Origin of the sequence: Runella sp. MFBS21 (assembly GCF_029433105.1) — a bacterium.
Classification (GTDB): Bacteria; Bacteroidota; Bacteroidia; order Cytophagales; family Spirosomataceae; genus Runella.
Genome location: NZ_JARNTW010000024.1, coordinates 1 through 57,671 on the forward strand (window position 1 = coordinate 1; position 57,671 = coordinate 57,671).

A 57,671-nucleotide genomic window follows, 5' to 3' on the forward strand; every position below is an offset into this window, starting at 1 on the left:
GAATGGATAAGAAGACTACCATAGATTGGCAGTTCTCATGCGAGTCTGCCAGAAATACGCTCAATCGGCACTATTCGCACGTTAATCCAAATAATATAAAATATAAAAAAACTAATTAAACAAGGTATTTAGCTTAGTTACTTAAGTAATTAAGCTAAATGAGGCTGGATATTTGATGCTCAAACCCCACGCCTTTAGGCTGGGGGCAGAAATTAACAAGGGTAAGTTAAGGGCTTTAGCCCTGACTTTTTTAAGTGTCATAGTTGAAAGTCAGGGCTAAAGCCCCTTTGATATTGCCCTATTTTTAGCCCCAGCCTAAAGGCGTGGGGTTTGAGGAGATTCAGGGTAGTCTTGTTTTATTTTGCGTATATACTTAAGTAATAAAAAGTTAAGGGCTTTAGCCCTGACTTTTTTAAGTGTCATAGTTGAAAGTCAGGGCTAAAGCCCCTTTGATATTGCCCTATTTTTAGCCCCAGCCTAAAGGCGTGGGGTTTGAGGAGATTCAGGGTAGTCTTGTTTTATTTTGCGTATATACTTAAGTAATAAAACAGCATTAAACGAGGCCAAAATCACCATTAAGTATCTGGCAATCAACACAACAAATAACGATTAACTTTACACCCATTGGTATTCAGACTCTTTTACACTCATGATAGCTCTTAGGCGGGTATTGGTAATTTTGGTTTTCTTTTTCTTGCATAAAATTTATGCACCACAAAATAAAGCACCATTGCCGAAAGCACTCCCGTAAGAAAGTCCGTAACAGGTACCATTACAGCGGTGTATACCATCATGGCAAACTCAAACTTTCCTAAAGCTTTTATTTCTCTGATTTCGGCAGGTTTAATCATATTGCTAGCTACCCATACCAAAATCCCGCCAATACATGCCATAGGAATCAATTCCAAATAGGGAGCCAAGTAAAAGGCCATACTAAGCTTCAAAACAGCTTTGAAATAACCCGCCAAAGGAGTCTGCGCCCCCGCTTTGATACTTGTGGCAGTTCTTGCCAACGCACCCGTACAAGGAAAGCCCTGTACCAAAGGGGCGATGATTTGAACCATGCCTTGCCCAAAAAATTCTTTATCAGGATTGAAAGGTGTGCCTTTGTTGCCAGCAAGTTTGTCGGCCATCGATGAGCACAAAATACTCTCTACACCAGACACAAACACTATCGCTCCCACAAAATAAATAATATCTAAAAACACGGCTGAAGTCATGGCAGGTAATGAAGGCGCCGTAAACACAAAGAAATTGTTGGGAATAGAGCCATAAATGTCTTTCACTAAAATAATGCCTTTGTCGGATAGTACCGTAGCAGACAACAAAGTAGCTACTCCCATCGCTATCACTGGCCCAGGAATAAAAATCGAAATCCGCAGCAGGGTTTTGGTCAATGCGAAGGTCAGCACGCCCAAAAAGACCGACCATAGGTTGATTTTGTCGAGATTATTCAATGCAGCGCCAATGTTCTTAAAAATTCCGCCTTTGATATCCTCATCCTGCCCTAGCAAATCTTTAAAACTTTCTATCCCCAAAATATCTTCAAAGTTGGTAAGCGCAATCGCGGTAGCAATACCCACTGTAAAACCTACGATGATTGAATTAGGAACCAATTTGGCGTATTTTCCTAACCCAAAAATCCCGAAGATAACCAAAGTAATTCCGGCCAAAATCGAACAAAAAATAAGGAACCCATGCGCTTGTTCAAAACTTCCACCATTGGTCTGGTATTTTGCAATCAAAGCCGCTACAATCGGAATAAAAGCCGCCGTAGGGCCATATACTTGATATTTAGAACCTCCGAAAGTCCGTCCTATTACACAGGCTAATGCTCCCGCAATGATGCCGTGCTCAGGTCTCATTCCCATGGCCATTGCAAAGCCCATTGCCATCGGAATGGCCGTCATCGCCACAATTAGCCCCGCACTAAAATCTCGATATACAGTTGTTTTCCAATTGTGCCGTTGTAGGTCTTCCCACCTACTGTCAAAAAAAGTAAAGAACAATTTGAGGCGCCCGCTGATAGTAGTAGGCGTTTTTGCGTGGTTCATTGTTGTATTTGGTTACGATTTGATTTTGTCTCAATCCAAAAACAACTCCGCAATACTGTCTTTTTCGGGCTTTTTCTTGTTAGTTTCCCACTCTATTTCGGTGATTTGGAGTGAACTTTGGCGAATAAAAGGCAGTGGGTCAAAGCTATTTTTATGACGTCTAAAAGTATATTTCTTAGGAATAATTGCCTCTTGTATTTGCCGGCTTTCGACCAAATGATTAAATACGCTTCTGCTTTCCCCATGAAATACTTCTATGGTGATACTCGCTATTTTGGAGGAGTATTTGTTTTGGAGAATACTACAGGCTTCCTTAAAATCATTGGTTATTAATTTATCTACCATTTCTTTGGGAGAGTAAAACAACAACTCCGTAATAGAATCTGGCGAATAGGCCGAAAACATTAAAATAATATCCAGTTCATCCGCTTCCACATTCACTATAGCTCGCTTCAACAACATCAAAGATTCAATAGAAAAATCGGTCGGGATGAGTATCGTTTTTTTCATACGTTTCTTAGGAAATCTAGTTGTGTGAATTTTGTTTAAGATTTTTTAAGCAAAATTCTATATACAATTCGACCAACTTTTGAAGCTTTGTCTCTACACTTACAAAGCTACAACAGCCACATTAAAGACACCTAAGACCTGAATTAGAATGTAATTAGAATATAGATGAAGAGATTAAAAAGGGATTAGAATATACCAAAATAAAGTCTCTTCCAATAAAAAGGCATATAAAATCTCAAAAAAAGCCAAGAAAGCTTCAGAAGAGGTTCCCCAAAGATAGGGGCATAGAAGTGAATCAGTTGTGGATAGCTACGATACAATAATCTAAAGGAGTGACGCCATCATCAGGCTTATTGTTAATCCAGATTTGTCCTTGTCCAAATACCGCCACTTGGCCATCCGTAAAAAGATTGGCCCAATAATAAAACGGCAAATCGGCTTTAAATTTTGGATGAAATATCACGTTAAACATCCTCGAAAAACTTTTGGGGTCTACTATTTCCAGTTGTTTTTTACCCACAACCACCGAAATAGGATAACAAACATGATTGGAGAGCCATCTTCTGTCATTCATCAATATCGCCGACTTGACCCGCTTCACAAACCCCTCCACCTCGACTGTTGTACCGTACAAATCACTATAACGACGCTCATAGCTTCCACTACAAATAGTGGCTAGGGTCATTTTGAACTTTACTCTTTTGGTACCAGAAGGGTTGTTCCACTCTCCTTCAAGTCTCTCCAGATCATCGTTAATCACTTTTCCTTTAAAAAAACCCGTCTCTTTTTCGTTGAAAGTTTCGGTTAGTTCGATTTCATCTCCTTTCAGATGTCCTGTGATTTCAATTTTAGTCTGATATCTTTTATAGAGATAATTTCCTTTGATGGCTCCATCATCAAAAAGAAAAAGAGAAATTCTCATTTCTGAGGTACCAATTTTTCCCTCAAAATCGTTCCAGGCGTTTTTTTCGAGAGCAAAAGAATTTGAAAAAGAAGCAAAAAAAAACAAAGACAGCAGGGAGAGTTTCTTCATGTATGAAAAAAGGCACTTTTAAATGAATGAGCACAAAAGTAATTTTTGGTAAGCGCAATTTACACACGAACTAACAGCCCTACAAGAAATTAACGCGCCAAAATATTATTTTTTATTTCAAGCCATTTTCTCATAAAAATCAAAGGAAAAGGAAAAGAAACATACGTAGTATGTCTAAATTCAGGGGAGATATTGCTTGCAATGCAGCTAACAGAAAGAAAACAGACATATCTCTTCAAAAGCGTAAAACCTTAGACTAGGGAGTAGGATACAAGTGCTCAAGCAGGACGATTAAAAATAGCAAAAGCCGCTTCTAATAGAAAGCGGCTTTGATGGCTGAATAACGCAGATGTATATAAAACGCTTAACCCTATTAAATAGTTTGCGTCTTGAAAAATAATATCATAATTTTTCAAAAAGTGAATAAATTTCATAAAATGTAGTTTAAACTACCTAGTGCTGCTCCATCCTTCCATGTGGGAGTCTAAAAAAACAGCGATTATAAAAAACCACTAAAAGTGCTTTCGCCCCATTAGCTAGTCAAGCTTCATTAGAAAATAATGTAATAATTTTTCAAAAAAACGGATTATTATTGCAAAAAGTAGTTTAAACTACACTTATCCCAACCCCTAAGCGATGTTGCAACAAACGATATACGAAGTAAAAGTCACCTATATAGGCGCCCTCAACAACCTCCGAGAGAGAGAACCGTTTATGTGTTATTTTTCAAATTTGAAGAAGACTATCGAAAACATCTCCGCTCAACTTGCCCTCAACGGGTGGCCTCTTAAGCTCAATTATTCGGCCGTATACCGAAGCCTACACGCCAAAGGAAAGTATAGTTGTGATTTTGATGTAGCGGGCAACAAAGTATTCAAAATCACCATTACCCCCCAAATCCTCAATCCTACCTTGAGTACTTTAGGTATTGACGAAATGCCGATTGCGAAGCCCAAATAAAACCCTCCTAAACTCGCCCCCCAAATGCTACTGCCAAGTTTAAGAAACTGCTTGGGGAGTAAGTCCTAATTTTTTACCTTCTTCAACCATAAAAGCAAAGGCAGGCTCATAAAGATTAGGAATAATACCGTCCAAAATAGCCTCACGAACGGCGGTTTTGATGATACCGACTTCGGCGGAGGGTGAAATACCAAATGTTTTCATGATGACTTCACCCGAAATCACGGGCTGGAAATTTCGGATTTGGTCTCTTTCTTCTAAATCATAGAGTTTTTGCTCAACCTTATCAAAATTGGTCAAATGCTTCTTGACTTTGTCAGGATTTTTGGAAGTAATATCGGCCCTACAAAGCGTCATGAGTGCTTCCAAATCATCTCCCGCATCAAAAAGGAGCCGCCGCAATGCTGAGTCTGTGACTTCTTCCTTAGTGAGAGCAATAGGTCTCAAATGCAACCGCACCAGCTTCTGAACAAACTTCATATTTTCGTTCATCGGGAGCTTCATTTGACGAAAAATCCGTGGCGTAAGGCGCGCTCCCAAGTCTTCATGTCCATGAAAAGTCCACCCTACTTTAGGGTCAAAACGCTTGGTGGCGGGCTTGGCTATGTCGTGCATGATGGCTGCCCATCGCAGCCAAAGGTTGTCTGTATTTTTGGAGATATTGTCTAGTACTTGTAAAGTATGGTAAAAATTATCTTTATGCCCTTTACCATCTTGATATTGAGCGCCTAGCAGTTCTACAAACTCCGGAAATATTCTTTTTAAGATACCCGCTTGGTGTAGCAATTTGAATCCATATGAGGGCACTGACGACAATATGATTTTATTGAGTTCGTCATTGATACGTTCTTTTGAAATGATATCAATTCGCTCAGCGGTTTTAATCAGCCCGTCAAAGGTATCGGCATCTATGTCAAAGTTCAACTGAGACGCAAAGCGCACCGCTCGCATCATACGCAGCGGATCGTCAGAGAATGTAATTTCGGGATTGAGTGGGGTTCGGATTATTTTTTTTCGTAAATCTCCCATGCCATTGAAAGGGTCGACCAACTCCCCAAAGGTATTGGAATGCAGGCTTATCCCCATGGCATTGATGGTAAAATCACGGCGATTTTGGTCGTCTTGTAGTGTACCATCTTCCACAATAGGTTTTCGGGATTCGGTACGATACGATTCACGACGCGCCCCTACAAACTCCACCTCTAAATCTTCTACTTTCAACTGAGCCGTCCCAAAATTTTTGAAGACATTGACTTGGACACCAAGCTTGTGTGCCACGCTTTCGGCTAAGGCGATGCCACTGCCTACACTTACTACATCGATATCTTTGGAGGGACGCTTTAGTATCAAATCTCTCACATAACCACCTATCACATAAGCATCTACGCCCAGGTCAGTAGCACATTGAGCAATCACTTCAAATATGGGATGTTTTTCTAAAACTTCGCGAAAATTCATTTTTAACTAACTTTACAATCTACAAAGGTAGCATTTGTCACGCTGTAAGTATTGATAAAACCTACAAAAGCGTCTAAAAAAGGAGGGAATCTTTTTTGGGTCAAACTTTCGATTGTCAATCTTTGTTAGAATACGAGTATAGTTTAGCCTTATTTTTAAAAAACAGATAGGGATATTTGGTTTGTAGCGAACCATTCACCCACAACGATATAGAAAATGGAAGAAATCATCAATCGCGTAGCTAAAAGCGGCCTTATTACTTTAGACTTAGAAGATTATTATCATCAAGGAGAGCGAGTGGTTTATGACCTGAAAGACAATCTCTTCATGGGGATGATTCTGAAAGAGAAGGATTTTAGAGAATTCTTAAAAAATCATGATTGGTCCCAATACACAGGCAAAAATGTGGCAGTGGGCTGTAGTGAAGAGGCCATCATTCCTACTTGGGCCTATATGCTGTTGACCTTACACCTAAGCCCTTATGCCCATACGGTGGTTTTTGGAGACCTAAATGATTTGGAAGAAAAGCTTTTTTTTGATGCCATCACCAGCATCGACCCTGAAGAATATAGAGATGCACGCGTGGTAGTGAAAGGTTGTAGTAAGCATCCCGTTCCGACGGCAGCTTATGTAGAAATCACCCGCAAACTTCAGCCCGTCGTTCAAACTTTAATGTTTGGTGAACCTTGCAGCACGGTTCCACTTTACAAAAGACCCAAAGCATTGGCTCCTACCACTTAAAAGATGCCAATGGGGTTAGCTTTAGAGATAAGTAGAGGTTCCAAGTTTTGAAAACTTGGAACCTCTCACTTTGCTTCCTACCCAAATACATATTGAGAAGCCAACATAGCCTGTGCTAGCTTTATTTCATCAATCTCGAGCTTAGCACCTAGCTGCCGCAACTCCCCTACTACCAATTCAGTAGCCATATTTCCAACAAGCTCATTTTCGGCAAGCGGGCATCCTCCAAATCCTCTTACCGCACAATCCATCCTTTTGACGCCTGCTTTGAAAGCAGCTTTTACTTTTTTGGGCACATGACTTGATTTAGCATGTAAATGAGCCCCAAACTCTACCTCAGGAAAACGTTTGATAAGGTGTCCAAACAATGTTTTGATAGCGTCGGTAGTACTACTTCCTATGGTATCCGAAGGGGCTATAATGTGGATTCCCATTTTTACCAATCGCTCGGCAAACTGCTCCACAATCTCTGGGCTATAAGCTTCACCGTAAGGATTGCCAAAGCCCATTGACAAATAAACCACCAGTTGTTTGTTTGATTTTACACAAACATTCTGAATTTCGCCTACTTCTCCAAAAGCCGCTTCAATGGTTTTATTGGTATTTTTGAGTTGGAAGGTTTCGGAGACCGACAAAGGAAAACCCAAATAACTAATTTCGTCAAAATGAGCCGCTTCTTCTGCCCCTCTGAGATTGGCAATAATCGCGAGCAATTTGGTTTTGGTAGCCGACATATCAAGCTTGCTTACCACCTCAGCAGTATCACGCATTTGAGGAATGGCTTTGGGAGAAACAAAACTCCCAAAATCAAGCGTATCAAACCCTACTTGCAGGAGGTTATTCAAATAGTTGATTTTGACTTCTGTCGGTACAAAATTAGGAAGGCCTTGCATGGCATCCCGTGGGCATTCGATGAGTTTCAAGGAATAGATATATTTAGGAGAATTAGACAATTAACACATTTTTAGCCTCCACTAACGGGCGGAATCAGTACAATTTCATCATTAACGCGTAGCACCGCATCGTCGTTGGCGTATTCGGTATTGATAGCCACTCGAAGAGAAGCTAATTTTTGAAAATCAGGGAATTGTTGAATCAAAACTGCTTTTAAATCAGCCACCGTAGCCGTGTCTGCCAACTCCACTGAATGTTCCAGCTGCCCGATGATTTCTTTGGCAATGCCAAAAGCGATAATTTTTAAGTTCATGCGATACCAAAATGTCTATAGTCGTTACAACAGTTCTTATTTCAAAAACATTCATCGCAATTGTTCTACTACTTTTTTGAGACTTTCAAGATTATGAGCGGGAGCGTGTAAATCCAAATATGGCAAAACCGTCTTTAGGGCTTTCACTTCGGGACGATAGTTGGGTGAGCCCGCCAGCGGATTGAGCCAAATCACCCTTCGAGCTTTCCGACGAATCCGCTCCATATTTTGGGCTAAATCATCACCATTGCCTACATCCATGCCATCACTCACAATCAGGACAATAGTGCGCGAATTAAGTTTTCGCATGGCATATTGAGCTGTAAACTCACTTATAGCAGCTCCTATGTCTGTCCCACCCGACCAGTTTGGAACTTTTTCGGAAAGATTTTCAAGCGCTTGGGTATAATCCATTTCTTTTAAATCTTCCGTAATTCGGCACAAACGTGTACTAAAAACAAAGGTTTCGATAGATTGATATAGGTTTTGGAAAGCATACATAAACTGCACCCAAAAGCGGCTATAAATCTCCATTGATTTGCTTACATCACACAACAACACAAGCCGTATTTTATTGCGGGCGGGCTTGCGGTAAAACAAATCTATGATTTCTTCTCCTTTGCGGAAGTTGTTGCGCAATACCCTTCTCAAATCCAAATGCCCTCCACTCCGCGCCGCCGTATAGCGCCGGCTCATGGTTTTGGCCATGCGTTGCACCAGCAGTCTGATGATTTGCCGCGCTTCGTGTAAGTCTTCGTCGGTGTACGAGCCAAAATCTTTTTGGGAAAGTGATTCACCTATGCTATAAGATGCCAATTCCTCTACCTCTGGTTGTCGATTACCATGTAGCCAGTTTTTCAGTGCTTCAAAAGAGGCTTCGCCATTCTGTTTGTTTTTTTTCTTTTTAGTATTGGTTTCTTGGGCATCGTCTTTGATTTTGGCATCCACGGCTTTGGCTAGTTCTTTCCAATATTTCGCATACAATTCATCAAACTCCCGAAGCTGTTTTCTGTTTTGGGGAAAGATACTACGCAAAGCCAAATAAAATTGAAGTTCATCTCCCATATTGATTTCGGCCAATGCTTTGAGAGCATCGGCTTCTCTATCTGGGCCTATAGCGATTCCCTTTGCCCTTAAAAAACGGCTAAAAGCAACTATATGAGCCGAAAGTTCGGTTTGGCGAGTGATGAGATTTGACACCTATGCGGAGAAGTTTTATTCAGAAGATTCAGTTTTTTAACAAAATATCTATTTTTTCTCATAAACCCACTTAAACATATCCTTGGGCAAATCATCAAAACGCCCTTCTACGAGGGCCGCATTGAGTTGAAAGGTAATTCTATTTTCGGCGTAGTCGAGGTCTTCCCCAAAAAGCTCGCGTTCGAGCGATGAAGTATATTGCTTTTTCACCTGTACCAATTGACAATCCAGCGGCTTTTCCCAACGCTCATTGTCGCCCAGTACCAACTGGATTTTTCGCCAATCGTCGTAGAAATACTCTTGAAGCAAAGGGACGATTTGGTCTCTCATCACTTTACAGAGTTTTTCGAAAGTATCTATTCCCCAAAAGTAGGCATGTCCAATGACATGGTCGCGATCATACAAAAACTCAATACGCTCATTGATGGTTTTCAGTAGCTTACCCAAGTCGGTATTTTCAATGATTACATCGTCAAGAAGTGACTCTTTGGGAGGACGCTCGGCAAAATGAAATCGACGACGTAGTGCCGTATCCAATAAGGCAATGGAGCGGTCGGCGGAGTTCATGGTTCCTACTACGTACAAGTTTGAAGGAACCCCAAAACGCTCTTGCGAGTAAGGGAGTGTGAGCCACAACTCTTGGTCGGCCCCGAGCCGCTTAGAAGGCTCCAACAACGTAATCAACTCTCCGAATACTTTGGCGATATTGCCCCGATTGATTTCATCAATCACAATCAATACAGGTGCCGCTTGCGCCATTTTTTGTTGTCGATTTTCGACCGTATCTCCAATACACCCCTCAAAAGAATGATAATCGGCCTGCCTGATTGCTTCCAAACAAGCCTCAAAAAAAATCCCCTTGCGGACTCGATAGCTAATTTTGTCGCCTAGGGTTTCGGGGCGAATTCCCTCCACAAACTCCTCATAACTAAAGGATTGGTGAAATGTCACAAATTTATAGTTATACCCCTGGCAGAGTTGTTGAAGTTCGTAGGTTTTACCCGTGCCGGGAGGGCCATACAAGATATAGTTGAGCGGAATCGCAGGACGTTCCTGAATTTTTTTATAACTATTTTCTTGTTCTTTGACCTCAGCAGTGGTTTCAACTCTCTCTTGATATTGCTTATCTACCATCCGAAAAATCTCGGCTTTAAAAGCATCCTCTTCTGCTGCCACATACACTGCATGATTGTGTAGTTCACGATGATTGGTCGAAGCGGCCAATTGCTTCAGTTCTTGAAGAGAATCAATCCAATACTGCACGATATTGTCGTTTTGGAGCAGATGTTTGTCAGCGTATCCAATCCATCCCAAACGATAGTCCGAGATTCCTTTTTCTTCAAATTTGATATTTTTTAGGGGCGTTTTGGTCAATGCCTCTTTCTTAAACAACATTGCCACTCTCACATTTTCTTTGCGTCCCGAAATCTGTAAGACGGTATGATTATTGAGATTGATTGTAATCCGAGGGTGTTTATCACTAATAGTAAAGGAGATTTGGGCAGAATTTGGCGGAATATCTAAACTATCAATCATTTCTTTCAAAAGTGCCAAAAAACGTCGCAACACATCGTGCTGATTGATACGACGTACTTGCTTGACCAAAATATCCCTTTCTACTTCTGTATATTGCATTCCTTTTCAAATCTTCTTTTAAAACTACCTTCCCTCCGCAAATTACAAAACTCTCTCAATTTTGTAACGAAACTTCTAGTTACGCTTTAGGCTGTAAGCCATAAGCTTTTTATTAAAAATGCCTAATGTTTAAAGCTTAGTGCATAAGTTTATTACAGCATCCCACTTATCCTGAGTCATTTTGGTATATTAAAACAAACGTTTATCCACCAATTAATCAATTCATATTCCTTCATAAAATATAGTATATACTTTCTCAAAATTAGTATATATTATTTTTTACCCTGAAAACAGAATTAATCGACTGATAATCTGAAATTTACAGTTGACAGACAACGATTGACTATTAACGGACTGTCACTTATAATCCTTAAATCTCGAAATAAATGACAAACACAATCCGTTAGGTAAGCGAACATTTGTTCTATGTACAATTAGTTACTATCCCGCTGGTTCTTCTAACCGGCGGGATTTTCTGTTATAAAAAGCACCAAAAGCTATTCCTTAAAATCTTCTGGCAAATTTTGGATGATTCTGGCTGCTACTTGCTGAGGCGCAAGAGCAGAAGGCTCTAATGTGAGCGTAAAAATGTGAGTGCCTGGTGCCCGCCAAAGTCGTTCAATCATCATTTCCAAATGAATCGATTCTCCCTCGGTCACGATGATAGCATACTCGGTCTGCAAAGCCGCTAGCCAAAGCTCACGCCAAGCGTTTGTTTCTATCTCGTCGGCATTTCGCTTTTGTTTTTTTCGAAACTCCTCAATGTCTAATAGCTCATATTGGGGCAGCAGTTCGTTTAGGTTCTGAACAATCAAGGCTTTATCTACCAAAGGCGGCGCTATAAGGTTTAGAATATGTCGCATCATCAACAGTGTCTGGCTCAATAAGTTTATATCTTATGAGTAATCATATTGAGTGGTTTACTTTTTTCCAAAAGCATATTTGTGTAATGACCTCCCGTATTTTGCTTATTTTATTGTTTCCTGGTTTTGTATATGCTCAAGTTTTTACCAAAGACCGTTTTATTTCAAACAATCACAACTTACTTTGGTCAGAGACAGTGGAGATAAAAGACATGGACACACCCATCATTGTTGAAACCCTCCTTGACGTATTAAGAGCCAAACAATACGTACAATTAGATAATTTTCAGGCACAAGGTGTACTAACAGGCAAACTCATTTCGCCCCCCAATACAACCATTCTAAAGGCCACATTTCGAATAGATGTACTGTATGAGAGCTACATTGTGACAGTAAGCGACATCATCGAAAAAATACAACATCGACAAATCCCTCTCTCTGATACACTGCTCCAAAAAGACGGTAGTTTTGTCCCCCTATTTCCAGCGCGGATTCAGGCACTAGACGAAAGGTTTATCAGCATCTTCAGTATCACTCACTAAAGCTTTCCTCGGTCTTTGTCTGCTTTATAAGTTTTGAGTAAGTACTGTGACAAATACGATTTTTCGGAAGTAAGCGTACTCCTAAACCCTTCCGATATTTCACGATTTCGGAGTTTTAGGTCTGGATAAAAAAATGGAGAACACATCAGGACTTCATAACAATTTTGATTCATAGGAGCACCTACTGGCGTAAAAATCGTCAATCCGCTACTCGTACGATTTGGTTTGAAAACTTGCTCATAAGAACCTACACTTTTGTAAGTTAAGGGTTTAGGGATAAGCAAATACTGGTGGATAGGAAACTCATTTTTAATCAAATGAAAACCTATAAAATACCCACTAGCTGCTACCATAACACTCACTACAACGCCTACTTTCAACCTGTTAAGGCTTACCCGATTTTGGAATTCGGGCAAAAATATCGCCCAAGGAGCCAAAGCTGAAAACCAGATAAACGGATATCCAAATCGAAAATCTGGTGCCGACAAAAACCAAAACACAAATCCCCCAAAAGCTACTATATATGGCCCTAACAGTGGCAAAACACGCTTTCTTCTGTCTGTATCGAACCAATGACTTGCTACAATTAAAGGTGAAATGACGGCCAAAACCCAAATGGGTTTGTTGAAGAAATAGCCTTGGCGCTCCCACCATACAGGAAACCATTCGGTGAAAGGCTGCTTCAAAAGATCTGTATTCATGAAAGACTCATGCACCCGAAACTTCGCCCAAAACGCTACATAGTCGCGCTCATGAATGACTCGTTCTAAAGGTACTTTCCAATCCACACTAAACCAATCAATCCCAGGAAAAGGATATAACAAATAACCCGACAAAATGATGTTACGAATCACCCAAGGAACCATGAGCAATAGCCCAATACCTATTACCAAACTTATCTTTGAGAGTGTGAGCTGAGCACGAATAGGCCACGCAATAAACATCAATCCCAATAGTAGCGGAATATTGGCTAGTTTGATAGTAATCGATACAAAAACAAGCAGTACGATAAGCACTGTTTGGAAGGAAAAAGTAGGTTTGTTTTCTATCCACAGAAAAAATATCACCAATGGTAATAACGTAGCGGCAATATCGGGTGTAGGAGAAAAAACAAAACGTAATAAATAAAAAAATATAACTACTAAACATCCTGCTGCCAATACTGAGATAGTGGGGTGAGCAGATTTGATCCGTTTGAGCAGTATCAAGCTTACTAACACAAACAGGAAACCATTGATTGGAAACAAAGTTTGCCCCAGCAGTGCGGTCATTCCTAACGCCGATGAGACAACAAAAAAACTTGAGTTAAATGCCAATCTTCCATGAAGGTTGCCAAGTCCAGGCACTACACTATACTCCTCACTCCATCGAATAGACGGCAAATGATAAATACTACTGTCGGTATGGTCGGGGCTGAGAGTAGAATAGCAAAATACAATCAAAGCCATTCCAATCCATAGCAGCATAGTCGTGTTATCGGCGGTCGAAGCTCTCCTATAATAATGCCTCAATTCTTTTGCATACCTCAATGCAATGGCTCCCGCTCCTATAAGCCATACTGCGCCCATATAATAGTTGACAGGAACAAACAAGGATAAAAGTTGAGTCAAAATCACAAACAACCCCAAACCAGCCATTACCAATTCACTGCCCTCTATAGACTTTGAAGGTTCAATAATAGCATAAGAGCACAGCCGTTGATAAAAGAAAAAGCCATAGTAAAAGCAAGTAAGCCCAAGCAAAAGCCAGAGGAAAATAAGCAACATAACGTAATTATTCTGTGAGTAGGGTATAATTATTCTGAGAAAAATGGGGATTTACGGACAAACAAACAGGCTAATTCACTATTTTATTAGACATATTTATAGCAAGATAAATCCATATCTTTCATTCAAAAATACGCAATAACTATCAGACTATAAACAATTTAACACTATACAATCATTTTTTTACAAGTAAATACCTTGCGAATTTTCACACAAAATAGCACCTACATTGTAATTTTATAAAACATAGTTAAACGCCATACTCCCACCCACACACATACCAAAACAATATTTGATATATTTCTCTTAGTACTGCAATACATACCATTTAATTTTATATATTTACATTAGTAAAATATGTAGCTGTATTTCTTGATTGTAGATTATCGACTTAGATAGTTCTCTCCCTCGGCCTTTTCTCGACACCGCCAAGGACTTCCCGCACAAGCCTTAGCGCTCTTTTATTAAGTCAACAAATTACTCTTTGGCCATGAGACCACAAGCTTGTGGCCATACTCTCCCAATACGATATGAAACTATACATCAAGTACATGGTGAGTTTGCGATGCAAAATGGTAGTAAAACAAGAATTTCAAAAATTAGGAATAAACGACCTGACGATTGAGTTGGGCATGGTTGAAACCGTAGCCGATGTGACTGAAAGTCAGCAGGAACAACTCAAAATCAATTTGCTGAAATCAGGATTAGAATTGCTAGATGACAAAAAAAAGATTCTTATTGAAAAGATAAAGAATGTAATCATTGAGATGATTCATTATTCAGAAGATCTACCCAAAACCAACTATTCCGATTACATCAGTGAGAAACTTGATTATGATTATACTTATTTGTCAAATATTTTTTCGGAAGTAAAAGGTATCACAATACAACAGTTTATCATCATCCACAAAATCGAAAGAGTAAAAGAGCTACTGCTATATGATGAATTTAATCTTACCGAAATTGCCTATAAAATGCACTATAGTAGCGTGGCTCATTTATCTAATCAATTCAAAAAAATAACAGGCCTTTCCCCTTCTTTTTACAAACAACTCAAACAAAAACGAAAAGATAATTTAGAAAATATGTAACATCTATAAGATTACCTCATAAATATGTAACATTTATCTAAATAACCATAGTTATCTTTGCAAAGATAAAACACATCCATAAAAAATAAAAATCACTCTACTTATTCATAAAAATGATTCATTAAAAATCCTATACAGACTTTTTAATAAAATTATCAACAAAAAAACAGGTTCAGCAGATCGACTGAGACGTTTTAGTTATTATGGAAATTATAATATTTGTCTAAATAGATTCCAAATGCAGAACTATTCAACATTACTTGACGCAATTCAAGGGCTCGAAGCAGAAGGTTATACAGAAGATTTCAACTTAAATCAATACTTCGTCAAAAACCCAAAAACATCTCAAAAATTCAACCAACAATCCTTTAAGATTGATAAACATTTTCGTTTTGATGAAGACTCTGACCCTTCAAATCAAAGTATCATATACGCTATCTCTTCTAAAAGATACCATTTAAAGGGGATTTTGATAAATGCTCATGGTATATATGCCGAATCTAGCACCAATTTATGGCTTGAGAAACTTCATACAAATTAATTATGGACCTCTTACAACACTGCGCCATAGAAACTTTGAGAGTAGAGACCAATGCTAAATTAAAATTAGCAAATAAATACTTTTCCGAAGCAAACGTGTGCTATCTATCAAGGGATCATTCACAACCTGCTCATTGTATTTTAAAAACACAAAAACATCAATGCATTGCTCTTAAGGCTAGAAACTACTTTATTCAATCTTAGCCTGTGATATATGTAAGTTTTTACAAAAAATCTGTAACATTTTAACGTTAAACACTTACTACTTTTGTTGGATAGATTAAAAAAACACTTTAAATCAAAAAAACATGTCTTTGTCCAAAAACAGAACCGTAAATACAACCGTGGAGAATTTTAAAATTACTGGAAATTGGGATACTATGGCCAAACAATTAAAAGAAAAGTTTGCGCAACTAACTGATGATGATTTAAAATTTGAGGCAGGGAAAGAAAATGAGTTATTGAATAGAGTAGAGAATCGACTAAACAAAAAACGAGTGGAGGTGATTAATATCATTAAAAAAGGGCAACTATAGGAAGTTTAAGTCGCATTGGGTAAGTAGTACATCATACAACTATATAGGCAAAAAATACAAGTAAATAACTTTATTTTTTGCCTATTTAAATCTATTCATCTATTGGAACATTCAGAATTCGAAAAATCTAAGATTTTCATCATTGTTGAACTCATTGAATATGTCCCAAATTCAGTAGTAATTAAGACTATTTTAAAAAAAACAACAGGAAATATAAGTGTGGCCTCATTCGATACCGGTGAAGTCATGACTGAGAAAATCTCTCCTTTCGATACTTTTATTCAAGTTATTGAGGGGACTGCCGAGGTTGTAATTGATGATAAGTCCAATCTACTAGAGACGGGACAATCCATCATCATTCCGTCTCACTCCCGGAACATTATTAAAGCTAATGTCAGATTTAAAATGTTGTCTACTATCATCAAAAGTGGATATGATTAAGCAGTTTTTCTATTTATTTTTCTCATAATAAAATAAATCAACTATATAAAGTCTCATAGAGCCTAGGTAAGGACGCCTATCATACTTATTTTCGGTGCTTTCAGGCATTCTACTTCTCTTTGTAAAGGTCATAGAAGCAAATCAATTATCTCTAAACCATAAAAAAATCCCCTTTGATAATTTAAACAAAAACTTTTATAAGAATAAGATCTAAAAAACATAAATTTTCAAAAAAATCAAGTTCAAAAACCGTCGACACTTTCTTAATTTTTGACAGAAAACTCCAAGCGTATAACATGGGTTTTGTCTATTCATTTGAATACCCCATTTTAGAAGCTATTTAAAATAGAACCACAAACAACCAACAACCTTTCCTTTCATAAACCAATAAAGTTATTTTTAAAAACCTCCCTTATTCATGGAAAATCAATATCAAGTAGGCGACATTGTATGCTCTAAAATAGCGCCAACGGTACCCTTAATCATCATGAGTCATCTTTCCAGAATTTATTATTGCCAAATTAAAGAAAATCCTACACATACAGAACTTGCGTATTTTGAAAGAGAACTAATGCCATTTGTTGCGACAGCATCTCCTGAATAGTTGTTTTTAGTACAAATCCCATTCTACTTCACAAACAGCTTTTTATTTCATATCTAAAACCCAACTTTCAAATGCTAGAAGTCAAAAAAGAAGGTATAGTATTAAAAAAAACTCATTTAGGATTTGAGAGTGAAGGTGTTTTAAATCCTGCAATCATCGAAGAAAATGGCTTAATATACCTTTTTTACCGCGCAGTAAGCAAAAAAAATTATTCTACAATTGGTTATTGTACATTCTCATCTCCCCTCACCTTGCATGAGCGTAGTGATACTCCTATTCTTTACCCACAGTTTGATTACGAGTCACAGGGCATTGAAGACCCTCGCATTGTTAAGATTGATGAGTTATATTATCTCACCTACACTGCCTATGACGGTGTCAATGCCCTAGGTGCGTTAGCAATTTCAAATGATCTACAACATTTTGAAAAAAAAGGTATCATCACGCCTCAAATTATGTATGAAGAATTTGAACATCTGACAGAATCTAGAGGTGAAATAAATGAAAAATACTCACGTTACAATATTCATGAGCACATGCTAGAAAAGAACGGCAAAAAAGTTCTTCTTTGGGACAAAAATGTTGTTTTTTTTCCAAGGCGTATCAATGGGAAGTTGTTTTTTTTACATCGTATTAAGCCCGATATTCAGATTGCCGAATTTTACGAACTTTCAGAACTGACCCCTGAGTTTTGGCAAAATTATTTTCTAAGATTTAATACCCAAATTGTATTATCTCCTCGCTTTGAGCACGAAGTAAGCTACATCGGGAGCGGGTGTCCTCCTTTAGAAACCGAACTCGGTTGGCTACTAATATACCACAGCGTTCATGATACTATAAATGGTTATGTATACACAGCTTGCGCGGCTCTGCTAGATTTACAAAACCCCTACAAAGAAATAGCTCGCCTTCCTTATCCACTATTCAAGCCCGAATATGACTGGGAAATAACCGGAGAAGTAAACAACGTATGCTTTCCTACCGGTGCTTTAGTGAGAGGAGATACACTGTATATATACTATGGAGCCGCCGATGAGCAAATCGCCTGTGCTTCACTCAGCATCGCAGCATTGTTAGAAGAATTTCTACTTAACTCCACAAAAAATGATTAAAAAATCCGTTCAGAGCCCCGCCAAAAATTTGCCTTCCGATAGAAGAACGTCGGTTTTTATGGCCAATGAATACGCTCTTACCGATGTTTCTTTGCCTGAAATTTTATTTATAACATCCTACCCACCTCGTGAATGTGGCATTGCAACCTATTCTCAAGATTTAATAAAAGCTTTAAACAACAAATTTAATCACTCATTTAAAATAAACATTTGCGCTATCGAACCTGAAAATGAACAGATTAGATACCCTAGCGAAGTGAAGTTTATTTTACACAGCGACCCTACTCGTTCGCTTACAGGATTGGCAACGACTATCAATCTCAATCCTAATATTAAAGTAGTATTAGTCCAGCACGAATTTGGTTTTTTTCAGAAAAGAGAAAAGAAGTTTCAAGAATTTTTAGAGACTCTAAACAAGCCTGTCATCGTTTCTTTCCATACGGTATTGCCCAAACCCAGTGAATTGTTGCAAAAGCAGGTTCAGCAAATCGCGTCGGTTGCGGAATCTATTGTAGTAATGACCCACAACTCCTCTAAGCTCCTCATAGAAGATTATAGCGTACCAGAAAATAAAATCACCGTCATCGCCCACGGCACCCACTTAGTGGCGCATTCTGACACACAACTTCTAAAAGAAAAATACCAAGTGGCTGGGAGGAAAATATTGTCAACTTTTGGGCTACTCAGTTCTGGGAAAAGTATCGAAACTACCTTACGTGCTTTGCCAGAGATTGTAAAAGTGAATCCAGATGTTTTGTTTTTAATCATTGGGAAAACACACCCCTCAGTAGTGAAGCAAGAAGGCGAAAAATACCACGAAATGTTGGCCTCAATGGTGGTAGAATTGAAACTCCAAGCGCACGTAAAATTCATCAACTATTTTTTACCCCTCCCAGATTTACTGGAATACTTGCAGCTGACTGATGTCTACTTATTTACTTCCAAAGATCCAAACCAAGCGGTGAGCGGTACGTTTTCTTACGCAATTAGCTGCGGATGCCCCATTGTATCCACGCCCATTCCCCACGCCCGCGAAGTAATCCATTCGGACGCTGGAATTATTTTTGATTTTGAAAACTCCGAGCAGTTAGCGAGAGCCGTCGTGAGTTTGTTAGGCAATGAAGAATTGCGTAAGAATATAAGCTCGCATGGCCTACACAAAATGGCATCTACTGCTTGGGAAAACGTGGCGATTGCACATGCAATATTGTTTGAATTCATTGCGAAGGATCAGATTTCGTTACATTACAAAAAGCCTAACGTAAATGTAGATTACATTAAAAAGCTAACAACTGATTTTGGGATGATTCAATTTTCCAAGATCAATCAACCAGACATAGATTCGGGCTATACCTTAGATGACAATGCCCGCGCTATGGTAGCTATGTGTCAGCATTTTGAACATACGCTTGATTCAGAAGATACCAAATACATCAATATCTATCTCAATTTTATCCAACACTGCCTACAAACTGAAGGTGATTTTCTCAATTATGTTGACGAAAATTATGCTTTTACAGCACAAAACCACCTCACAAATTTGGCAGATTCGAATGGAAGAGCGATTTGGGCTTTGGGCTATTTGATTTCAATGAGTGCTTTGCTACCACCTGCACTTGCCGCAAAAGCCACCTCAATTATGGACAGGGCTCTCGTCAATATTCACGAGATTCATTCTCCGCGAGCGATGTCTTTCATCATCAAAGGAATCTATTATCGTAATTTAAAAGCAGCTTCACCCTACAATCAGGCGTTGATTATCCAACTCACCAACCGATTGGTTCAGATGTATAAACACGAATCAAACCCCGAATGGCAATGGTTTGAGAGCTATCTTACCTACGCCAATAGCACCTTACCAGAAGCAATGCTTTGTGCTTGGCTAGCCACGGGCAACAAAGCCTACAAAGAAATCGCCAAATCATCTTTTGATTTTTTACTTTCCAAAATATTCAGAGAAAAAGGTATCAATGTAATATCTAATAAATCTTGGTTTCAAAAAGGCGATATACTGCCTATTGTTCCCATTGGAGGTGAGCAGCCCATAGATGTCGCTTACACCATTCTAGCATTGGGTAAGTTTTATGAAGTTTTTGGAGAGGTAGATTATTTGGTTAAGATGCGTTCTTCCTTCAACTGGTTTTTGGGTGAAAACCACCTCCATCAGATTATTTATAACCCTTGCACAGGTGGATGCTACGACGGGCTAGAGGAAAATTATGTTAATCTCAATCAAGGAGCAGAGTCGACTGTGAGTTACTTAATGGCCCGATTGACGGTCGAGAAATACATTCACAACAGCCTTCAAAAAAGAACTTTAGTATTACCAAATGCGGGCCAAGTTTCTCACAAAGTTGCTAGTTAAGAAAATTTATTTGTACAATATGTGAAAAACATAACACTTTATAACTTAAGAATGCTTACCTATGTATATTGTTCAAGCATTCATCATCATTGTATGTCCCAATTTTAACATTTTGCTATAAAGCTTTCAAATACTGATGGTTTTGCAGTTTTTTTCTTTGATGTACTATATAACTAACACACACACATGACACTTGCCATAATGATTTCGACTGTTTTTGCCATTGGATTACTTATCATGGTATTCGACATATTTCCTACTCGTCCTATGCAATCTTTACAACTAGAATATATCAAAATTGACTAGCCCTAAAACAGGGGATACAATCCCAGTAAATAGATAACAACCTTTCTAAGCAGCACTACTGATAGCTTGACAGGTCTGTGTGTTTTACTGGTTTTGTTTTAGGCTTGTTAATGAAGTCGTTACCAGCTTAATTTTGTCGCAAAAATGGAAAAACCCGTAATACGGCAAGTATTACGGGTTTTGTGACGAAGAAGAGACTCGAACTCTTACAGGCTAACGCCCACTACCCCCTCAAAGTAGCGTGTCTACCAATTCCACCACTTCGCCGTTGTCCCTGTTTGGGGATGCAAAAGTAGTAGACTGAAATCATATTCGCAAGCTTTTAAGCTAAAGAAATTAATTTTTCTACCGCTTGCTTGATATTTTCTCGCACCTCTATAATACTAGCCTCCATCATATAACAGGGTGCAGTGACGATTTTGAGGTTTTCGTCGGTCACTATCTCCCTCACTGAAGCCATTTCTGCTACTTGCCCTACCGCTTCTATCCCTGCCGAAATCGCTGCTATATCATAAGGAGAGTCTTCGGAAGTAGTGCCTACAGTCAGTTTTGCATGAAACTCAGTTCCTTCCAATGCCTTGGCTATCGTCGTAGGACTCATGCACAAACCCGCTATGGGCTTACCTGATTTTATTAAATCAATAATGAGAGCTTTGACTGAAGCCAAAATCTCTCCTTTTGGTCCTTCAAAGGCCCATTTAGTGATGTTTTTGGCCGTTCCAAAACCTCCAGGCATTACCAGCCCATCTAGCTCTTCCACTTTTATATCCACAATATCTTTGATATTTCCTCTGGCAATACGTGCCGACTCTACCAACACATTTCGAGTTTCGGGCATAGCTTCTCCTGTCATATGATTGAGGACATGATACTGCGCGACATTGGGTGCAAAACACACCGCCTCTGCTCCAGCTTCGGCAATCGCCAAGAGTGTAAATACTGATTCGTGGATTTCGGAACCGTCAAAAACGCCATTTCCGTGTAATAAAACACCTATTTTTTTCATATTTACCAATGATGATTCTTTGATTCTCTCCCAAAGATAGGATAAGAATTGAAATTTTGTAACTTACAAAATCAACATCTTTGTCATTGATTAGAATATCAGTCAGTCACTATCTTTGACCCATGAAAAACGCTCCTCTAATTCCTATCACTCTCCGAATTCCTAGCAATTGGGGGGTCATTTTTACCGTTACACTCATAGGCGTACTTCTAGTTTCGTGGCTGATTTTAGACCAAGGCCAGTTTTATGAGTTTTCAGCTCTTGGAAGAAATGACGCCAAATATTTCCTCAAAACAATCTTAATTTACTTTTTCTTGTTTGAATTCATTTCTATACTGCTTTTTATGTGGGTAGCTCGGTATTATGCTAAACTGCTAAAAATCAAACATATCCCTAATACTATCAAAGGCATATTGCTGTATGAACTAACTTTTCTACCTTGTATTTTAGGTTCTATTGTCCTCTTTGCTCCCATTACCAATGGGTTACGATACTTAGTAGTAGCTTATCCCGATTATGATTGGAACACTTATTTCCCACATTATTTTCTCCAATCTAAAATGTACATTAGTTATTTATTGCCCTCTTTGGTTTTAGAATATACTTATCTGAATACTAATTTATTTCTGAGTTATACAGAACTGGAAGCAAAGCCTTCCTTACCGCCACTCCCAACCACCGAAGAAGACACCCTTATCTATGCCAACACCATCGAAGCTTGGTACAATCAACGCCATACAATACTGCCCGTATTGGATGTGATTTACTTTGAAGTACAACATAAAACTTATTTTGCTTACACCAAAGGACGGACTTTCCATATCCGAAAAAAACTAGCTGAACTCGAAGCAGAACTCAACCCCCAGCATTTCTTTAGAATCAATCGCTCCATTATTCTTAATCTTCACTTTCTAAAAAGCTTTACTTATTGGGAAAATGACAAATACAAAGTACGTCTTAAAGATGACAAGGCTGAGTTTATAATGCAGCGGACTCGAGTGAAAGTGTTAAAAAAAATACTTGCTCAGAAAGACGAAACGTCGCCTCATGAGGCCTCCTCAAATAGCCCAAAATGATTTGTGAAGTGTATTACGTATAGAGTTCTAAAAAGTTCATGTAACTTCGCAATGTTTATTTTATAGTATTCAAAGACACCCAATCCATGAAGTACATTCACCTAACCTTGGCACTATTCTGTACAACCGTCATAGTTGCCCAAACCAAACCTGAGCCTCTAGCCCGCCCCAAGCTGGTCGTTGGCGTAGTAGTAGACCAAATGAGATACGATTATTGGTATCGTTATTACAACAAATATTCGGAAGGAGGCTTTAAACGAATGCTCCGCGAAGGCTTCAATTGCCGCAATCACCATTATCACTATGCCCTCACCGTAACAGCCGCAGGACATGCGTCTGTATATACGGGTTCAGCACCTGCTATTCACGGGATTGTGGGTAACGATTGGTATGACCGAAAACTCGGCAAAGGCATGTATTGTGTGGCGGATAGTACCGTGCAGTCGGTAGGTACAGCCAACTCCGCTGGCAAAATGTCTCCTAAAAACCTGCTTACTAGCACTATCACTGACCAGCTTCGTATTGCCAACAACTACCAAGGCAAGACCATCGGAGTAGCCATCAAAGATAGAGGGGCGATATTGCCCGCAGGCCATACTGCCAATGGGGCATTTTGGTTTGATAGTAAAACGGGCAACTGGATAACCAGTACTTTTTATATGAACGATCTACCTCAGTGGGTCAAAGACTACAACGCCCGCAAGCGTCCGTCTGAATTGATGAAACAAAATTGGCATACGCTTTTACCAATTGAGCAATACAGCGAAAGTACTGCCGACGACCAACCTTACGAAGCTAAAATCGCCGGAGCCAAGAAGTCCACCTTTCCTTATGATTTGGCAGGTATTGCAGGAGATGCTTTTGGTATCTTGGCTAGTACGCCTCACGGCAACACCCTCACCAAGGAGATTGCCCTTGAAGCTCTCAAACACGAAAATCTAGGCAAAGGTCCCGCTACCGACTTTCTGGCTATTAGCTTCTCTACGCCCGACTACGTAGGGCACGCCTTTGGCCCTAACTCCGTAGAAGAAGAAGATATTTATCTACGCCTCGACCGTGACTTTGCGGAGATTTTTGCGGCACTCGACAAGCAAGTGGGCAAAGGTAATTATCTGTTTTTCATTTCTGCCGACCACGCTGTTATGGATGTAGCCGAACTTTGGAAACAAAATCGCCTTCCTGCTGGTAGACTCAACATTGGCAAAATCAATACTGCCATCAAAGAGACACTGATTGCTAAGTTTGGGGAAGGCGACTATATCACAGCCTCAGAAAACTATCAGCTCTATCTTAACCACAAAACCTTGGCTGACAAAAAAATAGAGGTCGAAGACGTCTATAAAGTAGTACGTAAGATAGGTATTGATTTTGACGGAATTGCAGATGTCCTCAACCTACACGATTTGGGCAAAGCAAATATCAACGACTATTTGCTCACTTTATATAAAAACGGCAACCACGCCAAGCGTAGCGGAGACATTCAGTTTGTAATTGAACCCGGCTGGGTATCAGGCAGCAGCACCGCTACCCACGGAGCACCTTACAATTATGATACTCACATTCCGTTGTTGTTTATGGGATGGGGAATTAAGCCAGGCGAAACCTTCAAACGCACCGCTGTAGCAGATACTGCACCTACTGTGGCGGCCTTGCTCAAAATCTTGGAACCAAGTGGTAACATCGGCATTGTGATTGAAGATGTAATGAAAAAATAAAAGTTTCTGATTATCAATAAGATTATTTTCCTATCGAGTTTAGCACTGAATTTAGTTGAAGGATATTGTGTTAAAAATTTGATAACAAAATTTTTTGTTTTATCTTTCGATATAGACACTTACCCCATATATTCAGGATATGCACCCAGAATTCGAGGAAAGACAACCAGACTGGCGGGATTCAGTACAACGTTTTGAGGTAATGCTCAAAAACCAAGAACGTCAATTTTTTGATTTAGATACTTATGAACACATCGTCGAACATTATATAGGCGAAGGCAATTGGGAACGTGCTCTACAAGCCTGCGATTTCGGGCTGGAGCACTTTCCTTATTCTCTCGAACTCATGCTCGACAAAGCCCACTTATTAGCCCAAAATCAGCGCTTCGACGAATCGCTCGAAATCCTTGATAGAGCCGCATTGTTTAATCCTCACGATTTGGATGTACTTTTTATGCAAGGCGGGGTCTATAGTATGATGGGTGAATATGATCAATCGGTAGAAGTATACGAGCAAATGCTCCTTTATATTGAAGAAGAAGAAAAAGATGATATCTTGTTTCAGATGGGGCAAGCTTATCAAAATGGAGGTAAATACGAAGAGGCTATAGAGCAGTACAAAAAAGCCCTTCAGTATAATTTAGATAATGAAAACGCCCTCTACGAACTAGCATTTTGCCTCGAAATCACTGGTCAATTAGAATCTAGCATTGATTTTTACAATGAACTCATTGACCGTGACCCTTATTCGCACAATGCTTGGTATAATTTAGGGATTGTGTACAGCAAACTAGGTCAATACCAAGATGCGCTCCAAGCTTACGACTACGCTACTGTCATCAAGGAAGATTTTGCGTCGGCCTATTTCAACATGGCCAATGCCTACATGAATCTCGAAAGATACAAAGAAGCCAATGAGAAGTATCTGCTTACCTTGCGCAACGAAACTCCCACGTCAGACCTTTACTGTCATTTAGCGGGTAGTTATGAAAAGTTGAAAGACTTTGGGAAGGCTCTTGAATATTATCGAGAAGCGCTCAAACTCGACAATCAATGGGACGAAGCTTGGTATGGAGTGGCTGTTTGTCTAGCAGTAGAAGAAAAATGGATTGAATCCCTCAATTGCGTTCGAAAAGCCATTAAACTCAACGAACATGTCGCTGATTATTGGCTTACTTTGGGAGAGTTGGAATACAAAATTGGCAACGTATTCTCAGCCATTGAAGCATTTGAGAAAGCTGCCGAATTGGATCCTGAATACGAAGATATTTGGCTTAAATGGTCGCTGACCATGTTTGACCAAGGTCAATTTGATAAAGCTTACGAAGTCATCCAAGACGGGCTTAATGAATTGCCCGACAATGCTACTCTGTATTATCGCGCTGCAGCTTATTTGTTTCACGGAGGTGACTACAAAGAAGCTTTACTAAATCTCGAAATTGCGCTTACTCTTGACTATAGCGCACATGAGCAGCTGTATGTTTTTTTTCCTGAGCTCGAAAAACAAAAAGCCCTTTTTAAACTCATCGAACAATATAGAAAATAGGGTTAAAGCGGAGGAAACTCCTCCGCTTTAACCCTATTTTATTACTTCAATTCAAGTACCCACGCTGTCATTGCTGGTATTTTTAAGCTTTTTATATCAACAATAGATGCTTGCGTCAAGATATTTTTTGCTGTTTTAAATCCTTTTGTTCGTTTCGAAAACCGCTCGGTATCTACCACTGCTTCATCTGTATTGGTGTTCATCACTACCATAATCGTCTTAGAAATATCATAACGAAAATAAACATAGACTCCGTTTTGGGGCAGATATTGCATAAATTCGCCACTGTGCAGCGAAGGCGTATTTTTTCGATAATTGGCCAAGGTTTTTACTAATTCAAAGGCTTCATTTTCACGAGAAGTACGGCCTGCGGTGGTAAACTTACTTTCTTGATCGCCTTTCCAACCACCCACAAAATCACGCCTCACTTCGGCATCAGTGGGATTTTTCATGTTTTTCATCAACACCTCCGTCCCATAATAAAACTGAGGAATGCCGCGTGTGGTGAGTAGCCATGTAACGCCTAGTTTGTACTTATTAAAATCTTCCCCAATCACCGAAAAAAAGCGATCGGTATCATGGTTTTCCAAAAAAGTGACCATCTTGTAAGGGTCAGCATACAAAAAATCTTGTGCCAAAGCTTGATACACTCGATTGATCCCCCCGTCCCAACTAAATTGTTCTTTCAAGCCTTCATTGATTGCGGCAAAACTTGGGAAGTCACAAGTTCCGGGTAAGTTACACTGAAAAGGGAACTTAACATTGCTCTTTACGAAATAAGATAAAATCGCGGGATTAGTGACCCATGTTTCTCCAAAAATAATAAGATTGGGATATTCCTCTAGTAACGCCTGATTGCAGCGATTCATAAAAGGCATATCATTGTATTTGTAAGTATCGATGCGCCAGCCATCAAGTCCAAACTCCTCTGTACACCAAATGGCATGTTGAATAAGGTAGTTAGCAAAAAGAGGATTGCGCTGATTTACATCTGGCAAAAAAGGCATAAACCACCCGTCGGTCAAGTATTTTCGATCGGTCTCCGTCCCCGCTGGATCTAAAAGAGGCAGCTCTTTGTGGCTTGTGTTGGTATAAGTCGGCCACTTATTAAACCAATCTTGTGTAGGCGGGTCTTGAAACATCCAATGGTCTTCCGAAACATGGTTATACACTGCGTCCTGAATGAGTTTCATCCCTCTTTGGTGAAGCGCCACCGACAGTTTCTTATAACCTTCATTTCCTCCCAAACGGCGTTCAATCTGATAATGATTACTAAAATGATAGCCGTGATAAGCAGCTTGCATATTGCCGTGTAGTTCTTTTTTGAGAGTGGTATTGTTTTCGATGACAGGTGTATTCCAAAGAGCCGTTACACCCAATTCTTGCAAATAATCCAGATGATCAACAATTCCCTGAAAATCGCCTCCATGCCTTAAAAACGGCACATTCTTATCTGCTTGTGGGTCAAGCATTCCGTCAATTTTATCGTTGGATTCGTCACCATTGGCAAAGCGATCAGGCATAAGCAGATACACAAAATCAGAAGAATTGATTGGCAGAGGCTTATGCCGCTTGGGAGATAGAGTAAAAGACTGTGTATTTTTGGCATTCCCATTACTAAAAACCAGCTGCATCTTGCCCGCTTTGGCGGTTTTTGCAATTTCCAAATCCACAAAAAGATAATTAGGATTAGAAGTCGTTTGGGTTTTCTTGATTTTTACTCCTGGATAATTGAGAGAGACCTTTGCTTTACTGATATTCTGACCATAAACCAGCAATTGGAGGTTAGGGTTTTTCATACCTACCCACCAATTGGTAGGATGTAAGTATTGAATTTGGGGATTTTGGGCAATCACATAGCAACTCAAGCAAGCTCCCAAAAAGCTCAGTAGTAATTTCTTCAATATGTTCATCATAGGAAAAGTTTAATAATTCCCAAAAATAAACAAAATCTTTCTAGTACAGTCCTATTTCTATCAACCAATTGGCTACGCCAATGGATATACCATAGTCGAAAACTGTTGACGGTACTCGGTTGGGTTCTGTTGGGTAATTTTGCGAAACATGCGGTTGAAATGAGAAAGATTATTGAAACCACAATCATAGGCAATCTGTGCGATGCTCACGTTTTCCAACAACCTGACTTTCGCATGATTGATGCGGTATTCATTCACAAACTCAGTAAAAGTTTGATTTGTCATTTTCTTGAAATAGCGACAAAAAGCTGGTAAACTTAAATTTATCTCTTCTGCCACCTGATTGGGGTCTATATCGGTCTGGAAATACTGCTCAACAAAACTATAGATTTGGCGGAGTCGCTCAGTCTCTTTGGGGGGCACATCGGGCTGCTGTCCTTCAGCGTGGAGCAATTCGACATCATCAGCGAAGGCCATTTCTTGCAACAACCAAAGTAGTGACATCATACGTTCAAAGTTGCCCTGATACACCATGTTTTTGATTTTCTCTCCTACCAATCGCTTCGTGACTCTCCCAAACGCTAGCCCTCGTTTTGATTTTTCGAAAAGCTGAGAAATGGCCTCTAACTCTACGTTTTTCAGAAATTCTTTCCCCAAAAAATCACCCCTCATCTGAATTACATACTCCTCAAAATCGCCCGTTTGTCCATATGCAAAATTTAGATGAGGGATATTAGGGCCAATAAATACCAACTCTCCTTCTTCATAACGCGACAAATGCTGCCCGACTTGGCGACGACCATTTCCATGCGGAATATATACTATTTCATATTCAGGATGGTGATGCCAATATACCCGGCAGCTTTCTACTTCTGTAGCATGATACAACCGAAAAGAACTCCCTTGACTGGGCTGGATTTTTTCAAATTCTAAACGAGCCATTTTACATATTTTAACACATATTTACGAATAAAAATCAATACAGTGTCAGAAATGGCAAACAAAATCGTAGAAAAGCATCCTTCCTAACTACTAATTTTGTAACCATAAATAACCCGTACCAAGTACTTGGCAGATTTCTCACAATATTTTGATATGTCTGGTTTTGCAGTAATTTTTGACATGGACGGCGTCATTGCCGATACCAACCCCACCCACAACATCGCTTGGCGTAAATTTCTCGAAAAGTATCAAATAGAACCCACTGAGCAAGAACTACATGACCACATGTATGGGAAGCACAACAGTTATATTCTATCGTATTTTCTCAAAAAAAGCCTAAGCTTTGAAGAAATTGCCCGTTTACAATTTGAAAAAGAAGCACTTTTCAGAGAATTGTACACTTCTATTGCCCAGCCTTTACCAGGATTGTTGACGTTTTTGGAAGAACTCAAAAAAAATGGTGTAAAAACGGGAATTGCCACCTCTGCTCCCGTCGAAAATCTCGACATGATGCTTGAGCAAGTTCCCTATCTGAAAGAGGTTATGGAATCGTTGTTGTCAGAACAAGACGTTAGCAAGCACAAGCCCGACCCAGAAGTATACCTCAAAAGCGCCCAAAATCTAGGCATCGCTCCGGCACAGTGTGTTGTATTTGAAGATTCGGTTTCGGGCGTAAAAGCAGGTTTGGCGGCTGGAATGAAAGTAGTCGGTGTCACTACCACCCATAGCTCACAAGAATTGCCTCCTTGCAGTGCTTATGTGTCAGACTATCTCTCGCTTGATTTTGCATTTATTCAAAATCTAATGACTTCATAAGCCCTATGTATATCGAACACATCGCTATATGGTGCCAAGATTTGGAACGTATGCGGGCTTTCTATGAGCAATATTTTGGGGCAACATCCAACTCAAAATATACCAATGCTCAAAAAAATTTTGAGTCTTACTTTTTATCGTTCCAAAAAGGTGCACGTCTCGAACTGATGCAAATGCCAACTATCCCCCCTCATCAAAACAACGTACATTCCCAGTTTTTGGGTTTGATACATATGGCCATTTCGGTGGGAGACGAAACCCAAGTCAATCTGCTTACGGAACAACTACGAAACGACGGCTACGAAATAGTGGGAGAACCTCGCCATACCGGCGATGGCTATTATGAAAGTGTGGTATTAGATCCTGAACAAAACCGAATCGAAATCACAGCATGACAACACACCTCAAAACCTATTTTACCCACAGCCGAAGCCTTGCCATAGGTGCAGTGTTTGCTTCGGTGGGTTTTTTGTTTGGGAATTGGGTCACTTGGATTCCATATGTTAAGGAAAAATACAATTTGGACGATGCACAGCTGGGCTTACTTTTATTAAGTCTGCCCTTTGCTTCTACCCTCAGCAATCCCCTTTCGACTTTAGTTATCAATCGTTTTGGGATTCGTAATACTACGATAGTGGGGTTGATGGGGATGGCAATCGTTTTTTCACTTCCTGTCAATGTCCCCTATTTGTGGATGACCTCAGTTGCCCTTGGCCTCATGGGAATAGGTATTGCTTTTACCAATGTAGCCATGAATACCTGCGTTACTACGATTGAACGACAAGACGGCATCCACATCATGTCGACCTCTCACGGCATGTTTAGTGCAGGTGGAATGGTGGGTTCTGCTTTAGCAAGTATCCTGATGGGGTTTAAGATACCGCCTACATTACACATTGCCGCCATATCAATATTTGTATTGACGTTGGCAATGCTTGTGCGCCCCATTATCATGGGTATACATGAAGAAAAAATGCAATCAGACGGAGGAGCTAAGTTTGCGTGGCCAAATAAAGTTCTTATGGGGATGATTGCCATTTCGCTTTGTACCAACATTACCGAAGGAACCATGGCCGATTGGACCGCCGTCTATATGCGTGATGTAGTCAAATCAAATGATTTTTTTATGGGTTGGGGCTTTGCCAGTTATGCGTTTTTCATGGCTTCTGGTCGTTTTGTTGGGGATGCTCTCATTCCTCAATACGGCAGCCGAAAAATTTTGGTAGGAGGCGGATTATTAGCTTCATTTGGAATTTTCATAGCCGTTTTTCTGCCTTACCCTACTACAGCTATTATCGGTTTTGGTTTGGTGGGAGCGGGTGTGTCCTGCGGCGCCCCCATCCTTTATGGTAGCGCGGCCCGCGTTCCTGGCATGGCCAAAGGTGCAGGCTTAGCCACCATGAACACCTTCAGTTTGGCGGGTTTTCTGGCTGGTCCAGCCTTGATAGGGGTACTTTCTCACGAAGTCAATCTTTCTTTTGCCATAGGTACTGTAGCGGTTTTAGCGCTGATTTGGGCTTTATTATCCAATCGAGCCCGTCTTTATTAAAATTCTAAAGCGATAGGGTTTGATAAACCTAATCGCTTTAGCTAATTTTGTAAAGTCATCCTTCCCCTAACCCCTTGTTAAATTCTTATCGACATCGTTTTTCGCTTCCAATTTGGCGTATTCTACACGACGCTCTACCGATTTCTCTTTCTGAACAGGTTTTAATAGTAGAGTTACGAAACAAAACGCAAGTGGAGTGGTGCGCCCTTCAGCTCGAAAATCAACAAATTTTGTGGCAAAAGACACCCCCTTCTACTCATTGGTGGACGAGTACCGTAGGAGTGCATGCTGGTGTGATACTTTTACATAACTACGCCGGTAGCGAGCAGCCCTCTCCGCAGCAAATCGTGGCATTGGACGCTTCGACGGGTGATTTATTGTGGACTTTGGATGGGTGCAAATTTGAAGCAACAAACGGTCATCTTATTCGTACCTCCAAACTCTCTCCTACTTTAGAAACCACCTATGAAAGTTGGGATTTAAGAGATGGTACTCTTTTTTCAGAGGTATTATTTGACATACCAAGTATAGCACCTTTTTGGAAAACACCTATCAACTACGGTGAAGATAGTTCATACTATGGTTTTGTTAAACAATTTATCCAAAAAACTACCAATCATATCCCCCAAAAAACGATAAATTATGGGGAAAACTCTGGACATGTATTATTTTTTTACTATTTTTACCCCCCTAACGCTGATACTTTATCCCGCTCTATCTTGGTTGTGAATTCAAAGAAGACAATACTGTTGCACGATGCGATTCGTTCGGACGTGGGAAGTATCGCCTTCGATAATTGTATTTATAATGACCACCATATTGTTTATTTAGAAAATTTAGACGAACTAGTCGTATTAAAATTACCAAGACCATGATGAAGCGAGCTGCATTTCTGATAGTTGTTGTAGGATTATGGGGGGGAAAAACTGCTCACGCCCTATCTTTTTCTCCTTTCTCTTCCGACTCCACTGGCACCGAAACCAAAAATGGGCAAACTTACGTTTTACATAAAGTAGAACCTGGGCAGACGCTCTATGCCGTGATGCGTAAATATAAAACCTCGATTCAAGCTCTCAAGGCTGCCAATCCAGGAATGAAAGATAATTTGATAGTAGGCCAAATCGTACGTGTACCTTCTCAAGGCCGAGCCACAAATGCGCCTCCGCAAAAGGTAGCCGCCAAAGAACCCGACCCTTCGGCAGAAAAGGATAAGTTGGTATTGGATTATGAAATCAAACCAAAATCCGAGACGCCAGCAAAAACAGAAGGCGAAAAGAGCGAGACTTTTAAGATAGAAAATACCAAAGTAGAAGAGACTCCCAAAGTAACAGAGGTGCCTGCTGCTACCAAAGAAAAGGAGCCTGAGACTACCAGCACAGCATCTACCGATACCAAACCTGTTGCTCCCGCCGCTCCAAAATCAGGGCTTCACCGCGTGGAAGGGGGGCAATCTCTTTACGGGATTGCGGTCAAACATGGGGTTTTGATGGCCGATATCCGTCGCTGGAATGGACTCACCTCAGATCAGCTACGTTCGGGACAAGAGTTGATTGTTTCAGACCAAGCTTATCAAGAGTATCTCAAAAAAAATAAGCTAGACTCTGTAAAACTGGCCGATGCCCGAAAAGCCAATACCGAAAAGCCAGCTACTCCTGTACCCGTACCTGTGCGAGGAGAAGACCCTACAAATTCGAACTTACCCGAACCAAAAATCGCTAATACTGGTAAGCGAATCCTCGAAACAGGCGTAGCGGAGGTATTAGAAGGATTGGAAAACAGCAATAAATATTTGGCTTTGCACCGTACCGCCCCTGTTGGGTCACTGATTCAGGTCAAAAACATGAACAACAGCCAAAGTGTATGGGTAAAAGTAATCGGAAAACTACCTGATATCAGTGCCAATAATCGCATCATTATCAAGCTTTCGGCCCGCGCTCAAGAAAAACTTTCGCCGGGGGGTAAACAGTTTATTGCCGAACTCAGCTACTTGTCTCAATAAAGAGCCTCATTCATGCTAAGCTAGTATGCCGTTTGACTTCTTAAAAGTTATCTTTTTTTGCAAAACTTTTAGCAACAATCTTCGTGCTTCTTCGAGGCACAAACACCCTTTTGAAAGTAGCTTTTCCCTCTGAAATCCGTTATGCTATGCTAAGACTTATGTCTTAGTTTGTTAAACTTAAGGAAAGAGTTTCAACAAATTTTCAACGGCTTTATCAGAAATACTAAACAAGGTATGAGGAAATATACCCAGCAAAAAGGTAAGAATTGCCAAGGGAATCAACATCAGTTTTTCTTGTAAATTTAGGTCGGTAAGCTGGGCCAAATCAGCTTTGTTTTTGGCCCACAGTTTGCCCAAAAACATTCGTTGTAAAGTCCACAAAAAGTAAGCAGCGGCTAAAATTATCCCTAAAGTTCCTAAGGCAGCTACCCAAGTAGGCAACCATTGTGATTGAAATCCTCCCATCAAACTAAATAATTCTCCCACAAATCCCGAAAATCCGGGCATTCCTAATGAAGCAAAAAAGGCAATACCTGTTATGATTGTATAAAAGGGCATAGGCCCTATCAATCCACGGTAACTATCAATGAGGCGATTGTGCGTGCGATCGTAAAGTACTCCTACCAACAAAAACAACATGGCAGAAAGCACCCCGTGACTCACCATCTGATAAATAGCCCCGTTGATACCTTCGGCAGTAAGGGAGGCGATTCCTAACACCACAAACCCCATGTGTGATACCGAAGAATAAGCAATCATCTTTTTGAGATCATTTTGGGCGAGTGCATTGAAACCACCATAAATGATTGAAATAACTCCCAGCAGTGCCAATACAAAAACATATTCTTGGGCTGCATCTGGAAAAATGGGGTACGCGATGCGGAGCAGACCATACCCGCCGATTTTCAACAAAACTCCCGCCAATACTACCGATACAGGTGTAGGCGCTTCTACGTGTGCGTCGGGAAGCCATGTATGCAAAGGCACAATCGGAAGCTTGATAGCAAATCCAATAAACAAAAGCCAAAATGCAATGGCCCTAGCGGGTATCCCAAAAATTAGCACTCCACCATCGGGCGAAAGTATACTATTGGAAAGGTAATTTTTGAAATCAGCCATGTAGCGCAAATCAAAGGTATGCACGTAAGTCTGCGTGAGTTGAGAATCTACAGGGTCAACTACCGATATATAGAGCCCAATCATCACTATTAGTATCAGAATAGACCCCACCAATGTATACAAGAAAAACTTGATAGAAGCGTACTCTCGGCGTGGCCCTCCCCAGAGTCCTATCAGGAAATACATGGGCAGCAGCATGAATTCAAAAAACAAGAAAAACAAAAAGAAATCTAAAGCCACAAAACAGCCTGTGATACTAGTAGTAAGCAGCAAATACAGCGAGAAGTAAGCCTTTTCTTTTTTCTTAATCCCCCACGACGACACCACTCCTATCACCATCACTACCGATGTCAGTAGCAACAGCGGTAGATTGATTCCATCTATTCCTAAGACATAATCAATAGATACGGTCCCAATGCGCCCCAATGAAAAAGTAATCCAATCTAATTTCTCGACCATTTGGAAGCCTGGGGCATTGGCCGAAAAAAAATACCAAATCACTCCTGAAACGGGGATTTGGCAAGCGCAGAAAAAAAGAGCTATCCACTTAAATGCAGCTTTGCGAGATTCGGGAAGCAAGGCAATAAGTAATGTACCAACTAGCGGGTGAAACGTTAAGAAAGAAAGTATATAAGGAACCATATTTGAATTTTTCTATGATAGCATCAATCGTATTTGTTTTTTGTTTTTTCGTTGTCTACTTCAGTAGGCAATCTTAATTTCAGAAGCTTACAATTTACCTCCCCAAAAACCACTGATTTTTACAGTACAAAAAAGATAATAATCAATACACCCACAAGCATCGCAATCAAGTAAGATTGTGTTTTACCATTTTGTATACCACGAGTACGATTGCCCACAAAACCCGCTGTCCAGGCCATTCCATTCACCACTCCATCTACCACCATCCGATCAAAACGCCCTACGATGTGCGCCAAAATCACCGTCACGTAACCAACCCAGTCTACGATTTTATCAAAAATTTTTTGATCTAGCCAAAAACACCATTGCGCTATTTTTTGTAAAGGTGCAATCAAAAAAAGGTGTTGATCTGAATCATGTGAATGTTCTCTGAGCCATTTTAATTTTTGAAAAAATGATTTTATCCAATTTCGTATATCTTCCATTCCTAAAGATAAAGAAGGGATTAATCCTACCTTTGATGGAGACAAAGTATCAAAATAGCTCATTGAAAGCCCCAACATAGCCACCAAAACCGACAGTACAGCTATTACCAAATGTGAACCTTCTGAGGGCTTCGTTTTAAATAACTCAAAAAACCACGCATCGGCTGCATCCAAAGGATTGAAGGAAAACCAAATAAATACCGATAAACTAGCCAAAATCACCAAAGGGACTTTCATTAATATATCAGCCTCTTGGGTTTGTGATATAGCATGTTTATCACCTCTAAATTCACCCAAAAACACCATTTTCCATTGTTTCATGGTATAAAATGCCGTTAGACCTGCGGAAAATAGCCCCAGCATCGGAACCAAAAACGCTCCTCTCCCTTGCTGACTTCCCCAATGAAACGCTTCTATCAAAATCGCATCTTTTGACAAAAACCCCGAAAATAACGGTAACCCCGCCAAAGCAGCAGCGCATAGAGTGTATGCCCTAAATGTGGTAGGCATATACTTATACAAACCACCCATTTGCCGCATATCCTGAGGGTCAATCCCGGAAGCATGATTCTCGTCATGAGGCGTCAAAAAATGAATAACAGCTCCTGCACACAAAAACAATCCCGCTTTGAAAAAAGCATGCGTCAAAAGATGAAACATTGCTGCTTCTTTGGCTCCTACGCCCATACCCATTACCATCAGCCCCAACTGCGATACCGTCGAATATGCCAACATTTTCTTTATATCGGTTTGGGAAATAGCCCGATACGCGCCCATTACCATCGTGATAGTACCAATAATCGTAATCACATAAAGAGCATCTGGGGTAAGTAAAAAATGAATTCGCCCTAAAAGAAATATACCCGCTGCCACCATTGTAGCTGCGTGTATTAAGGCCGAAACAGGCGTAGGCCCTTCCATAGCATCGGGCAGCCATGCCGACAATGGAAACTGTGCAGACTTGCCCATTACTCCACAAAACAAAAACAACCCAATCGCGGTCATCAGGCCTTCGTTGATGTGAGGCAATTGACCAGTACTTAAACCCACAAAATCAGTAGAATTGGCTTCAAAAAAAAGCAGTAAAATCCCAATCAAAAAACCAGCATCTCCGATTCTATTGAGCAAAAAAGCTTTTTTTGCCGCCCATACAGCGCGTGGCTTTTGATACCAAAATCCAATAAGAAGATAGGACGACAACCCCACTAATTCCCAGAAAATATACATCAAAAGCAAATTGCCTGCTACCACAATCCCTAACATCGAAAAAACAAACAACTGCAAATAGGCAAAATACCTCCACAAATGAGGCTCATGATGAAGATAACTAATCGAGAACACTTGGACAAGCAATGCAATAAAATGCACAACAAGCAGCATAATGAGGGTTTGGTTATCCAGCAAAATAGAGAGGTTTATGGATTTTTGCCGAAGTACAAGCCATTCCCATTCAAAAGCTTCTGATTGGTGAAGCGAATGCGTAAAAACAAAAATAGACACACATAATCCTATCAGAGTGAAAATGGCGCCTATCCAACCAGCCAATTTATTTGCTTTATTGGCGAAAGAAAACAAACCAATAAAACCCATTAAAGGCAATAAAAGAATAAAAAATAGATATGAAGACATCAGGGGGTGTAAACCTTTTCGGCAAATATCAGGCAAATCGGGTGTTTTTACAAAAAAGAAGTAAAACCTTTTACTCTAGCGCCATTTTGATTCCTTCAATAATCAAATCAGGGTCACTCCAAGGCACAAAATGATTCATGTTGTTTTTCCAGATGGTTGTCACTTTGACATGTGGGAGCTGTTGCTTTACAAACTGGGCATTTTCGGGAGCTACCAATACATCTTTTCCTCCTTGTACTACGACTACAGGACATTTTACTTTATTCCAATATGGCAACATCTTCTCAAGTTCTTTTTTCAGAGGTAATAATTCGTCATTGCTACTTCTAAAAAATGAAGGAATGGCCCAACGTAAAGGTGTATATTTAAGAGGATAACGATACCAATTGGCTGGCTCCAATGTAGGTGATACTGAGCCTGCTACAATGACTAGCGCTCTGATATATTCTGGATAGTCAATGGCTGCCTGCACAATCACTGGCCCTCCATACGAATGCCCCACTAGCACTACCGACTGCTTTTGCTGCTTCAAAATAGGCAACAAAGCTGCTGCTTGGTTTTTGAGTTCATCCTCCGCTCCTTCCTCCTTCGAATCGCCAAAGCCAGGCCTATCTACCGACATCAATCGGTAATGAGCTAACAAAAAGGTATCTTTCAAAAAACTTTTGAAATTGTCCCAAGAGCCTGGCGACCCGTGGACAAAAAGTACTGGCTGCTTTGAAGACGCCCCCGCCGATACATAATGCAGCTGCCGTCCGAGTGCTTCGTAGTAGTGCCGACTAGGAGGATAAGGGCTCTGAGCAAAATACTTTTTCATCTCAGCATCGCTCATTCGCGAACTAAAACACGCCGAAACCATTACCAAAAAAATGTATAACACACCTACAACTAATACTAGTTTTTTCCGTTTCATTGCCAAATCCTACTGATGAATAACTTATTTCTTCTATTTTTTATTTAAAATTGAAGAAAAGTAGCAAAAACCTCGTAGATATTTCGATGGTTTGTAAAGGAAAACACATATTATCTTTTTTTTGCGCCATGTTGGTAGTTGGGGTATGTGTTTGCTTTAGCCAAAAAACTCCCATTGATAGCGTATTTAAAGTCAACATTGGAGCTCCCACCGCCAAAGACACGGCCTTTGGAAAAAAAGCAAAAAAAGTGGTTCCTAAGACCCTTTATAACTTTCTTTTCAGAGATATCTACAACAGTACGAAGCAAGGTGACCAAATCAGCGAAATAGAACAAAATCCACACAAAGTATATGAAGGGCGCTGGATTAGGAAAGTTTTTGTCCACAGCTCGGATGTTTTTGGATATAGCGTTTATGACACGCTTCGTACCCCTACAAATTGGCTCGACAAAGTAGGTAACCAATTTCATAGAAGCACCAGAGAAAGAGTAATCCAACGAAATTTTTTATTTTTTGAAGAAGGGGATGAAATAGATCCCGAAAAAATAAAAGACAATGAACGCTACCTGCGCCAACAAGGCATCTTCCACGATGCAAGGATTGTAATCGTACCCTACCCAAACGCTAAAGATGCCGTAGATGTACATGTCTACACGCAAGATGTGTGGTCGCTCTTGCCCGACGGCTCTGCTTCGGGTTTAGACAATTTTACCGTTGGCTTCGATCAGCGAAACTTTCAAGGACTAGGACATACTTTCAAAAACACCATTGCTTACAATGGCAAAGACCCCCGTCAACGGTTTGAGTATGCAAGTCGATACTTTATTCCTTCTTTTGGTAAAACATTTATTTCGGGACAAGGTATTCTAAACATTCAGCGTGACCAAAAACAATTAGGAATCAAGGTCTTCCGGCCATTTTTAACTCCTCAAATGAAATATGCTGGCTCTTTTGAAGTAAGTTATAACAATCTCCGGTTGTTCGAATTCGTTACCGACCCTACCACAGGCCGCTCTGTTCGCAATTACTTTTGGTCTCAGTACTCTTTGTTTGACGCATGGATTGGTCGCTCCTTCCGCATTTTTTTTGGGGACAACAAACTTCGCGAAAGAGCCCGATTTGTAGTTGCGTTACGTCATACAAGGCAAACATTCTACGGACGCGACCGAACAGTCACCGACTCTACTAACCAACTTTTTCAGAATACTCGACCTACATTGTTTAGTTTAGGTTATTCTAATCGAAGTTACAAACGTGATTTATTGATTTATGGATTTGGGCGCACCGAAGACGTACCTGTGGGTGACTTAATCGCTTTTATCTATGGAAATGACCCTGCCGAATTAGGCAAACGCAAGTACCTTGGCTTAAAATTTTCTAGGGCTCGGTACATCCACAACGCTGGGTATCTGTATAGCTTAGTCAATGTAGGCAGTTATTTCAAAGATATTCGAACAGAACAGGGGATATTTAGTACCGAAAACAACTACTTCACACCTTTACATCCATTAGGGAGGAGATGGTATGCACGGCATTTTCTGAACGTAAAGTTTGGGGTAGGATTCAATCGTTTTCAGAATGAATACTTCAATATTAGCGGCAATGAGGGTATTCAAGGGATTTATAGCGACGAAATGCGTGGCACTCGAAAACTAGTACTTGGGGTAGAGACGGTGTTTTTTAGTCCTATCAATTTTTTAGGTTTCCGAATGGCCCCTTTTCTCTTTTCTAATATAGGTTGGACTTCCTTCTCTAAGCAACCGTTCTTTCATCAGCGACCTTTTCAAGGATATGGAATTGGATTTAGATTTAGAAACGAAAACCTCACTTTTGATACATTCCAAATACGTCTAAGTCTATACTCTGGAATCCCTCAGATAACCAATCCTCTAAGGGTAGGTTTTGACGGAATTCCCCCCCTACGCTTCCGAGATTTCGACATCTCTGCCCCTGAGATTGTTCCTTTTAGATAATTTTTTATTAAATGTATTGACATATAATGTAAATACATATTATATTTGCACCATCAAAATTAATATGTATCATGTCTATTGAAACTGACATCAAACAAAGTAAGTTCAGAAACCCGCACCATAAAGCGGCTCTCAACTTACTGTTTACTGCCAATTGGCTCAGCAATAGTCAAGCTTGCCTTCTGAAGCCTTATGACCTCACTCCTCAGCAATACAACGTACTTAGGATTTTACGAGGCCAGTACCCTAATCCTATTCGGGTCAACGACATCATCGAAAGAATGCTCGATAGAATGTCGAACGCTTCTCGACTTGTAGACAAACTGCTACTCAAAGGCTTGGCTCAACGAACCGAATGCCTTCATGACCGCCGTGCTGTAGATGTAGTAATATCGGAGGCAGGTTTGAACCTTTTAGCTGAACTCGACAACTTGCAGGATCATTGGGAAAATAAGCTACAGCAGCTAAGTGGCGAAGAAGCTGCCCTACTGAGTGATTTGCTCGACAAACTTAGAAGTACCTCAGAAACCTCTTGCTAATAAAAGCCTCTAAGGCTTATAATTTAGAATATTTTTAAAAACTAGTAAATCCATAAAACAAATCTTTCTTTTTTTAAATTTTAAATTCTCACAATCACAATGAAAACAATCAAAATGTTCTCTAGCGTATTAGTAGCTGCCTTAATGACTTTCAACATTGCTGGTGCTACCGAAAAAAACAACACAAAAAAGGCCGTAGCTTACAAAGTAGATGTTTCGAAAAGTACGGTTAAATGGCATGCTAAAAAAGTAACAGGTGAGCACTTTGGTACCATCAATCTATCAAATGGTGGCTTGACCTTAGACGGCAACAAAATTACCGGAGGTACTTTTGAAATAGACATGAACAGCATCGCCTGTACAGACCTTACGGATCCTGGCTATAATGCCAAATTGGTAGGTCACCTTAAGTCTGATGATTTCTTTTCGGTAGAAAAAAACCCTAAGGCCAAATTTGTGGTGAAAAAAGCCGAAGGTAAAGGCGATACTTACAATATCACTGGAGATCTTACTATCAAAGGTATCACTAACACTATCACTTTTCCAGCAACTGTAAAAACAGATGCTAATGGTGTAAATGCCACCGCCAAAATTGTACTTGACCGCTCAAAATGGGATATCCGCTATGGTTCTAAAACCTTCTTTCCTAACATTGGCGATAAAATGATCAATGATGATTTTGAAATTAACTTGGCTTTAGCAGCTAAAAAATAAGCTACAACTTGGTTTACATAGACCAATCATTTTTTCCAAAAGCCTATTCGATTATGAATAGGCTTTTGTTTTTTTAAATACGTAATTTTTTTGGAATTACTGCGTTTATAGAAGTATATCATAGCATCAAAACCCCCACCTCGTGGACCATCTATGAAAAGACTCATCTTCCTATTAACAGCCCTTTCCACTTGTAGTTTTGCCCAAACTTCTTCCCCCACTCAGGGGGAAGAAGAAGAAGAATTTGTATGCCACTATTTTGGGTACAAACAACTCCAAACCCCCAAAGAAATTTGTAACTTTTTGGGATTCCGTTCCAACCAGCACGCCGAAGAGGTGGTAGACCAAATTTTGAGGCAAGTAGGTTTGGTTCGTAATTTTGTGGTAGTAGAATGCCCCAATACCGAAAACTGCTTTGCCACCGTCGTTGACGGTCAGCGATATATCGTTTATGATGGAGCTTTTATGAAAAGAGTTGAAAACATGACCAACACCGACTGGTCGGCGATTAGCATTGTAGCCCACGAAATCGGCCATCATCTACAAGGACACACCATCAATGCCACCGGTAGTCGCCCCAAAAAGGAATTAGAAGCTGACAGGTTTTCGGGGTTTGTAATGCAGCGTTTAGGAGCCTCGCTCGATGAAGCTCTGATTGCCATCAAAACACTTGGCGACGATAAACCAAGCTATTCACACCCTGCCAAAGCCTCACGTATAGAGGCGATTAGGCAAGGATGGGTAGATGCTGCAGGTCTTAACAAAAGCAACAATACTACTGCCAAAGCAGTAACTAACAAAAGCCCCCAGTCTACCGTTAATTCTGCTCCCCCATTGATGAAACCTCTACCTACTACGGAGGAGGAAGAAGAGGAAGATAACGAAAACGTAGGATGTATGGCGGGCAATTGTGAAAACGGCTTGGGCATTTACGTGCATGAGAGCGGCGAACGCTATGAAGGCGATTTTCGATATGGAAAGCGTCATGGTACGGGAGTTCAATACTATCCTAGCGGAGCCATGAAATACAAAGGAGATTTTAGGGCCGATTCGCGCACTGGCTACGGGGCTTATTATTTTCCCAATGGCGACAAATACGTAGGTTTGTTTCTCAATAATCTTCCCAATGGCAAAGGCACTTATTATTATGCCGACGGAGATAGGTTTGTAGGAGTTTATGAAAATGGTAAAAGAAACGGTCAAGGTACTTTTTACCGCAAAGACGGACGGCGCGAGTCAGGCATCTATGCGGGTGATAGCCGAGTCAAGTAATTTCTTAATAAAGAGAACTCAACCAAATAATAAAAAATGGATTTTGGAAAACTTGAAGATATTTCAGGCGTAGACTTTAGCCTTCCATCTGACAATGACTTTATTTCCAAAATTGTTTTTCCTTCCTTATCCCCACAAGCTTCACCCCAATGCTATGTAGGACCACCCATTTGGGCAAATAAAGAATGGGTAGGTAAAATATATCCAACCACTGCCAAAGAAAAAGACTTTTTATACCACTACACTCGACAGTTTAATACCATTGAACTGAACGTAACACATTATCAAATACCCAATGAAGCCACTATAAAACGGTGGAAGGAAGCTGCCGCCCAAGGGTTTAAATTTTGTCCTAAATGGCCTCAAGTCATCAGTCATGAACGCCAGCTTAGGGAATGTGAAGAACTTAGTCACGCTTTTACAAACGCGGTATTAGGTTTAGAAGAGCACCTCGGTACTACATTTTTACAACTCGGTCCTCATTTTGACCCTCGCCAGCTTGGAGCATTAGAAAATTTTCTTAAACAACTCCCCCCTTCTTTTCCTATATCAGTTGAGTTTCGTCATCCTGATTGGTTTTCCAATCCTGCCATTTGGCAAAAAACGCTTCATCTTTTGCATGACTTAGGCATGGGTACTGTCATATCTGACGTAGCAGGTCGCCGCGATGTACTTCATATGAGTCTTAGCTCATCGGTAGCAGCCTTACGCTTTGTAGGTAACGAATTACACCCTACTGACTACACACGCGTAGATGCGTGGGTACAACGCTTCAAAGAATGGTTTTCACAAGGTCTACAAACAGCTTACATATTTGTGCATTGTGGCGAAAACAACCAAGCTCCTGAGCTTACTAAATATTGGATACAACAACTCAACCTTCATTGCAATCTCTCTCTGACTCCTCCTCGTATTCAGCCCAAAGTAATTCAAGGGTCGCTTTTCTAAATTATATTTTCTAGTAAACTAGAGCAACTTCCTCTTTCCACTGAGTTTTACCTCATTTTTCTTATGATTCACCGCAAACATTGGAAAAAATGTCCGGTACACGCAACCGAAACCCCATTATTCTCGTAAATGTGTGTACAAACATATTTTTTAGCAACTCAAACTTCCATTGACATGAAAGAAACAACCATGAAAAGAGGTCAATTTTTGCGTGAATTAGGTCTAAGTGGCAGTGCCTTAATGGCATTTTATTGCATGGGTACTACTCTTACGGCTTGTTCAACTAGCAGCGATGACCCAACCCCCGACAGTGGAGGTACAGGAAGCTCTACTGGTCTTACAGGCAATGCCGATACAAGCAAAGGAACAATTAGTTTTACCCTTGATTTAACAAATTCTACCTATTCAGGACTTAAAACCGCAGGAGGATTCGTAATAGTTGGTAGTGTGATCATAGCTAACGCCAAAGGTACCATCGTAGCTCTGTCTAAAACCTGTACTCATGAAGGGACTACACTAACGTATCGCTCTTCCCAAAACGATTTATACTGTAGTAATCATGGCTCTGAGTTTAGCACCACAGGCGCGGTAGAAGTAGGACCCGCTACCCGCAGTTTGGCGATATATCAAGCTCAATTAAGTACAGACGGCAATACCCTAACCGTCAAAGCTTAATAGTCAATCTTTTTTAGTATTTAATGTGTACATGTTTTAAATAAAAATCCCCTTATAAAATGAGAAGAATTGCCCGATATTTATGGATATGCTTACTAGTAAGCCCGTTGTCAGCTATTGCACAAGACGATTTAACAAAAATGCTCGACGAAAACGAGACCAAATCTGTCGACTATACCACTGCAACTTTCAAAGGGACGCGTATCATTAATGGGCATTCGGTCGAAACGGTAAAAAAAAATCACCTTGATTTTTTGATTCATCACCGTTTCGACCGTCTCAATTCCGGCGCTTACAATCTTTTTGGGCTAGATTACTCCACTATTCGATTGGGATTTGAATATGGCCTCACCGACAACCTTATGGTGGGAATCGGGCGTAGTAGTATCCAAAAAACCTATGATTTTTTGGTCAAAGGCAAACTCCTACGCCAATCATCGGGAGCACGTAATATGCCTTTTACCGTTACGGCTTTTGCAAGTGCCGTAGTCGAGACAATCGACAAAGAACTCACCTTCCAAGACAAGATTTCTTACACTACGCAATTGTTGATTGCTCGTAAATTTAACGAACGGCTCTCTTTACAACTGATGCCTACGCTCTTGTATCGCAATCGTGTTTCCACTGCTGCCCAAGACCGTATGCTTATGGCATTGGGAGTAGGTGGTAGAATGAAAGTTACCAAACGTCTTTCTCTTAATGCTGAATATTACTGGGCATTCCGAGACCAAAATTTACAAAATCAACTTGGAGAAAAATACGGAAATTCTCTGGCTATTGGCTTCGATATTGAGACTGGGGGGCACGTCTTCCAGCTTCACTTTACCAACTCCGCCGGCATGGTGGAAAAGCAATTTATTGGAGATACGGCAGGTAGTTGGGGAAATGGAGATATCCGCTACGGGTTTAATATTTCTCGTACTTTTAGTTTTGATAAACGCGCCAAAGGCATCAACAAAGTCTCTGATAAATAAAAACTTAATAGCCATGAAAAAAGAAATCGCGCTAATCCTTCTATTATCAACTAGCTTGAGTATTTGTATCAAAGCACAAAATCTCTACGCTACTAACAACGGCGAGACAAGTTTTTTCTCTGAAACTCCTGTTGAAAATATCTCAGCCATCAATAAGTTGGGTCAAGCTATCATCAATATCACCAACAACGATATCGTAGTGCAGATGAATATCAAACAATTTGATTTTCCTAACAAATTGATGCAAGAACACTTCAACGAAAATTATATGGAGTCCTCCAAATACCCTAAGGCGGTCTTTAAAGGGAAAATCAATGAAAAAATTGACTTCACTAAGTCAGGTATCTATGATGTATCTGCTACTGGCGATTTTACAATTCATGGCGTGAGTAAGCCTCGCACTTTTAAGGGAAAACTCAATATAACCCCTGATAAGCTTAATCTCACCACCGACTTTGAAGTATCACTTACCGACCACAATATTGAAGTTCCTAAGGTGGTTTTCATGAAAATCGCGCAAGTCATAAAGGTCAAAAACAACTATACCCTTACTCCTTATGTAGCAAAAAAATAAGAAGCAGAAAAAAGGAAACTTTTTTGGCAAATATTCATACAGTATAGTTGACAATATAAATACTTTCATGAGTGGTAAGACCTTAAAAAGGTCTTACCACTCATTTTGTTTTTCTCAATTTCATTAACATTAATTATGCAAAAAGTAAAACTAACTTTGGTTTTGGCAGCTGTTACCTTGATTTTGACTTGTGGTTTTGTACAAAAAAAAGGCAAATGGCAAAAGCTTTTTAACGGCAAAGACTATACAGGCTGGCATACTTTCAACAAACAGGGGCAGCCGATTTCGGATAAATGGCAAATCGAAGACGGTGCAATGGTACTTACGGGTAGAGGAGGTGGCGACCTCGTCACCGACAATGAGTTCGAAAATTTTGAACTTGAACTGGAATGGAAAATCTCTGAAAAAGGCAATAGTGGAGTGATGTGGGGAGTAGTAGAAGATAAAAAATATTGCTGCCCTTACAGCACAGGGCCTGAGATGCAAGTACTCGACGATGCCAAACATCCAGACTCATTTGCGGGAAAAAATGGCAATCATAAAGCAGGTTCATTGTATGATATGATTCCGCCAGCAGACCTGACGGCTGTTAAGCCTGCGGGTGAGTGGAACAAAGCCAAAATGAAAATCTACAAAGGCCAAGGTACTTTTTGGCTTAACGGCAAGCAGATGGTAACCTTTCCTACTAACGGTCCGGGCTGGGATGCATTGGTAGCCAATAGCAAATTCAAAACTTGGGAAGGTTTTGGTAAGTTTCCAAAAGGAAAAATCGCCCTTCAAGATCACGGCGATAAAGTATGGTATCGTAATATCCAAATTCGGGAATTATAGTATTTTTTAATCCATAAAAAAGCCAGCGTCTAAAAACACGCTGGCTTTTTTATGGGCAACAACCCCATTTATCTACTCTCCTTGAAGTATTTCTTCCGAAACTCCCGTCATCGAGAAACCGCCATCATGGAATAGGTTTTGCATCGTGACCATGCGAGTATAATCCGAAAACATCATCACTACATAGTTGGCACAGTCATCGGCCGAGGCGTTGCCCAAAGGAGCCATTTTGTCAGCAAAATCATAAAACTTATCAAAACCTCCAATACCTGAGCCTGCGGTAGTCTTGGTAGGAGATTGCGATACAGTATTGACGCGTACATTTTTGGCTTTGCCATAGCGGTAGCCATAGCTACGAGCGATTGACTCAAGCATTGCTTTGGCTTCTGCCATATCGGTATAAAACGGAAAAGTACGCTGCGCGGCCATGTAAGAAAGAGCCACTACACTTCCCCATTCATTGATAGCATCGAGCTTTTCGGCTACTTGCAAAAATTTATGAAAAGAAAGAGCCGATACATCTACGCTTTTTAAAAACCAGTCATAATTCAAATCTCCGTAGGGACGCCCTTTACGGATATTAGGCGACATTCCGATAGAGTGAAGTACAAAGTCAACTTTACCGCCTAAGACTTCTATTGATTTGTTGTAAAGATTCTCAATCTCTTCTACTGAAGTAGCATCAGCAGGGATGATTTCGGCCTCACACGCATCAGCCAATTTTTTGATTTCGCCCATACGCATTGCAATAGGGGCATTGGTAAGGGTAAATGTTGCGCCTTCTGCTTTGGCTTTCATAGCCACTTTCCACGCAATAGAGTTCTCGTCAAGTGCACCTGAAATGATGCCGCGTTTGCCTTGTAAAATTCCGTTTGCCATTTTTTCAGTTTATTGTTTATTCTGCGTTTACAGTTATCACTAACCGCTCACCCACTGCAATTCAACCAGCGGAATTGCCACCGAGCAAAGTAACGAATTTTTGGGCAAATTGTGTCGCTTTTTGTTTTTCAATCCACTTACTTTTACTCAATCACCTTCCCTCTATTGGGCAAGGTATCCTCTATCTTTAAGCTCTTGTAAGGGGTTATGAAGCAAATAAGTAGTGCCGTTTTGGAGCAAGTAGGTACGGTCTGCGATTTCCAAAACATCCCGATACAAATGATCGGTTATGAGGATTCCTTTGCGAAGTTTTTGGATTTGAATCAATCTTTTAAGTTCTTCTACATAAAGAGGTGAAAGGTGAGAAAAAGGCTCATCCAAAAGGACAAATTGGTTAGGAGAAAACAACACCATCAGGGTTTCCCAAAATCTTCTTTCTCCGCCCGAAAACTCTCCAAAAGTTCTTTTCTTTTGTTGCTCCCACCGTTCTCCTAATTCCGTCTCCTCTATTTTTACCCCATACATTCTAAATCCCTCCTCCAAGCTCAAATAAGAAGGAACCAGAGGATATTGAGGCAAGTATTGTACTAAACCTTTCTGACGATAAGGATATTTTAGGTAGATTTTATTCCAACGGACTGATTTATAAGTAGCCTCAAGAGTACCAAAAATAATTTGTAACAAACAAGACTTCCCTCCCCCATTACGACCCAATATCGCCGTCACCGCCCCCATAGGAATCGCGAGATGAATGCTTTGGAGAATTTTACGACTCTCAAAGCTTAGCTCAATGCTATCAGCTTCTAAAATACAGTTATGCTCCATTGAACCAAACTTATTAACCCGAAAAAAATCACCAAATCTAGACCAAACGCCTTGATAAATAGGCCATTAATAGTATAGCCTAAGTTTTGAAAAAACATATATTGCTCTCTCGAAAAAGTATTCATGAAATACCACACAAATCCAAAAGAGGCTAATTTTAGCCAAAACAAGGCCCCTACCAAATCCCAAATATCTTCCCCTAGGGGCATTCCTCCCATCAGCCACCCTCCCCAACCTGCCATTTGAGTAAAAATCCAAAACTTCCGATAGAAAAGCCATACTATTGAGACCATATGCCGTTATTTAGGGCAAGCTAGGTCTATCTTTTTTAGAAGACAACCGCGTTAAGATTATTTAACGTTTTAGAATTTATTTATATACTCAATCGCGCTATTGTAAACCTATCCGACCAAAACTAGACAACTCTTTTGCGACGGTCAAGAAAGTTAAAAAATCCGTGTAACCATATACCCTTTCGTAACCTGAAAATACCATTTAACATAATCATTTTAGGATACCCTCCCAAAGTACTAAATTTGTTTTTAATATACTTTGAAACTAATATTTCACCCATCGCGCCGGCGACCCGGTCATTATTCCAAATATGTGGCAATTTGTTAAGTACGTATTTGCAACAATCGTAGGTTTATTCATTTTTTCGGTATTAGGTTTTTTTCTTTTTATTGGTATTGCCTCAATGCTAGGATCATCGGAAGATAAGGCAAGTATCGATAAAAACTCCGTTCTCAAATTAGACCTCAACAATCCTATTCAAGAAATTGCCGTCGAAAACCCCTTCGCTGAGTTTTCGGGTGGGCAAGGCAATGTACTCGGTCTCAATGATATCAAATCTGCGCTAGCCAATGCTAAACTAGACCCCAATATCAAAGGAGTATATTTGTATGTACAATATCCTTCCGTAGGCTGGGCTACTGCCGAAGAGGTACGTGATGCCATTGTGGACTTCAAAAAATCCAAAAAGTTTGTATATGCCTATGGCGAAGTGATGACCGAAAAAGCCTATTACTTAGCTTCTGTAGCCGATAAAATCTACCTCAATCCAGCCGGAGGAATGGAATGGAACGGACTCAGTGCTGAGTATGATTTTTATAAAGGAACCCTTGATAAGTTAGAAATCAAGCCCTTGGTTTTTAGAGTGGGCGAATATAAAAGTGCGGTTGAGCCTTTCTTCCGCGAAAATATGAGCGATGCTAATAAGCTTCAAAACCAAGTTTTGATCAATAATATCTTTGATCACGCCATTGAGAATATCTCTAAATCACGGAATGTTCCTGTAACTACGCTCAAAAATTTGGCCGATTCTTTATTGATAGATGCTCCCCAAGATGCCCTTAAATACAAATTGGTCTCTCATGTGGGGTATTATGACGAAGTAGAAGCAGCTCTTCGTAAAGAACTCAACCTCAAGGAAGACGATAAAATCAAATTTGTAGGCCTTAGCAAATATGCCAAAGCCGAAAAGCAAGTCAAAGAAGGCCCTTCTGATAGCCGTATCGCCATAATAGTCGGAGAAGGAGCTATTTACTCAGGCAAAAGTGGCGACGGCAATATTGGCTCTGAGACCATTGCAGAAGAGCTTCGTAAAGCGCGCAAAGATAAGAAGGTAAAAGCTGTAGTGTTACGTATCAATTCTCCAGGCGGTAGCGCTCTAGCTTCGGATGTAATGTGGCGCGAAATCCAACTTACCCGAAAAGTAAAACCTGTGATTGCGTCTATGTCGGATGTAGCAGCCTCGGGAGGGTATTATATGGCAATGGGATGTGATAAAATCGTAGCCCAGCCCAACACTATCACGGGTTCAATCGGAGTATTCAGTGTTTTATTCAATTTTGAAAACACTTTTAAAAATAAATTGGGAATCACTTTCGACCGTGTCAATACCAATACTCATGCAGATTGGCCGAGTGTAACCCGAGATATGACTCCTTTTGAAAACAATCGTCTTCAGAAAAGTACCGAAAATATCTATGCAACCTTCACCCGTAAAGCCGCTGAAGGGCGAAAAATGCCTCTTGCTAAACTTCAATCTTTGGCCTCAGGCAGAGTGTGGTCGGGTAGAGAAGCCAAAGCCAATGGCCTGATTGATGAATTTGGGGGATTGGACAAAGCGATTCAAGTAGCAGCGCAAGCCGCCAAATTGAAAGAAGGAGAATATCGTATCAAATTTCCTGCGCAAAAAAATGTGTTTGAGCAGTTTATGAACAAAATCACTGGTGATGCCGAAGAGCAAATGCTCCAAAAACAACTTGGTGATTTTGCCCCTTATCTCAAAACACTCAAAAAATTGCAGCAAATGGAAGGAACACAAGCTCGTATGCCTTTCGACATCAATATCAAATAATACGGACAATATTTTTCTCAAAAAGAAATGGTTGGTGAACGATTCACCAACCATTTCTTTTTGGGTTATGCCTTCAATTCTTATTGATAACGTTCTTTCAACAAATCTTTCATATATACATTGATATCCCACTGACTTGCCACGGGGAGGTTGGTATAGGGCAAGGTCTGCAAATAACCTGGTGCGGGGCCAAATTCTGAAGTAATCGTCAATACTTTAGTGCCTTTTTTGCGGTGAGTTTCCACAATTTTATCCCACCAAACCAAATGAGCATCTACGCACGATTTCCATTCCGGAGCACGAGGGTCATTGACTTGGGGACCTTCAGGGTGCCCTACTCTATTATGAATATGGTCGGCATGTTTTATAGCTCGCTCCATATTTTCTACTTGGTCGTTTAGCAAAGACTCCGATACATTGACCCAGTGAGAAAAATCTCCGGTGAGACGAAGTTCGGGAAAAGTCACAAAATAATGTTGCGTAGCAGGAGCACTATACGTAAACCTCCCTCGATGAGTTTCGTGAAGAATTGGAACGCCTGTCTTTTGTTGCACATCAAACGCCACCTGAATTAGTTCACAATTTTGTTCGTGCGAAAAATAATCTTTACCCGTATGACAATTGATAAGAATTGGCTTGGAAGCGGCGATTTTTTCTAAATCAGCCTTATATTTAGCTTTGTGCTCGGGGAAGTTGTTTCCACCCCCAAAAGCCATTAATATAGTGTCGAGGCCATGAGATTTCATGACGGTTATGGCCTCCGCAGCTTTGTCAGGAGCAGTAGCTATCTCCATCCCATCGTATCCGGCTACTTTTACTTTTTTTGCAGCCTCTTCCAACGAAAGAGCTTCAAGCCCCCAAGTCGGACAAAAAAACTTTATGAGCATTGTATTTTTTAATCTCTTACAGCCCCCGTGCGCCAAGCCTCCACCATAGGGTACCAAATAGGCTGATATTCGACGTAGCGTTGAAGTTCATAATGATCGTCCACAAATTGATTAGGACGTCGATTAAAAGTAAAATTGATTTCTGAGAAATTAGCCCTTTGCGAGTACACCCATACCTCTCGGTCTTTGCTGCGTTGTACACGATCTGGCGAACCCATAATGATAAAAATCATTCCTTTATCCGTTTTCCAACCTTCTTTATAAGTTGTAAATAACCGATTGGCTTCTTCTACTCGATGATAAAAAGCACTGATGGTACGCTTCGCCAAATCAGCATTACCATTCATAAGTGAAAGCCAATATCTATCTAGAGACTTTTTAGGATCTTTGGTAGCCAAAAACTCATTAATTTCTTGGCTTTGACTCATATACATGACAGGTCTTATCAATTCGGCGGGCCGTGTCATTTTTGGAAACCGCTTATTGGTTATTACTAGACCTATTCCTGTAGCGTCGGTTGTATCTTCCATCATAAAATACAAACCTTCTTCCTTGAAAGAAACAGGGGTATTGGCCATAATCATAAAAGTACTATCTACTCCCAACGTACGAGGTGCATTGCGGGGATTGGTATTCATAGGAGAAGTAGCTGGATCGAAATCATAACGATAACGTGAAACAAAGAGTGTCTTCTTCGTATTGTTTACATCTTTTACCACTAAGGTGTCGTTGGCATTGATATAATTTTGAAGCAAAGGCACTTGCGCAGTCTTTTCAAATAGTGTATACCTGTCACTCAGTTTATTGTCTTTAAACCTCAACTGCAAGTCATTTAGTACTTTCTTAGTAGTACCTATCTCCGACACCTCAGCTAGCATGATAGCATGGGCGTAGTTTGTGGGGCGTTTCACTTCAAAATTAACCATAAATTTGGCCGCCCCTACCTGAATCACATTTTGTTCATTGAGGGCTATATTGCCATATCCCAAACGCTCTCGTGAAGCAAAATCAGGATAAATCACATAATTAACGGTATACTTGTCAGCAAACTCTTTCCACCGAACTGGCATGTTGTTGATGCGAGACAGATCTATTCGCATGTATATTACCGCTACACTAGAGTCTTTATTGAGAAATTTACTTTTTATTCCCAAAATGGTAATATCTTCGGTCCCGTTCGAAACCGTCGTGCTTGTGGTCTTATCATTTTTTCTTTTTGACCGTGACTTAGAACTTTGCTGTGCCTGAACAAGGTGGCAGAGTGTAATCAATATAAAAAAATATACAAAACGCTTCATGGGCTTGTTGCTGGTAATAGAAGAAAAAATCTTCTTAATTCTTTTATTAAACGACAAAGTTGAGTGAATAGCGTAATAAAAAGCTATTTTTTCATTGAACTTATATTATCCAAATCAGTAGTTTGATAGTATCGATATACTTTCAATAATATTGCCAATGCCACTGCCGATTCTGCCGCCGCCACTACAATGACGAAAAGCGCAAACATTTGGCCCGCAGATTGGACAGGGTCATACTGCGCAAAAGCTATCAAATTGAGATTTACGGCATTGAGCACCAACTCCAAGCCTATTAGTACTGCTATCGCGTTGCGTTTGGTCACCATCACGGCCAGACCTATGCTAAAAAGAGCTGCCGCAACTAGAAGAAAATAGTGGATAGGAACGATTGGTTGCATGTTGCAATGTTAAGAAAAATATTCAAAATAACAGCCTAATCTTTAAATTAAGCTGTTTCTTATATTTCTTTGTTGGTTGTTCAAATACATTAACCTATGTCTGAAGTAATTGCCCGCATTCCTCATTATCAACATTTATACGAGACGCTTCGCCAACAATTACTGCAAGGCGTGTATGAAATTGGGAGCCTCCTACCTTCCGAAAAAGAGCTTCAACAAGCCTACAACCTTACTCAACCGACGGTCCGTCAGGCACTTTCGATGCTCGCCGAAGAAGGTTTTATCAAGAAATTCCAAGGAAAAGGCAGTATTGTACAGCCAGTACCGATTGGGCTAGGAATGCTATCAATTCAGCCACACCATACGGATCAACTCGTAGATGCGGCGGCGATTCGCACCGAAATAGTTCAGAAGCCGATTCTAAAGGTATTCCCTGCCGATTTTTTGTTTGTATCAGCTCAACCTCAGCGCCCATACTACTATTTCGAACGGTTGCGATTTGTTAATAACGAAGTTATTTTTTTTGAAAAAATTGCTCTTCCTGCCGAAGAAGTCCCTCAATTTCATAAGCTTAAACTCGAAAATAAGTCATTGTTTGACACCCTTCGTAAACGATATAGTATCATCGTAAAACGTGGCGAAGAGAAAGTGTGGGCTACTTTAGCTGATGAAGCTCTTTCACGAATGATGCAGATAAAGCCCAATACCCCTGTATTAAGATTAGAAAAGTGTATCGAAACAAATCGTCCTCATCTTAATATTTATTCGTCTCTTTATGCTTGTACCGACAAGTATTTACTGAAAGGGCGGTTTTAATTAACTGTATTGGTTTTGGCATGATAATTGAGGCAAGGCTATTGTAAACACTTAGAACCGATTTACAATAGTAAGCATCTCTAACCCAATCATGTTGTAAAACCATGACAACGTTAAAAAAACACAATCATTTCTGGCTATTTATTTTATTGTTGAGTGTAGCCATTGAAAGCAGCGCCCAGAATAATAATTGTGTGACTCTGTGTCCTGTTATCACTGCAAAAAAGATAAAATACACGCCCCCTCCCCCTGACACCACCACGCCAGTTCCCCAAGAAAAAGTCCAAAAAAGCTTTCGCGAGTTTGATGATTATCTTAATGAAAATAGCAGTAATTATGACAACAATTTACTAGCTTATGTATCGAATGATACTATGTATTATAAATATGAACGAGGACAATATTCGGCAGATGAAGCACTTCCAATCGCCTCAGCTACTAAATGGCTCACTGCAGCAGTTATTATGAGTTTAGTGGATGCAAACAAACTAAGTCTGACCGATAATGTAGGCCAGTATATACCCTCATTTAACGATCATGGCAAAGGCAATATAACTATCAAACAAATTTTTTCCCATACATCTGGTATTCAGGTGGATACTCGCTTTGACCAACGAGACGAAATATCCTTACAAGCAGCTATAGATTCAATTGCGATTTATACAGATCTGTTATTTAGTCCTGGCACGCAAGCTCGATACGGAAGTAGTGCTTACAAAATTGCAGCTCGAATTGCCGAAATTGTAGAAGGAAAACCGTGGGAACAAATCTTCCAAGAAAGGATTGCCACCAAATGTGAGATGATTAATACCTCCTATGGTACTACTCCCAACCCTCATGCTGGTGCTGGCGTAAGGGGAAGCATGAATGACTACATTAAGTTTCTATCAATGATACATGGCTTTGGAAAATACAAAAATGTAAGAGTACTTAGCGAAGCAGCTGTCAAAACTATGGAGCTAGATCAATCAAACGGTATTGACACTTTCTATGGGCTAGGTGTATGGCGGTATGATATTTTAAATAATATTGCGAGAGAGGTAAGTAGCCCTAGCGCAATGGGGGTTCACCCTTGGGTAAATAGAGAAAAAGGCTATTTTGGAATAATATTTACACAGGCGGGTTTTGATAAAACAATCAATTATAATCTTACGTTTAGAGGTATTGTAAAATCTAAGTTATAGCTAAAAAATGTTATCTATTGGAAAAAAATAGCCAGTAGATAACATTTTTACCCTGTAATGTGTACATGATTTTGAAAATTGGTACATGTTAAGTTTATTTGAAACTTAGTGTATACTTTTTTCCATGCCTGAACTTAACAATACCTTACTCGAAAAAGACTCTACCAGTCGACAATTTGGATTAGATTTAATGAGAGCCTGTTCCATTATAATGGTGTTCTTGTCTCATTCAATTGATCTCAATCCCTTAAAACAACAATTCCCTTATTTTGCTTGGATGGGGTTTGGAGTGGAGGCCTTTTTTACTTTAAGTGGCTTTCTGATAGGACGTATTATATTAAATACTTTATTTTCTCCAGCAGTTTCTTGGTCGGCAATTTGTTTTTTTTGGATAAATAGATGGCTAAGAACTTTACCTGCTTATTTTGCTTCCCTTCTCATATATTTTATTTTCACTCCTCATTTTGGTTTAAAAGCACTGACATACCTATTCTTTTGCCAAAATATAATTACCCCAGTCCCCTATTTTTTCCCTCATTCTTGGAGCTTAGCGGTTGAAGAATGGTTCTATCTAACCTTCCCTTTGGTATTATTTGCTATTCATAAAATTGTGCCTAAGTTAACCAAAGGTAGAGTATTTTGGGCAGGTATACTGGTTTTTATAATATTTGGATTAGTCTCAAAATTTGCTCTTTATTATTCATATCAAACGCCACTTTTAGCAAACCTTATCCAAAAAGGCTGGGTCTTTCCTAGCTGGAAAATATTTCTGAATCATGCTGGCGACTGGGATACCATGCGCAAAATCGTTCCGTTTAGAATTGACGCAATTGCTTATGGCTGTATCATAGCGTTATTATTCAGTCTAAAGCAAAGTATCTCTACCAAGCAAGCGAAGTACTTATTTGGGTTAGGAGTCATATGTCTAGGTCTAAGCTATTTTATATTTGCTATGGAAGTCATCAATATCCACTCAAACTATCTTACTGATATATTTCTTCTTCCTCTCTTTAGCATCTCTTTCGCGCTAATGATACCTCTCGCAGCTTTAATCCCTCCCCCCCAAAATAAAACCCTCCTCAAAGTAGTTACTAATATAAGTTTGACTTCATATTCATTCTATCTTATCCATTTTTTAATCATTGAGCTTTTTTTGTATATCCAAAAAAAATACCTTTACATAAGTGGAATTCAATTTATGCTGTTAGTGGGCTGTTACATCTCAATCTATGCGGTCTCCTTTGTGATGTACAATTATATTGAAATCCCTTTTTTAAGGTATAGAAGTCAGCTTAGGAAAACAAGACAAAATAATGTAACATGAAACAAGTGTTTTTAATATTTATCCTACTAGCAGGAATGTGGGGATGTGGGATATTTGATTATCCAGAATCTACTCCAATTAGTGAACTTCCTCCTTCAAGGATTGATGATCCGTTAAAAGAAAACCCTACTAAGCCTGATACTAGTATAATAATTCCTAAAGATCCTACCGATACGGGTTCTAAAGATACCATCAAAGTCCCTCCTACTAAACCTGATACGACAAAAAAACCAGACAACCCTACCCCCCCTCCAACCCTTTACCAAAAGCTCGATAATTTTATTAGAAACAATAGTTCTAACTATGACAACAACATCATGGTCTTCATTCATAATGGGGACTCTTTAGTATATTCTTACAAGCAAGGTATATATTCGGAAGACAATGCACTTCGGATAGCATCCTCATCAAAATGGCTTACTGCCGCTGTTATAATGAGTCTAGTTGATGAAAAGAAACTCAAGCTAGATGATAAAATAGGAGGTTATTTACCCATTTTTAGCAAATACGGAAAAGGAGACATCACTATACGGCAGCTATTTGGCCATACATCGGGCATCATTACTGACTCTCCATTCGATGAACGAGACAATATTACCCTTGAAGCTGCTGTAGACTCTATTGCCATCTATACCCAACTTTTATTCCCTCCTGGAAAAGCTGTTTTGTATGGAAGTACTGCTTATAAGATAGCCGCTCGAATTGCCGAAGTTGTCGAGGCAAAAACATGGAAGACAATTTTTGAAGAAAGAATCGCAAATAAATGCGAAATGAAAAATGTAGTGTTTAATCCCAATGCCCCCATGAATCCCCATGCTGGTGCTGGCGCCGTTTGCTCTTTGAATGAATATGTGAAATTTTTAGCCATGATTCATGCTAAA

General features: G+C 40.0%; 55 protein-coding genes and 1 tRNA gene (1 of these 56 running past the window's edge). 32 read left to right on the plus strand and 24 right to left on the minus strand.

Going from position 1 to position 57,671, the window contains the following annotated elements:
• Positions 1-659: 659 nt before the first annotated feature.
• From P1X15_RS27985 to P1X15_RS28000, 4 genes are all read right to left on the minus strand, one after another.
• On the minus strand, positions 660-2,054 hold the full coding sequence (locus tag P1X15_RS27985; protein ID WP_277341434.1) for a SulP family inorganic anion transporter: 1,395 nt from the start codon (positions 2,052-2,054) through the stop codon (positions 660-662).
• A 30-nt stretch (positions 2,055-2,084) separates the two neighbouring features.
• A complete protein-coding gene (locus tag P1X15_RS27990) occupies positions 2,085-2,564 on the minus strand; it encodes a hypothetical protein (RefSeq protein WP_277341435.1) in 480 nt (159 codons plus the stop codon).
• A 295-nt stretch (positions 2,565-2,859) separates the two neighbouring features.
• A complete protein-coding gene (locus P1X15_RS27995) occupies positions 2,860-3,597 on the minus strand; it encodes a hypothetical protein (RefSeq protein ID WP_277341436.1) in 738 nt (245 codons plus the stop codon).
• A gap of 278 nt (positions 3,598-3,875) precedes the next feature.
• Complete coding sequence (locus P1X15_RS28000) at positions 3,876-4,031, minus strand: hypothetical protein (RefSeq protein ID WP_277341437.1); 156 nt, start codon at positions 4,029-4,031, stop codon at positions 3,876-3,878.
• A gap of 202 nt (positions 4,032-4,233) precedes the next feature.
• On the opposite strand from P1X15_RS28000, the gene P1X15_RS28005 reads away from it, so the two are divergent.
• A complete protein-coding gene (locus P1X15_RS28005; RefSeq protein WP_277341438.1) occupies positions 4,234-4,557 on the plus strand; it encodes a hypothetical protein in 324 nt (107 codons plus the stop codon).
• Positions 4,558-4,596: 39 nt separating this feature from the next.
• On the opposite strand, the gene P1X15_RS28010 is transcribed toward P1X15_RS28005, so the two are convergent.
• Positions 4,597-6,015: a CCA tRNA nucleotidyltransferase gene (locus P1X15_RS28010; RefSeq protein ID WP_277341439.1), complete on the minus strand. Its 1,419-nt coding sequence runs from the start codon at positions 6,013-6,015 to the stop codon at positions 4,597-4,599.
• 216 nt (positions 6,016-6,231) lie between these two features.
• Here P1X15_RS28010 and P1X15_RS28015 point away from each other — a divergent pair, with 216 nt between their 5' ends.
• Positions 6,232-6,756 (plus strand): DUF2480 family protein, encoded by a 525-nt coding sequence (locus P1X15_RS28015; RefSeq protein WP_277341440.1) that lies wholly within the window; start codon positions 6,232-6,234, stop codon positions 6,754-6,756.
• Positions 6,757-6,833: 77 nt separating this feature from the next.
• On the opposite strand, the gene P1X15_RS28020 is transcribed toward P1X15_RS28015, so the two are convergent.
• The 5 genes from P1X15_RS28020 to P1X15_RS28040 form a co-directional block, all read right to left on the minus strand.
• Positions 6,834-7,679 (minus strand): hydroxymethylglutaryl-CoA lyase, encoded by an 846-nt coding sequence (locus tag P1X15_RS28020; RefSeq protein WP_277341441.1) that lies wholly within the window; start codon positions 7,677-7,679, stop codon positions 6,834-6,836.
• A gap of 41 nt (positions 7,680-7,720) precedes the next feature.
• A complete protein-coding gene (locus tag P1X15_RS28025) occupies positions 7,721-7,963 on the minus strand; it encodes a MoaD/ThiS family protein (protein ID WP_277341442.1) in 243 nt (80 codons plus the stop codon).
• Between the two features lie 51 nt (positions 7,964-8,014).
• Entirely contained in the window at positions 8,015-9,163 is a 1,149-nt protein-coding gene (locus P1X15_RS28030) for a VWA domain-containing protein (protein WP_277341443.1), read from the minus strand.
• A gap of 48 nt (positions 9,164-9,211) precedes the next feature.
• Entirely contained in the window at positions 9,212-10,798 is a 1,587-nt protein-coding gene (locus tag P1X15_RS28035) for an McrB family protein (protein WP_277341444.1), read from the minus strand.
• Positions 10,799-11,295: 497 nt separating this feature from the next.
• Positions 11,296-11,664 (minus strand): hypothetical protein, encoded by a 369-nt coding sequence (locus tag P1X15_RS28040; RefSeq protein WP_277341445.1) that lies wholly within the window; start codon positions 11,662-11,664, stop codon positions 11,296-11,298.
• Positions 11,665-11,747: 83 nt separating this feature from the next.
• Between P1X15_RS28040 and P1X15_RS28045 the strand changes: the two genes are divergently transcribed.
• Entirely contained in the window at positions 11,748-12,203 is a 456-nt protein-coding gene (locus P1X15_RS28045) for a hypothetical protein (RefSeq protein ID WP_277341446.1), read from the plus strand.
• Here P1X15_RS28045 and P1X15_RS28050 read toward each other — a convergent pair.
• The gene (locus P1X15_RS28050; protein WP_277341447.1) at positions 12,200-13,969 is read right to left on the minus strand and encodes an LIC_10190 family membrane protein; all 1,770 of its coding nucleotides are present in this window, start codon (positions 13,967-13,969) and stop codon (positions 12,200-12,202) included. The two genes, P1X15_RS28045 and P1X15_RS28050, sit on opposite strands and share 4 nt — an antisense overlap.
• 530 nt (positions 13,970-14,499) lie before the next feature.
• On the opposite strand from P1X15_RS28050, the gene P1X15_RS28055 reads away from it, so the two are divergent.
• The 7 genes from P1X15_RS28055 to P1X15_RS28085 all read left to right on the plus strand — a co-directional run bounded on the left by P1X15_RS28055 (position 14,500) and on the right by P1X15_RS28085 (position 20,658).
• Positions 14,500-15,060, plus strand: a complete 561-nt coding sequence (locus tag P1X15_RS28055; RefSeq protein ID WP_277341448.1) for an AraC family transcriptional regulator — start codon at positions 14,500-14,502, stop codon at positions 15,058-15,060.
• Between the two features lie 238 nt (positions 15,061-15,298).
• Positions 15,299-15,601 (plus strand): phosphoribosylpyrophosphate synthetase, encoded by a 303-nt coding sequence (locus P1X15_RS28060; RefSeq protein WP_277341449.1) that lies wholly within the window; start codon positions 15,299-15,301, stop codon positions 15,599-15,601.
• Positions 15,602-15,908: 307 nt separating this feature from the next.
• Positions 15,909-16,136, plus strand: coding sequence for a general stress protein CsbD (locus P1X15_RS28065; protein ID WP_277341450.1), 228 nt, complete (start codon positions 15,909-15,911; stop codon positions 16,134-16,136).
• A gap of 102 nt (positions 16,137-16,238) precedes the next feature.
• Positions 16,239-16,577, plus strand: a complete 339-nt coding sequence (locus P1X15_RS28070) for a cupin domain-containing protein (protein ID WP_277341451.1) — start codon at positions 16,239-16,241, stop codon at positions 16,575-16,577.
• A 418-nt stretch (positions 16,578-16,995) separates the two neighbouring features.
• Positions 16,996-17,181: a hypothetical protein gene (locus tag P1X15_RS28075; RefSeq protein ID WP_277341452.1), complete on the plus strand. Its 186-nt coding sequence runs from the start codon at positions 16,996-16,998 to the stop codon at positions 17,179-17,181.
• Positions 17,182-17,252: 71 nt separating this feature from the next.
• Positions 17,253-18,293 carry a hypothetical protein gene (locus P1X15_RS28080; protein ID WP_277341453.1) on the plus strand — a complete coding sequence of 347 codons (1,041 nt, stop codon included), beginning with the start codon at positions 17,253-17,255 and terminating at the stop codon, positions 18,291-18,293.
• Positions 18,286-20,658: a glycosyltransferase gene (locus P1X15_RS28085; protein WP_277341454.1), complete on the plus strand. Its 2,373-nt coding sequence runs from the start codon at positions 18,286-18,288 to the stop codon at positions 20,656-20,658. Before P1X15_RS28080 ends, P1X15_RS28085 begins: the two co-directional genes overlap by 8 nt.
• Before the next feature lie 489 nt (positions 20,659-21,147).
• On the opposite strand, the gene P1X15_RS28090 is transcribed toward P1X15_RS28085, so the two are convergent.
• Together P1X15_RS28090 and elbB are read right to left on the minus strand one after the other, a co-directional pair.
• A tRNA-Leu gene (locus P1X15_RS28090) sits at positions 21,148-21,231 on the minus strand.
• A gap of 55 nt (positions 21,232-21,286) precedes the next feature.
• Positions 21,287-21,970, minus strand: coding sequence for an isoprenoid biosynthesis glyoxalase ElbB (gene elbB / locus P1X15_RS28095; protein WP_277341455.1), 684 nt, complete (start codon positions 21,968-21,970; stop codon positions 21,287-21,289).
• 122 nt (positions 21,971-22,092) lie between these two features.
• On the opposite strand from elbB, the gene P1X15_RS28100 reads away from it, so the two are divergent.
• The 3 genes from P1X15_RS28100 to P1X15_RS28110 all read left to right on the plus strand — a co-directional run bounded on the left by P1X15_RS28100 (position 22,093) and on the right by P1X15_RS28110 (position 26,307).
• Positions 22,093-23,046, plus strand: coding sequence for a LytTR family DNA-binding domain-containing protein (locus P1X15_RS28100; protein ID WP_277341456.1), 954 nt, complete (start codon positions 22,093-22,095; stop codon positions 23,044-23,046).
• 86 nt (positions 23,047-23,132) lie between these two features.
• The gene (gene pafA, locus P1X15_RS28105) at positions 23,133-24,761 is read left to right on the plus strand and encodes an alkaline phosphatase PafA (protein ID WP_277341457.1); all 1,629 of its coding nucleotides are present in this window, start codon (positions 23,133-23,135) and stop codon (positions 24,759-24,761) included.
• Positions 24,762-24,900: 139 nt separating this feature from the next.
• On the plus strand, positions 24,901-26,307 hold the full coding sequence (locus P1X15_RS28110; protein ID WP_277341458.1) for a lipopolysaccharide assembly protein LapB: 1,407 nt from the start codon (positions 24,901-24,903) through the stop codon (positions 26,305-26,307).
• Positions 26,308-26,348: 41 nt separating this feature from the next.
• Here the strand turns inward: P1X15_RS28110 and P1X15_RS28115 are convergent, their stop codons facing one another.
• Entirely contained in the window at positions 26,349-28,223 is a 1,875-nt protein-coding gene (locus P1X15_RS28115; protein WP_310586050.1) for a glycoside hydrolase family 13 protein, read from the minus strand.
• A 72-nt stretch (positions 28,224-28,295) separates the two neighbouring features.
• Entirely contained in the window at positions 28,296-29,165 is an 870-nt protein-coding gene (locus tag P1X15_RS28120) for an AraC family transcriptional regulator (protein ID WP_277341459.1), read from the minus strand.
• A 153-nt stretch (positions 29,166-29,318) separates the two neighbouring features.
• Here P1X15_RS28120 and P1X15_RS28125 point away from each other — a divergent pair, with 153 nt between their 5' ends.
• From P1X15_RS28125 to P1X15_RS28145, 5 genes are all read left to right on the plus strand, one after another.
• Positions 29,319-29,981, plus strand: a complete 663-nt coding sequence (locus tag P1X15_RS28125; RefSeq protein WP_277341460.1) for an HAD family phosphatase — start codon at positions 29,319-29,321, stop codon at positions 29,979-29,981.
• 5 nt (positions 29,982-29,986) lie between these two features.
• Positions 29,987-30,376, plus strand: a complete 390-nt coding sequence (locus P1X15_RS28130) for a VOC family protein (RefSeq protein ID WP_277341461.1) — start codon at positions 29,987-29,989, stop codon at positions 30,374-30,376.
• Complete coding sequence (locus P1X15_RS28135; protein WP_277341462.1) at positions 30,373-31,530, plus strand: MFS transporter; 1,158 nt, start codon at positions 30,373-30,375, stop codon at positions 31,528-31,530. The genes P1X15_RS28130 and P1X15_RS28135 overlap by 4 nt, the downstream gene beginning before the upstream one ends.
• Before the next feature lie 74 nt (positions 31,531-31,604).
• Positions 31,605-32,405: a DUF4905 domain-containing protein gene (locus P1X15_RS28140; protein WP_277341463.1), complete on the plus strand. Its 801-nt coding sequence runs from the start codon at positions 31,605-31,607 to the stop codon at positions 32,403-32,405.
• Complete coding sequence (locus P1X15_RS28145) at positions 32,402-33,529, plus strand: LysM peptidoglycan-binding domain-containing protein (protein WP_277341464.1); 1,128 nt, start codon at positions 32,402-32,404, stop codon at positions 33,527-33,529. Before P1X15_RS28140 ends, P1X15_RS28145 begins: the two co-directional genes overlap by 4 nt.
• Before the next feature lie 177 nt (positions 33,530-33,706).
• Here P1X15_RS28145 and P1X15_RS28150 read toward each other — a convergent pair whose 3' ends face one another.
• The 3 genes from P1X15_RS28150 to P1X15_RS28160 all read right to left on the minus strand — a co-directional run bounded on the left by P1X15_RS28150 (position 33,707) and on the right by P1X15_RS28160 (position 38,317).
• A complete protein-coding gene (locus tag P1X15_RS28150; protein ID WP_277341465.1) occupies positions 33,707-35,290 on the minus strand; it encodes a NuoM family protein in 1,584 nt (527 codons plus the stop codon).
• 119 nt (positions 35,291-35,409) lie between these two features.
• Positions 35,410-37,404 (minus strand): NADH-quinone oxidoreductase subunit L, encoded by a 1,995-nt coding sequence (gene nuoL, locus P1X15_RS28155; RefSeq protein WP_277341466.1) that lies wholly within the window; start codon positions 37,402-37,404, stop codon positions 35,410-35,412.
• Between the two features lie 70 nt (positions 37,405-37,474).
• On the minus strand, positions 37,475-38,317 hold the full coding sequence (locus tag P1X15_RS28160; RefSeq protein WP_277341467.1) for an alpha/beta fold hydrolase: 843 nt from the start codon (positions 38,315-38,317) through the stop codon (positions 37,475-37,477).
• A gap of 50 nt (positions 38,318-38,367) precedes the next feature.
• Here P1X15_RS28160 and P1X15_RS28165 point away from each other — a divergent pair, with 50 nt between their 5' ends.
• The 9 genes from P1X15_RS28165 to P1X15_RS28205 all read left to right on the plus strand — a co-directional run bounded on the left by P1X15_RS28165 (position 38,368) and on the right by P1X15_RS28205 (position 46,817).
• Positions 38,368-40,290: a hypothetical protein gene (locus P1X15_RS28165; protein ID WP_277341468.1), complete on the plus strand. Its 1,923-nt coding sequence runs from the start codon at positions 38,368-38,370 to the stop codon at positions 40,288-40,290.
• Between the two features lie 71 nt (positions 40,291-40,361).
• The gene (locus tag P1X15_RS28170) at positions 40,362-40,829 is read left to right on the plus strand and encodes a MarR family winged helix-turn-helix transcriptional regulator (RefSeq protein ID WP_277341469.1); all 468 of its coding nucleotides are present in this window, start codon (positions 40,362-40,364) and stop codon (positions 40,827-40,829) included.
• A gap of 99 nt (positions 40,830-40,928) precedes the next feature.
• The gene (locus tag P1X15_RS28175; protein ID WP_277341470.1) at positions 40,929-41,543 is read left to right on the plus strand and encodes a YceI family protein; all 615 of its coding nucleotides are present in this window, start codon (positions 40,929-40,931) and stop codon (positions 41,541-41,543) included.
• 153 nt (positions 41,544-41,696) lie between these two features.
• Positions 41,697-42,815 carry a hypothetical protein gene (locus tag P1X15_RS28180; RefSeq protein ID WP_277341471.1) on the plus strand — a complete coding sequence of 373 codons (1,119 nt, stop codon included), beginning with the start codon at positions 41,697-41,699 and terminating at the stop codon, positions 42,813-42,815.
• A 36-nt stretch (positions 42,816-42,851) separates the two neighbouring features.
• Positions 42,852-43,763 (plus strand): DUF72 domain-containing protein, encoded by a 912-nt coding sequence (locus P1X15_RS28185; protein WP_277341472.1) that lies wholly within the window; start codon positions 42,852-42,854, stop codon positions 43,761-43,763.
• Between the two features lie 174 nt (positions 43,764-43,937).
• Positions 43,938-44,438, plus strand: a complete 501-nt coding sequence (locus tag P1X15_RS28190) for a ubiquinol-cytochrome c reductase iron-sulfur subunit (RefSeq protein ID WP_277341473.1) — start codon at positions 43,938-43,940, stop codon at positions 44,436-44,438.
• 59 nt (positions 44,439-44,497) lie between these two features.
• On the plus strand, positions 44,498-45,412 hold the full coding sequence (locus tag P1X15_RS28195; RefSeq protein WP_277341474.1) for a DUF5777 family beta-barrel protein: 915 nt from the start codon (positions 44,498-44,500) through the stop codon (positions 45,410-45,412).
• Positions 45,413-45,425: 13 nt separating this feature from the next.
• Positions 45,426-45,986 (plus strand): YceI family protein, encoded by a 561-nt coding sequence (locus tag P1X15_RS28200; protein WP_277341475.1) that lies wholly within the window; start codon positions 45,426-45,428, stop codon positions 45,984-45,986.
• A gap of 135 nt (positions 45,987-46,121) precedes the next feature.
• A complete protein-coding gene (locus tag P1X15_RS28205; RefSeq protein ID WP_277341476.1) occupies positions 46,122-46,817 on the plus strand; it encodes a DUF1080 domain-containing protein in 696 nt (231 codons plus the stop codon).
• Between the two features lie 72 nt (positions 46,818-46,889).
• Here P1X15_RS28205 and P1X15_RS28210 read toward each other — a convergent pair whose 3' ends face one another.
• The 3 genes from P1X15_RS28210 to P1X15_RS28220 form a co-directional block, all read right to left on the minus strand.
• Positions 46,890-47,696, minus strand: a complete 807-nt coding sequence (locus P1X15_RS28210) for an enoyl-ACP reductase (protein ID WP_028664717.1) — start codon at positions 47,694-47,696, stop codon at positions 46,890-46,892.
• Between the two features lie 162 nt (positions 47,697-47,858).
• On the minus strand, positions 47,859-48,521 hold the full coding sequence (locus tag P1X15_RS28215) for an ATP-binding cassette domain-containing protein (protein WP_277341477.1): 663 nt from the start codon (positions 48,519-48,521) through the stop codon (positions 47,859-47,861).
• Positions 48,500-48,814 carry a hypothetical protein gene (locus tag P1X15_RS28220; RefSeq protein ID WP_277341478.1) on the minus strand — a complete coding sequence of 105 codons (315 nt, stop codon included), beginning with the start codon at positions 48,812-48,814 and terminating at the stop codon, positions 48,500-48,502. The genes P1X15_RS28215 and P1X15_RS28220 overlap by 22 nt, the downstream gene beginning before the upstream one ends.
• Before the next feature lie 311 nt (positions 48,815-49,125).
• On the opposite strand from P1X15_RS28220, the gene sppA reads away from it, so the two are divergent.
• The gene (gene sppA / locus P1X15_RS28225; protein ID WP_277341479.1) at positions 49,126-50,883 is read left to right on the plus strand and encodes a signal peptide peptidase SppA; all 1,758 of its coding nucleotides are present in this window, start codon (positions 49,126-49,128) and stop codon (positions 50,881-50,883) included.
• Positions 50,884-50,963: 80 nt separating this feature from the next.
• Here sppA and P1X15_RS28230 read toward each other — a convergent pair whose 3' ends face one another.
• The 3 genes from P1X15_RS28230 to nuoK form a co-directional block, all read right to left on the minus strand.
• Positions 50,964-51,770, minus strand: coding sequence for a sugar phosphate isomerase/epimerase (locus P1X15_RS28230; RefSeq protein WP_277341480.1), 807 nt, complete (start codon positions 51,768-51,770; stop codon positions 50,964-50,966).
• An 8-nt stretch (positions 51,771-51,778) separates the two neighbouring features.
• Complete coding sequence (locus P1X15_RS28235; RefSeq protein ID WP_277341481.1) at positions 51,779-53,068, minus strand: GWxTD domain-containing protein; 1,290 nt, start codon at positions 53,066-53,068, stop codon at positions 51,779-51,781.
• An 83-nt stretch (positions 53,069-53,151) separates the two neighbouring features.
• On the minus strand, positions 53,152-53,466 hold the full coding sequence (gene nuoK / locus P1X15_RS28240; RefSeq protein ID WP_028664711.1) for an NADH-quinone oxidoreductase subunit NuoK: 315 nt from the start codon (positions 53,464-53,466) through the stop codon (positions 53,152-53,154).
• A gap of 96 nt (positions 53,467-53,562) precedes the next feature.
• On the opposite strand from nuoK, the gene P1X15_RS28245 reads away from it, so the two are divergent.
• The 4 genes from P1X15_RS28245 to P1X15_RS28260 form a co-directional block, all read left to right on the plus strand.
• Entirely contained in the window at positions 53,563-54,282 is a 720-nt protein-coding gene (locus P1X15_RS28245) for a GntR family transcriptional regulator (protein WP_277341482.1), read from the plus strand.
• Positions 54,283-54,386: 104 nt separating this feature from the next.
• The gene (locus tag P1X15_RS28250) at positions 54,387-55,466 is read left to right on the plus strand and encodes a serine hydrolase (RefSeq protein ID WP_277341483.1); all 1,080 of its coding nucleotides are present in this window, start codon (positions 54,387-54,389) and stop codon (positions 55,464-55,466) included.
• 124 nt (positions 55,467-55,590) lie between these two features.
• Complete coding sequence (locus tag P1X15_RS28255; protein WP_277341484.1) at positions 55,591-56,790, plus strand: acyltransferase; 1,200 nt, start codon at positions 55,591-55,593, stop codon at positions 56,788-56,790.
• Positions 56,787-57,671: the 5' portion of a serine hydrolase gene (locus tag P1X15_RS28260; protein ID WP_277341485.1), read on the plus strand. 279 nt of this gene lie beyond the right edge of the window; 885 of the gene's 1,164 nt are visible here — the first part of the coding sequence; it begins with the start codon at positions 56,787-56,789; its stop codon lies off the right edge, out of view. Before P1X15_RS28255 ends, P1X15_RS28260 begins: the two co-directional genes overlap by 4 nt.

Excerpts from the sequence above, each read along its gene's own strand:
- P1X15_RS28210 (WP_028664717.1), bottom strand. The coding sequence starts at position 47,696 with ATGGCAAACGGAATTTTACAAGGCAAACGCGGCATCATTTCAGGTGCA.
- P1X15_RS28160 (WP_277341467.1), bottom strand. The coding sequence starts at position 38,317 with ATGAAACGGAAAAAACTAGTATTAGTTGTAGGTGTGTTATACATTTTT.
- P1X15_RS28245 (WP_277341482.1), top strand. The coding sequence starts at position 53,563 with ATGTCTGAAGTAATTGCCCGCATTCCTCATTATCAACATTTATACGAG.
- P1X15_RS28135 (WP_277341462.1), top strand. The coding sequence starts at position 30,373 with ATGACAACACACCTCAAAACCTATTTTACCCACAGCCGAAGCCTTGCC.
- P1X15_RS28190 (WP_277341473.1), top strand. The coding sequence starts at position 43,938 with ATGAAAGAAACAACCATGAAAAGAGGTCAATTTTTGCGTGAATTAGGT.
- P1X15_RS28080 (WP_277341453.1), top strand. The coding sequence starts at position 17,253 with ATGCTAGAAGTCAAAAAAGAAGGTATAGTATTAAAAAAAACTCATTTA.
- P1X15_RS28180 (WP_277341471.1), top strand. The coding sequence starts at position 41,697 with ATGAAAAGACTCATCTTCCTATTAACAGCCCTTTCCACTTGTAGTTTT.
- P1X15_RS27990 (WP_277341435.1), bottom strand. The coding sequence starts at position 2,564 with ATGAAAAAAACGATACTCATCCCGACCGATTTTTCTATTGAATCTTTG.
- P1X15_RS28185 (WP_277341472.1), top strand. The coding sequence starts at position 42,852 with ATGGATTTTGGAAAACTTGAAGATATTTCAGGCGTAGACTTTAGCCTT.
- P1X15_RS28060 (WP_277341449.1), top strand. The coding sequence starts at position 15,299 with ATGCAGAACTATTCAACATTACTTGACGCAATTCAAGGGCTCGAAGCA.
- nuoL (WP_277341466.1), bottom strand. The coding sequence starts at position 37,404 with ATGTCTTCATATCTATTTTTTATTCTTTTATTGCCTTTAATGGGTTTT.
- P1X15_RS28065 (WP_277341450.1), top strand. The coding sequence starts at position 15,909 with ATGTCTTTGTCCAAAAACAGAACCGTAAATACAACCGTGGAGAATTTT.
- P1X15_RS28200 (WP_277341475.1), top strand. The coding sequence starts at position 45,426 with ATGAAAAAAGAAATCGCGCTAATCCTTCTATTATCAACTAGCTTGAGT.
- elbB (WP_277341455.1), bottom strand. The coding sequence starts at position 21,970 with ATGAAAAAAATAGGTGTTTTATTACACGGAAATGGCGTTTTTGACGGT.
- P1X15_RS28010 (WP_277341439.1), bottom strand. The coding sequence starts at position 6,015 with ATGAATTTTCGCGAAGTTTTAGAAAAACATCCCATATTTGAAGTGATT.
- P1X15_RS28110 (WP_277341458.1), top strand. The coding sequence starts at position 24,901 with ATGCACCCAGAATTCGAGGAAAGACAACCAGACTGGCGGGATTCAGTA.
- P1X15_RS28035 (WP_277341444.1), bottom strand. The coding sequence starts at position 10,798 with ATGCAATATACAGAAGTAGAAAGGGATATTTTGGTCAAGCAAGTACGT.
- P1X15_RS28115 (WP_310586050.1), bottom strand. The coding sequence starts at position 28,223 with ATGATGAACATATTGAAGAAATTACTACTGAGCTTTTTGGGAGCTTGC.
- P1X15_RS28025 (WP_277341442.1), bottom strand. The coding sequence starts at position 7,963 with ATGAACTTAAAAATTATCGCTTTTGGCATTGCCAAAGAAATCATCGGG.
- P1X15_RS28150 (WP_277341465.1), bottom strand. The coding sequence starts at position 35,290 with ATGGTTCCTTATATACTTTCTTTCTTAACGTTTCACCCGCTAGTTGGT.
- P1X15_RS28235 (WP_277341481.1), bottom strand. The coding sequence starts at position 53,068 with ATGAAGCGTTTTGTATATTTTTTTATATTGATTACACTCTGCCACCTT.
- P1X15_RS27995 (WP_277341436.1), bottom strand. The coding sequence starts at position 3,597 with ATGAAGAAACTCTCCCTGCTGTCTTTGTTTTTTTTTGCTTCTTTTTCA.
- P1X15_RS28040 (WP_277341445.1), bottom strand. The coding sequence starts at position 11,664 with ATGATGCGACATATTCTAAACCTTATAGCGCCGCCTTTGGTAGATAAA.
- P1X15_RS28170 (WP_277341469.1), top strand. The coding sequence starts at position 40,362 with ATGTCTATTGAAACTGACATCAAACAAAGTAAGTTCAGAAACCCGCAC.
- P1X15_RS28215 (WP_277341477.1), bottom strand. The coding sequence starts at position 48,521 with ATGGAGCATAACTGTATTTTAGAAGCTGATAGCATTGAGCTAAGCTTT.
- P1X15_RS28075 (WP_277341452.1), top strand. The coding sequence starts at position 16,996 with ATGGAAAATCAATATCAAGTAGGCGACATTGTATGCTCTAAAATAGCG.
- P1X15_RS28125 (WP_277341460.1), top strand. The coding sequence starts at position 29,319 with ATGTCTGGTTTTGCAGTAATTTTTGACATGGACGGCGTCATTGCCGAT.
- P1X15_RS28175 (WP_277341470.1), top strand. The coding sequence starts at position 40,929 with ATGAAAACAATCAAAATGTTCTCTAGCGTATTAGTAGCTGCCTTAATG.
- P1X15_RS28120 (WP_277341459.1), bottom strand. The coding sequence starts at position 29,165 with ATGGCTCGTTTAGAATTTGAAAAAATCCAGCCCAGTCAAGGGAGTTCT.
- P1X15_RS28145 (WP_277341464.1), top strand. The coding sequence starts at position 32,402 with ATGATGAAGCGAGCTGCATTTCTGATAGTTGTTGTAGGATTATGGGGG.
- P1X15_RS28255 (WP_277341484.1), top strand. The coding sequence starts at position 55,591 with ATGCCTGAACTTAACAATACCTTACTCGAAAAAGACTCTACCAGTCGA.
- P1X15_RS28195 (WP_277341474.1), top strand. The coding sequence starts at position 44,498 with ATGAGAAGAATTGCCCGATATTTATGGATATGCTTACTAGTAAGCCCG.
- P1X15_RS28050 (WP_277341447.1), bottom strand. The coding sequence starts at position 13,969 with ATGTTGCTTATTTTCCTCTGGCTTTTGCTTGGGCTTACTTGCTTTTAC.
- P1X15_RS28250 (WP_277341483.1), top strand. The coding sequence starts at position 54,387 with ATGACAACGTTAAAAAAACACAATCATTTCTGGCTATTTATTTTATTG.
- P1X15_RS27985 (WP_277341434.1), bottom strand. The coding sequence starts at position 2,054 with ATGAACCACGCAAAAACGCCTACTACTATCAGCGGGCGCCTCAAATTG.
- P1X15_RS28230 (WP_277341480.1), bottom strand. The coding sequence starts at position 51,770 with ATGCTCATAAAGTTTTTTTGTCCGACTTGGGGGCTTGAAGCTCTTTCG.
- P1X15_RS28130 (WP_277341461.1), top strand. The coding sequence starts at position 29,987 with ATGTATATCGAACACATCGCTATATGGTGCCAAGATTTGGAACGTATG.
- nuoK (WP_028664711.1), bottom strand. The coding sequence starts at position 53,466 with ATGCAACCAATCGTTCCTATCCACTATTTTCTTCTAGTTGCGGCAGCT.
- P1X15_RS28045 (WP_277341446.1), top strand. The coding sequence starts at position 11,748 with ATGACCTCCCGTATTTTGCTTATTTTATTGTTTCCTGGTTTTGTATAT.
- P1X15_RS28100 (WP_277341456.1), top strand. The coding sequence starts at position 22,093 with ATGAAAAACGCTCCTCTAATTCCTATCACTCTCCGAATTCCTAGCAAT.
- P1X15_RS28220 (WP_277341478.1), bottom strand. The coding sequence starts at position 48,814 with ATGGTCTCAATAGTATGGCTTTTCTATCGGAAGTTTTGGATTTTTACT.
- P1X15_RS28205 (WP_277341476.1), top strand. The coding sequence starts at position 46,122 with ATGCAAAAAGTAAAACTAACTTTGGTTTTGGCAGCTGTTACCTTGATT.
- P1X15_RS28000 (WP_277341437.1), bottom strand. The coding sequence starts at position 4,031 with ATGAAATTTATTCACTTTTTGAAAAATTATGATATTATTTTTCAAGAC.
- sppA (WP_277341479.1), top strand. The coding sequence starts at position 49,126 with ATGTGGCAATTTGTTAAGTACGTATTTGCAACAATCGTAGGTTTATTC.
- P1X15_RS28015 (WP_277341440.1), top strand. The coding sequence starts at position 6,232 with ATGGAAGAAATCATCAATCGCGTAGCTAAAAGCGGCCTTATTACTTTA.
- P1X15_RS28005 (WP_277341438.1), top strand. The coding sequence starts at position 4,234 with ATGTTGCAACAAACGATATACGAAGTAAAAGTCACCTATATAGGCGCC.
- pafA (WP_277341457.1), top strand. The coding sequence starts at position 23,133 with ATGAAGTACATTCACCTAACCTTGGCACTATTCTGTACAACCGTCATA.
- P1X15_RS28055 (WP_277341448.1), top strand. The coding sequence starts at position 14,500 with ATGAAACTATACATCAAGTACATGGTGAGTTTGCGATGCAAAATGGTA.
- P1X15_RS28085 (WP_277341454.1), top strand. The coding sequence starts at position 18,286 with ATGATTAAAAAATCCGTTCAGAGCCCCGCCAAAAATTTGCCTTCCGAT.